60 protein-coding genes (2 of these 60 cut by a window edge) are annotated in these 55,030 nt (G+C 65.8%); 31 read left to right on the top strand and 29 right to left on the bottom strand.

Features of this window, described 5'->3' with window-relative positions; translation table 11 throughout:
• Positions 1-596, bottom strand: partial view of a transcription termination factor NusA gene (gene nusA, locus C8J40_RS00835; protein WP_165911333.1) — the beginning only. 1,165 nt of this gene lie to the left of the window's left edge; 596 of the gene's 1,761 nt are visible here — the first part of the coding sequence; the start codon lies at positions 594-596; its stop codon lies beyond the left edge, outside the window.
• Positions 596-1,192 carry a ribosome maturation protein RimP gene (gene rimP / locus C8J40_RS00830; protein ID WP_056051561.1) on the bottom strand — a complete coding sequence of 199 codons (597 nt, stop codon included), beginning with the start codon at positions 1,190-1,192 and terminating at the stop codon, positions 596-598. The genes nusA and rimP overlap by 1 nt, the downstream gene beginning before the upstream one ends.
• Positions 1,193-1,360: 168 nt before the next feature.
• Between rimP and C8J40_RS00825 the strand changes: the two genes are divergently transcribed.
• Complete coding sequence (locus tag C8J40_RS00825; RefSeq protein WP_132895391.1) at positions 1,361-2,485, top strand: PQQ-dependent sugar dehydrogenase; 1,125 nt, start codon at positions 1,361-1,363, stop codon at positions 2,483-2,485.
• A 164-nt stretch (positions 2,486-2,649) separates the two neighbouring features.
• Here the strand turns inward: C8J40_RS00825 and C8J40_RS00820 are convergent, their stop codons facing one another.
• Together C8J40_RS00820 and C8J40_RS00815 are read right to left on the bottom strand one after the other, a co-directional pair.
• Positions 2,650-3,045 carry a PaaI family thioesterase gene (locus C8J40_RS00820; RefSeq protein ID WP_132895390.1) on the bottom strand — a complete coding sequence of 132 codons (396 nt, stop codon included), beginning with the start codon at positions 3,043-3,045 and terminating at the stop codon, positions 2,650-2,652.
• Complete coding sequence (locus tag C8J40_RS00815; protein WP_132895389.1) at positions 3,042-3,497, bottom strand: PaaI family thioesterase; 456 nt, start codon at positions 3,495-3,497, stop codon at positions 3,042-3,044. Before C8J40_RS00815 ends, C8J40_RS00820 begins: the two co-directional genes overlap by 4 nt.
• A gap of 94 nt (positions 3,498-3,591) precedes the next feature.
• Between C8J40_RS00815 and C8J40_RS00810 the strand changes: the two genes are divergently transcribed.
• Positions 3,592-4,374 carry a crotonase/enoyl-CoA hydratase family protein gene (locus tag C8J40_RS00810; RefSeq protein WP_132895388.1) on the top strand — a complete coding sequence of 261 codons (783 nt, stop codon included), beginning with the start codon at positions 3,592-3,594 and terminating at the stop codon, positions 4,372-4,374.
• 237 nt (positions 4,375-4,611) lie between these two features.
• Here the strand turns inward: C8J40_RS00810 and C8J40_RS00805 are convergent, their stop codons facing one another.
• The 11 genes from C8J40_RS00805 to C8J40_RS00755 form a co-directional block, all read right to left on the bottom strand.
• The gene (locus C8J40_RS00805; RefSeq protein WP_132895387.1) at positions 4,612-4,971 is read right to left on the bottom strand and encodes a hypothetical protein; all 360 of its coding nucleotides are present in this window, start codon (positions 4,969-4,971) and stop codon (positions 4,612-4,614) included.
• Entirely contained in the window at positions 4,971-5,387 is a 417-nt protein-coding gene (locus C8J40_RS00800) for a hypothetical protein (RefSeq protein ID WP_243643225.1), read from the bottom strand. The genes C8J40_RS00805 and C8J40_RS00800 overlap by 1 nt, the downstream gene beginning before the upstream one ends.
• A gap of 40 nt (positions 5,388-5,427) precedes the next feature.
• Positions 5,428-6,153, bottom strand: a complete 726-nt coding sequence (gene gloB / locus C8J40_RS00795) for a hydroxyacylglutathione hydrolase (RefSeq protein WP_132895386.1) — start codon at positions 6,151-6,153, stop codon at positions 5,428-5,430.
• A gap of 7 nt (positions 6,154-6,160) precedes the next feature.
• A complete protein-coding gene (locus tag C8J40_RS00790) occupies positions 6,161-6,577 on the bottom strand; it encodes a VOC family protein (protein ID WP_132895385.1) in 417 nt (138 codons plus the stop codon).
• Between the two features lie 195 nt (positions 6,578-6,772).
• A complete protein-coding gene (locus tag C8J40_RS00785) occupies positions 6,773-7,594 on the bottom strand; it encodes a hypothetical protein (RefSeq protein WP_132895384.1) in 822 nt (273 codons plus the stop codon).
• The gene (locus tag C8J40_RS00780) at positions 7,591-8,355 is read right to left on the bottom strand and encodes an alpha/beta hydrolase (RefSeq protein WP_132895383.1); all 765 of its coding nucleotides are present in this window, start codon (positions 8,353-8,355) and stop codon (positions 7,591-7,593) included. Before C8J40_RS00780 ends, C8J40_RS00785 begins: the two co-directional genes overlap by 4 nt.
• 21 nt (positions 8,356-8,376) lie before the next feature.
• Positions 8,377-9,318, bottom strand: a complete 942-nt coding sequence (locus C8J40_RS00775) for an alpha/beta hydrolase (RefSeq protein WP_132895382.1) — start codon at positions 9,316-9,318, stop codon at positions 8,377-8,379.
• Positions 9,315-9,524: a helix-turn-helix transcriptional regulator gene (locus C8J40_RS00770; protein ID WP_132735806.1), complete on the bottom strand. Its 210-nt coding sequence runs from the start codon at positions 9,522-9,524 to the stop codon at positions 9,315-9,317. Before C8J40_RS00770 ends, C8J40_RS00775 begins: the two co-directional genes overlap by 4 nt.
• Positions 9,521-9,925: a hypothetical protein gene (locus C8J40_RS00765; protein WP_132895381.1), complete on the bottom strand. Its 405-nt coding sequence runs from the start codon at positions 9,923-9,925 to the stop codon at positions 9,521-9,523. The genes C8J40_RS00770 and C8J40_RS00765 overlap by 4 nt, the downstream gene beginning before the upstream one ends.
• A gap of 230 nt (positions 9,926-10,155) precedes the next feature.
• Positions 10,156-10,410, bottom strand: coding sequence for a DUF6356 family protein (locus C8J40_RS00760; protein WP_132895380.1), 255 nt, complete (start codon positions 10,408-10,410; stop codon positions 10,156-10,158).
• Between the two features lie 24 nt (positions 10,411-10,434).
• Positions 10,435-11,832: a Mur ligase family protein gene (locus C8J40_RS00755; RefSeq protein ID WP_132895379.1), complete on the bottom strand. Its 1,398-nt coding sequence runs from the start codon at positions 11,830-11,832 to the stop codon at positions 10,435-10,437.
• A 52-nt stretch (positions 11,833-11,884) separates the two neighbouring features.
• On the opposite strand from C8J40_RS00755, the gene C8J40_RS00750 reads away from it, so the two are divergent.
• Positions 11,885-12,700, top strand: a complete 816-nt coding sequence (locus C8J40_RS00750; RefSeq protein WP_132735794.1) for an LD-carboxypeptidase — start codon at positions 11,885-11,887, stop codon at positions 12,698-12,700.
• A 262-nt stretch (positions 12,701-12,962) separates the two neighbouring features.
• Here the strand turns inward: C8J40_RS00750 and C8J40_RS00745 are convergent, their stop codons facing one another.
• Positions 12,963-13,514, bottom strand: coding sequence for a hypothetical protein (locus C8J40_RS00745; protein WP_132895378.1), 552 nt, complete (start codon positions 13,512-13,514; stop codon positions 12,963-12,965).
• 134 nt (positions 13,515-13,648) lie between these two features.
• Here C8J40_RS00745 and thrS point away from each other — a divergent pair, with 134 nt between their 5' ends.
• The 12 genes from thrS (at position 13,649) to C8J40_RS00685 (ending at position 26,511) form a co-directional block, all read left to right on the top strand.
• The gene (thrS, locus tag C8J40_RS00740; protein WP_132895377.1) at positions 13,649-15,637 is read left to right on the top strand and encodes a threonine--tRNA ligase; all 1,989 of its coding nucleotides are present in this window, start codon (positions 13,649-13,651) and stop codon (positions 15,635-15,637) included.
• A 98-nt stretch (positions 15,638-15,735) separates the two neighbouring features.
• Positions 15,736-16,266, top strand: coding sequence for a translation initiation factor IF-3 (gene infC / locus C8J40_RS00735; RefSeq protein WP_031396176.1), 531 nt, complete (start codon positions 15,736-15,738; stop codon positions 16,264-16,266).
• 137 nt (positions 16,267-16,403) lie between these two features.
• On the top strand, positions 16,404-18,329 hold the full coding sequence (uvrC, locus tag C8J40_RS00730) for an excinuclease ABC subunit UvrC (protein WP_132735786.1): 1,926 nt from the start codon (positions 16,404-16,406) through the stop codon (positions 18,327-18,329).
• An 84-nt stretch (positions 18,330-18,413) separates the two neighbouring features.
• Entirely contained in the window at positions 18,414-19,391 is a 978-nt protein-coding gene (locus C8J40_RS00725) for a polysaccharide deacetylase (RefSeq protein ID WP_132895376.1), read from the top strand.
• Positions 19,391-20,305: a GNAT family N-acetyltransferase gene (locus tag C8J40_RS00720; RefSeq protein ID WP_243693153.1), complete on the top strand. Its 915-nt coding sequence runs from the start codon at positions 19,391-19,393 to the stop codon at positions 20,303-20,305. The genes C8J40_RS00725 and C8J40_RS00720 overlap by 1 nt, the downstream gene beginning before the upstream one ends.
• A 77-nt stretch (positions 20,306-20,382) precedes the next feature.
• The gene (gene recO, locus C8J40_RS00715) at positions 20,383-21,114 is read left to right on the top strand and encodes a DNA repair protein RecO (RefSeq protein WP_132895375.1); all 732 of its coding nucleotides are present in this window, start codon (positions 20,383-20,385) and stop codon (positions 21,112-21,114) included.
• A 40-nt stretch (positions 21,115-21,154) separates the two neighbouring features.
• Positions 21,155-22,201, top strand: a complete 1,047-nt coding sequence (gene leuB / locus C8J40_RS00710; RefSeq protein ID WP_132895374.1) for a 3-isopropylmalate dehydrogenase — start codon at positions 21,155-21,157, stop codon at positions 22,199-22,201.
• Positions 22,202-22,208: 7 nt separating this feature from the next.
• Positions 22,209-23,306 (top strand): glycosyltransferase family 2 protein, encoded by a 1,098-nt coding sequence (locus C8J40_RS00705; protein WP_132895812.1) that lies wholly within the window; start codon positions 22,209-22,211, stop codon positions 23,304-23,306.
• Positions 23,307-23,380: 74 nt separating this feature from the next.
• Complete coding sequence (locus C8J40_RS00700; protein ID WP_132895373.1) at positions 23,381-24,586, top strand: aminotransferase class I/II-fold pyridoxal phosphate-dependent enzyme; 1,206 nt, start codon at positions 23,381-23,383, stop codon at positions 24,584-24,586.
• Positions 24,583-24,981, top strand: a complete 399-nt coding sequence (gene apaG, locus C8J40_RS00695) for a Co2+/Mg2+ efflux protein ApaG (RefSeq protein WP_132895372.1) — start codon at positions 24,583-24,585, stop codon at positions 24,979-24,981. Before C8J40_RS00700 ends, apaG begins: the two co-directional genes overlap by 4 nt.
• Before the next feature lie 178 nt (positions 24,982-25,159).
• Positions 25,160-25,942 carry a LysR family transcriptional regulator gene (locus tag C8J40_RS00690; protein WP_132895371.1) on the top strand — a complete coding sequence of 261 codons (783 nt, stop codon included), beginning with the start codon at positions 25,160-25,162 and terminating at the stop codon, positions 25,940-25,942.
• A gap of 65 nt (positions 25,943-26,007) precedes the next feature.
• On the top strand, positions 26,008-26,511 hold the full coding sequence (locus C8J40_RS00685; protein ID WP_243693152.1) for a GNAT family N-acetyltransferase: 504 nt from the start codon (positions 26,008-26,010) through the stop codon (positions 26,509-26,511).
• A 165-nt stretch (positions 26,512-26,676) separates the two neighbouring features.
• On the opposite strand, the gene C8J40_RS00680 is transcribed toward C8J40_RS00685, so the two are convergent.
• Together C8J40_RS00680 and C8J40_RS00675 are read right to left on the bottom strand one after the other, a co-directional pair.
• The gene (locus C8J40_RS00680) at positions 26,677-27,948 is read right to left on the bottom strand and encodes a serine hydrolase (RefSeq protein ID WP_132895369.1); all 1,272 of its coding nucleotides are present in this window, start codon (positions 27,946-27,948) and stop codon (positions 26,677-26,679) included.
• Entirely contained in the window at positions 27,948-28,802 is an 855-nt protein-coding gene (locus C8J40_RS00675) for an ABC transporter permease (protein WP_132895368.1), read from the bottom strand. Before C8J40_RS00675 ends, C8J40_RS00680 begins: the two co-directional genes overlap by 1 nt.
• Before the next feature lie 65 nt (positions 28,803-28,867).
• On the opposite strand from C8J40_RS00675, the gene C8J40_RS00670 reads away from it, so the two are divergent.
• A complete protein-coding gene (locus tag C8J40_RS00670; protein ID WP_132895367.1) occupies positions 28,868-29,626 on the top strand; it encodes a GcrA family cell cycle regulator in 759 nt (252 codons plus the stop codon).
• Between the two features lie 554 nt (positions 29,627-30,180).
• Here the strand turns inward: C8J40_RS00670 and C8J40_RS00665 are convergent.
• Positions 30,181-31,026 carry an outer membrane beta-barrel protein gene (locus tag C8J40_RS00665; RefSeq protein WP_132895366.1) on the bottom strand — a complete coding sequence of 282 codons (846 nt, stop codon included), beginning with the start codon at positions 31,024-31,026 and terminating at the stop codon, positions 30,181-30,183.
• A 158-nt stretch (positions 31,027-31,184) separates the two neighbouring features.
• On the opposite strand from C8J40_RS00665, the gene parE reads away from it, so the two are divergent.
• Together parE and C8J40_RS00655 are read left to right on the top strand one after the other, a co-directional pair.
• Positions 31,185-33,194, top strand: a complete 2,010-nt coding sequence (gene parE / locus C8J40_RS00660) for a DNA topoisomerase IV subunit B (RefSeq protein ID WP_132895365.1) — start codon at positions 31,185-31,187, stop codon at positions 33,192-33,194.
• A gap of 115 nt (positions 33,195-33,309) precedes the next feature.
• Complete coding sequence (locus C8J40_RS00655) at positions 33,310-34,464, top strand: hypothetical protein (protein ID WP_132895364.1); 1,155 nt, start codon at positions 33,310-33,312, stop codon at positions 34,462-34,464.
• A 98-nt stretch (positions 34,465-34,562) separates the two neighbouring features.
• On the opposite strand, the gene C8J40_RS00650 is transcribed toward C8J40_RS00655, so the two are convergent.
• The gene (locus tag C8J40_RS00650) at positions 34,563-35,351 is read right to left on the bottom strand and encodes a hypothetical protein (protein WP_165911332.1); all 789 of its coding nucleotides are present in this window, start codon (positions 35,349-35,351) and stop codon (positions 34,563-34,565) included.
• 262 nt (positions 35,352-35,613) lie between these two features.
• On the opposite strand from C8J40_RS00650, the gene C8J40_RS00645 reads away from it, so the two are divergent.
• From C8J40_RS00645 to queE, 5 genes are all read left to right on the top strand, one after another.
• Positions 35,614-36,804 (top strand): aspartate aminotransferase family protein, encoded by a 1,191-nt coding sequence (locus C8J40_RS00645; protein WP_132895362.1) that lies wholly within the window; start codon positions 35,614-35,616, stop codon positions 36,802-36,804.
• Between the two features lie 139 nt (positions 36,805-36,943).
• Positions 36,944-37,864 carry an ornithine carbamoyltransferase gene (argF, locus tag C8J40_RS00640; RefSeq protein ID WP_132895361.1) on the top strand — a complete coding sequence of 307 codons (921 nt, stop codon included), beginning with the start codon at positions 36,944-36,946 and terminating at the stop codon, positions 37,862-37,864.
• Between the two features lie 193 nt (positions 37,865-38,057).
• The gene (locus tag C8J40_RS00635) at positions 38,058-38,960 is read left to right on the top strand and encodes an Hsp33 family molecular chaperone HslO (RefSeq protein ID WP_132735744.1); all 903 of its coding nucleotides are present in this window, start codon (positions 38,058-38,060) and stop codon (positions 38,958-38,960) included.
• Between the two features lie 197 nt (positions 38,961-39,157).
• Complete coding sequence (gene queC, locus C8J40_RS00630) at positions 39,158-39,874, top strand: 7-cyano-7-deazaguanine synthase QueC (RefSeq protein WP_132895360.1); 717 nt, start codon at positions 39,158-39,160, stop codon at positions 39,872-39,874.
• A gap of 3 nt (positions 39,875-39,877) precedes the next feature.
• Entirely contained in the window at positions 39,878-40,510 is a 633-nt protein-coding gene (queE, locus tag C8J40_RS00625) for a 7-carboxy-7-deazaguanine synthase (RefSeq protein WP_132895359.1), read from the top strand.
• Positions 40,511-40,686: 176 nt separating this feature from the next.
• Here queE and C8J40_RS00620 read toward each other — a convergent pair whose 3' ends face one another.
• The 3 genes from C8J40_RS00620 to lipB all read right to left on the bottom strand — a co-directional run bounded on the left by C8J40_RS00620 (position 40,687) and on the right by lipB (position 42,780).
• Entirely contained in the window at positions 40,687-41,394 is a 708-nt protein-coding gene (locus C8J40_RS00620; protein WP_132735736.1) for a hypothetical protein, read from the bottom strand.
• 305 nt (positions 41,395-41,699) lie between these two features.
• Complete coding sequence (locus tag C8J40_RS00615) at positions 41,700-41,966, bottom strand: hypothetical protein (RefSeq protein ID WP_055881015.1); 267 nt, start codon at positions 41,964-41,966, stop codon at positions 41,700-41,702.
• 88 nt (positions 41,967-42,054) lie between these two features.
• Positions 42,055-42,780 carry a lipoyl(octanoyl) transferase LipB gene (gene lipB / locus C8J40_RS00610; RefSeq protein ID WP_132895358.1) on the bottom strand — a complete coding sequence of 242 codons (726 nt, stop codon included), beginning with the start codon at positions 42,778-42,780 and terminating at the stop codon, positions 42,055-42,057.
• A 61-nt stretch (positions 42,781-42,841) separates the two neighbouring features.
• Between lipB and C8J40_RS00605 the strand changes: the two genes are divergently transcribed.
• Together C8J40_RS00605 and C8J40_RS00600 are read left to right on the top strand one after the other, a co-directional pair.
• Positions 42,842-43,663, top strand: coding sequence for a glycerophosphoryl diester phosphodiesterase membrane domain-containing protein (locus tag C8J40_RS00605; RefSeq protein WP_132895357.1), 822 nt, complete (start codon positions 42,842-42,844; stop codon positions 43,661-43,663).
• Entirely contained in the window at positions 43,660-44,400 is a 741-nt protein-coding gene (locus C8J40_RS00600) for a hypothetical protein (protein ID WP_132895356.1), read from the top strand. The genes C8J40_RS00605 and C8J40_RS00600 overlap by 4 nt, the downstream gene beginning before the upstream one ends.
• Positions 44,401-44,521: 121 nt before the next feature.
• Here the strand turns inward: C8J40_RS00600 and C8J40_RS00595 are convergent, their stop codons facing one another.
• The 3 genes from C8J40_RS00595 to C8J40_RS00585 all read right to left on the bottom strand — a co-directional run bounded on the left by C8J40_RS00595 (position 44,522) and on the right by C8J40_RS00585 (position 46,583).
• On the bottom strand, positions 44,522-45,115 hold the full coding sequence (locus tag C8J40_RS00595) for a GNAT family N-acetyltransferase (RefSeq protein WP_132895355.1): 594 nt from the start codon (positions 45,113-45,115) through the stop codon (positions 44,522-44,524).
• Position 45,116: 1 nt separating this feature from the next.
• Complete coding sequence (hemF, locus tag C8J40_RS00590) at positions 45,117-45,959, bottom strand: oxygen-dependent coproporphyrinogen oxidase (RefSeq protein ID WP_132895354.1); 843 nt, start codon at positions 45,957-45,959, stop codon at positions 45,117-45,119.
• Between the two features lie 174 nt (positions 45,960-46,133).
• The gene (locus tag C8J40_RS00585) at positions 46,134-46,583 is read right to left on the bottom strand and encodes a tRNA (cytidine(34)-2'-O)-methyltransferase (RefSeq protein WP_132735720.1); all 450 of its coding nucleotides are present in this window, start codon (positions 46,581-46,583) and stop codon (positions 46,134-46,136) included.
• Positions 46,584-46,786: 203 nt separating this feature from the next.
• On the opposite strand from C8J40_RS00585, the gene petA reads away from it, so the two are divergent.
• From petA to C8J40_RS00560, 5 genes are all read left to right on the top strand, one after another.
• On the top strand, positions 46,787-47,353 hold the full coding sequence (gene petA / locus C8J40_RS00580; protein WP_056489394.1) for a ubiquinol-cytochrome c reductase iron-sulfur subunit: 567 nt from the start codon (positions 46,787-46,789) through the stop codon (positions 47,351-47,353).
• 9 nt (positions 47,354-47,362) lie between these two features.
• Positions 47,363-48,649: a cytochrome b/b6 gene (locus C8J40_RS00575; protein ID WP_132895353.1), complete on the top strand. Its 1,287-nt coding sequence runs from the start codon at positions 47,363-47,365 to the stop codon at positions 48,647-48,649.
• Between the two features lie 21 nt (positions 48,650-48,670).
• The gene (locus C8J40_RS00570; RefSeq protein WP_132735715.1) at positions 48,671-49,513 is read left to right on the top strand and encodes a cytochrome c1; all 843 of its coding nucleotides are present in this window, start codon (positions 48,671-48,673) and stop codon (positions 49,511-49,513) included.
• A 147-nt stretch (positions 49,514-49,660) separates the two neighbouring features.
• Complete coding sequence (locus C8J40_RS00565) at positions 49,661-50,209, top strand: adenine phosphoribosyltransferase (protein ID WP_132895352.1); 549 nt, start codon at positions 49,661-49,663, stop codon at positions 50,207-50,209.
• A 378-nt stretch (positions 50,210-50,587) separates the two neighbouring features.
• On the top strand, positions 50,588-51,325 hold the full coding sequence (locus C8J40_RS00560; protein ID WP_132895351.1) for a hypothetical protein: 738 nt from the start codon (positions 50,588-50,590) through the stop codon (positions 51,323-51,325).
• 288 nt (positions 51,326-51,613) lie between these two features.
• Here C8J40_RS00560 and C8J40_RS00555 read toward each other — a convergent pair whose 3' ends face one another.
• Together C8J40_RS00555 and C8J40_RS00550 are read right to left on the bottom strand one after the other, a co-directional pair.
• On the bottom strand, positions 51,614-52,075 hold the full coding sequence (locus C8J40_RS00555) for a MaoC family dehydratase (RefSeq protein WP_132895350.1): 462 nt from the start codon (positions 52,073-52,075) through the stop codon (positions 51,614-51,616).
• 11 nt (positions 52,076-52,086) lie between these two features.
• Positions 52,087-53,397, bottom strand: a complete 1,311-nt coding sequence (locus C8J40_RS00550; RefSeq protein WP_132895349.1) for an ectonucleotide pyrophosphatase/phosphodiesterase — start codon at positions 53,395-53,397, stop codon at positions 52,087-52,089.
• A gap of 123 nt (positions 53,398-53,520) precedes the next feature.
• Between C8J40_RS00550 and C8J40_RS20650 the strand changes: the two genes are divergently transcribed.
• Positions 53,521-53,928 (top strand): excalibur calcium-binding domain-containing protein, encoded by a 408-nt coding sequence (locus tag C8J40_RS20650; RefSeq protein ID WP_243693151.1) that lies wholly within the window; start codon positions 53,521-53,523, stop codon positions 53,926-53,928.
• 21 nt (positions 53,929-53,949) lie between these two features.
• Here C8J40_RS20650 and ychF read toward each other — a convergent pair whose 3' ends face one another.
• On the bottom strand, positions 53,950-55,030 hold the 3' portion of the coding sequence (gene ychF / locus C8J40_RS00540; protein WP_056047251.1) for a redox-regulated ATPase YchF. It continues 17 nt past the right edge of the window; 1,081 of the gene's 1,098 nt are visible here — the last part of the coding sequence; its start codon lies beyond the right edge, outside the window; the stop codon is at positions 53,950-53,952.

Below are 55,030 nucleotides of genomic sequence, written 5' to 3'. Positions count from 1 at the left end.
GGTCCACGGTTCTCGCGGCGGACGTTGAGGATCAGCGAGCGGATGCGGTCGTTGACGCGCACCACTTCGCGCGGGATCTGCGCGTCGCGGCGGATCACGCCCTCGGCGCGGCCCAGGTCGACGACGACATGGCCGAACTCGACGCGCTTGACGACGCCGGTGATGATCTCGCCCGCGCGGTCCTTATACTCTTCGAACTGGCGCTCGCGCTCGGCGTCGCGGACCTTCTGGAAGATGACCTGCTTGGCGGCCTGTGCGGCGATGCGACCGAACTCGATCGGGGGCAGCGGATCGACGATGAAGTCGCCGAGAGCGGCGTCCTTCTGGAGCTTCTGCGCGCCCTTGACGTCGACCTGCTTGAAATAATCGTCGACCGCCTCGACCACTTCGACGACGCGCCATAAGCGCAGATCGCCGGTGTTCGGATCCAGCTTCGCGCGGATGTCGTTCTCGGCGCCGTAGCGCGAGCGGGCGGCACGCTGGATCGCGTCCTCCATCGCCTCGATCACGATCGCCTTGTCGATCATCTTCTCCGACGCGACCGAATTCGCGATCGCGATCAGTTCCGCGCGGTTTGCGGTGACTGCCGTGGCCATCAATGCTGTCCTTCTTCGGTGTCGGCCTCGTGAGCATCAGGCTCATCGGTGGGCGTATCTTGATAGAAAACCTCGTCCGCGCCTTCGATCGAAAGCGGCGCGGTCGCGGCGATGAGACGGTCGGTCATGACGAGCTTGGCGTCGGCGACCTGCGAAAAGTCGATCGTCATGAGCTTGTGCTTGTTGACGTCGACGGTGATCTTCGTCCCCTCGACGCCCATCAGATTGCCCGAGATCTGCTTGCGATCCTCGAACGGCTCGACGAGGCGGATGCGCGCCTCCTGGCCTTCCCAGTCCGCGAAATCCTGGAGCCGGGTCAGCGGACGATCGATACCGGGGCTCGACACTTCGAGACGATACGCGTCCTCGCCGACCGGGTCCTTGCCTTCGGCCTCGAGCGCATCAAACTTGTCCGAGATGCGGCGCGACAGTTCGGCGCAATCCTCGATCACCAGCTGGCGGGTGTCGGGGCGCTCGGCCATCACCTGCAACGTCGGATCGGACTTGCCGCCCTGCATGCGCACGCGCACGAGGCTGAGGCCGAGCGCGGTCGCCTCGGGTTCGATCAGGTCGGTCAGCAGGGCGATATTCGCCATCGAAATTCCAGAACACAGGTGATTGGCGCCGCGGAGCAAGCCCCGCAGCCTCTTCATCTGGCGATGTAGAGAAGTGATGTCCCTATACGCAGGGTCGCGCCCGTCCGCAAGCGGGAGCAACCTTCGTTTAGTGCGCTGCGTTAGCGCAGGGATTTCCGGGAGAAGATCATGATTCGCAAAACGCTGTTTGCCACTGGGTTGCTGACAACCACGCTGCTCGCCTCGACCGCTTGTTCCGCGCAGCCGGCCGCGGCGGGCAAGCCCTTCAAGGAAACCGTGGTCGCCGATTTCGATTCGCCCTGGGCGATGACGTTCCTGCCCGACAAGCGTATGCTCGTGACCGAGAAGAAGGGCCAGATGCTGCTCGTCTCCGCCGACGGCAAGTCGCGCCAAACGGTCGCCACGCTCACGGTCGATTCGGCCGGGCAGGGCGGGCTGATGGACGTCGTCCTCGCCCCCGACTTTGCGACCAGTCAGCGCGTGTATTTCAGCTATTCGACTGCAGGCGAGGGCGGCAAGGGCGTCGTCCTAGCCCGCGGTCGCCTGCGTCCGGATGGCGGCGGTGGCACGCGTCTCGGCGAGATCGAGGCGCTGTTCAGCGCGCGGCCGTTCGTCGAGGGCAACGGCCATTACTCCGGCCGCATCGCCTTCTCGCCCGATGACAAATACCTGTTCTTCACCAACGGCGAGCGGCAGAAGTTCACCCCCGCGCAAGACCCGAAGATGACGCTCGGCAAGGTCCTGCGCCTCACGCTCGACGGCAAGCCCGCCCCCGGCAACCCGCTCGCGTCCAAGGGTTTCGCGCCCGAGATCTGGAGCTACGGCCACCGCAACCTGCTCGGTATCGCGTTCGACAAGCAGGGCAATCTCTGGGAGCAGGAGATGGGGCCGAAGGGCGGCGACGAGGTCAACCTCATCAAGCCCGGCCTCAACTATGGCTGGCCCAACGCGTCGAACGGCAGCAACTATGACGGCTCCGACATTCCAGATCACAAGCCGGGCGATGGTTATGAAGCTCCGAAAGTGTTCTGGAACCCGGTGATCTCCCCCGGCGGCTTGATGATCTATTCGGGAGCCATGTTCCCGCAGTGGAAGGGCGACGCGTTCATCGGCGGCCTCTCCTCGAAGTCGCTCGTCCGCGTCCACCTAACCGGCACCAACGCCGCCAAGGGCGACCAATGGGACATGGGAGCAAGAATCCGCGAAGTCGAACAAGGCCCCGACGGCGCGATCTGGCTCCTGGAAGACGGCGGCGACTCCCAAGGCCGCCTGCTAAAACTGACCGCGAAGTAACCCACAACGCCATCCCCCTCCCGCAAGCGGGAGGGGCTAGGGGTGGGCACGCGCTCACCTCGATTGCTGACGGTGCAGTGTGGCGGGATCATCGCACCGGCAGCTAACGCCGAAACCGCGTGCCCACCCCTCGGTCCCCTCCCGCTTGCGGGAGGGGAGGAAGATCAGTCCCGCACGATCAGGTAGTTCATCCGTGCCGCCGCAATCGGCTTCTCCCGCTCGTCCTGCCACGCGGTCGCCTCGACGTTAGCCACCCGGTTCCCCAACCGCGTCACAACCCCAGCCGCCCGCGTAGGCTTATCCCGACCACCCCGCATGAAATCGACCGTAACGTTGACCGGCTTGATCCGCGCGTCGGCACCACCTTCAGCCTCCAACGCATGCTGCAAAGCCGCGATCGCCGCCATCTCCAGCAACCCCGAGATCGCACCCCCATGCAGAAACCCCGGCCGCCCGAGCACGTCGTCGGCAAACGGCATCAGCAATACCGGTGGCGCGCCTTCCTCGGCTTCGACCGAAACGCGAAGAATCTCCGCATAGGGCGGCAAACCGATCGTCATGCCTCGGTCCTCCTGTTGAGACCCATGCCGGCGACATCGCCCACCACCATGAACGTCCCCGCGACATGCGCCAGAGGATCGCCCGGATCGCCGTCATGCGCCTGCCCCCGCACGAACGCGATCGAGCGCGTGATCCGGTAGCATTCGCCGCGCCCGATCACCGTCTTCCCCGGCGTCGCCGGCCGCAGGTAATCGACCCGCAGGTCGAGCGTCGCATGCGGCACGAACGCATTGCGCTTGATCCAGATCGCCAGACTCGTCGCCATGTCCATCATCGTGATGATCGGCCCCGACGCGATCACGCCGCTCGCGCGGTCGCCGATCAGTCGTTCGTCATAGGGCAGCGCGAGCTCCGCCCAGTTGTCGCCATGCGCATGATAACGCATCCCCAGCGCGGCGCCGTGCCCGCCGAACCCGCGCGTCGCAAACCATTGTGGATCAAAACCAGCCATGCGCGAGCCTCTACACGCCGTGTGAGCGTGCGCAACATTGCGGGCTGGGACAGGGGCGGTTAGCGTCGCTGTAAAGATCGAGAGGATCGCCAGAATGAACGACCGGGTCACGATTACCGTCGCCGAGGGCATCGCCGACGTCCGCCTCAACCGCGCCGACAAGATGAACGCGATCGACCCGGCGATGTTCGAAGGCATCGCCGCCGCCATCGACCGCCTCAAGGGCATGGCCGAAGTCCGCTGCGTCGTCCTCTCGGGCGAGGGCAAGGCATTCTGCGCCGGACTCGACATGGCCTCGATGGCGAGCGGTGGCTCGGGGCTGGCGTTGGGCGACCGCACCGAGGAGGGCGCAAATCTCCCCCAGCAGGTCGCCTGGGGTTGGCGCACCTTGCCCATGCCCGTCATCGCTGCAGTCCACGGCGTCGCGTTCGGCGGCGGCTTCCAGATCATGTCCGGCGCGGACATCCGCATCGCGCATCCGGGCGCGCGCTTCGCGATCCGCGAGACCTATTGGGGCCTAGTCCCCGACATGGCCGGCATCGCCCTCTGGCGAACGCTGGCGCGCGACGACGTGCTGCGCGAACTCACCTACACCGCACGCGAGTTCGACGGTGCGGAAGCGTTGCGGCATGGCTTTGTAACGCGTCTGTCCGAAGACCCGCTCGGCGAAGCGATGATGCTGGCGCGCGAGATCGCAGCGAGGAACCCCCACGCGATCCAGGGCTCGAAGCGCCTCTACAACCTCGCCGCCGACGCCGACGCGACCGCGATCCTCCACGCCGAAACCGAAGAACAGCTAAAGGTCATCCGCACGCCCAACCAGATTGAACAGGTCCGCGCCAACATGGAAAAGCGGGCAGCGGTGTTCGCCGACTGAACCCTTCCGCTCGGATGTAAGGGGAGCAGGATGAAGAGGAGAGTGCGCGCTACTCACCCTATCTTCCAACCACCCCGGCGAAGGCCGGGGCCCAGTTGGGGGACGATGATGGTGTAAGACGGTGCTTCGTTACAACGACCTTTCCAACTGGGCCCCGGCCTTCGCCGGGGTGGTGCAGTTAGGTGCGGTTAGGTGCGGTGCGGGGGTATCGGGGCGATGAACTTTGCTATCCCGCCCCTACTTCGCCGCCTTGTCATACGGCGTGAAATCCCGAAACCGGCAATAGCCCGACGGAATCGACATGCCCGCCGACACCGTCCGAAACCGATCGTTCCGACACAACTGCCCGCCATAAACGTCCACAATCAGCGTATCGAACGGCCGCAGCGAAGGGCATTCCCCAACCGGCCCGGTCTTCCAGACCCGCTTCCCCGATTGACGGTACAGGATCGTCTGCGAATCGACGATCTCCGGCCCGTTAAGCTGCTGAAGATCGATGCACCGCACCGGCGCACCCGCGATCCGCCCCTCCAGCGGGTCCGATCGGCCGGCAAGAAGAAGAGGCAGCGCCAAGGCCGCGAGAAGCAGCGCGCGCATCATGGCTTCCGATACGGCACGAAGTCGCCGAAGCTGCAGCTCCCGGTCGGAAAGCGCGACGTCTGGTCGAACGTCTGCGCGATATCGCCGCGGCATAGCTGCCCGCTCGGCGTCCGCGTCACCAGAATATCACCCCGCGCAATCCCCTCGCACCCGCCGACGGTATCGCTGCGATACACCAGCCCGCGGTTGACCCGGTACAGGATCGTCGCGCCGTAGCCCGAACTCTGCTTTTGCGGAAACTGGTTGATGCACGTCTCGGGTTTGCCCGGCACCAGCCCGGCGAGTTCCTTCGCCAGCTTCTCCTGCACACCCGCCTCGCGCACCTGCGCGCGCTCGACATCCGCCTGGGTCTGCGTACACGCGCCAAGCAGTAAAGCCGGCAGCATCAACAGTGGCAGGGTCCGCATCCGCATCGCAACGCTCCTCAAAATCCCCGCCGCCCTCATACGCCTTTTACCCGCGAAAATCATCCTTCGCCGCACGATACGCGGCAAGCTGCTCGACAGATGTCGCCCGCAAGAACGGATTGGTCGCGCGCTCGAGCCCGATCGTCGTCGGTACCGTGGGCTCACCCTCGGCGCGCGCCGCATCCACCTCGACCATACGCGCGACGATGTCGGCATTGTCCGGCTCGGCAACCAGCGCATACCGCCCGTTGCTCTGCGTATATTCATGCCCGCAGAACACTTCGGTCTCGTCCGGCAACACCGCGTATCGCTGCATGTTCGCGAACATATCCGCCGGCGTCCCCTCGAACAGCCGCCCACAGCCCATCGCGAACAGCGTGTCCCCGGTGAAGATCGCCGCGTCGTCGGCAAAGTGGAACGCGATATGCCCCTGCGTGTGCCCCGGCACCGTCATCACGGTCGCCTCGTGCGCACCCAGCCGGACGACATCGCCTTCGCCAACCTGCTCGTCGAGCGTCGGAATCTTGTCCGCCTCCGCCGCCGGGCCGACGATCGTCGCGCCGTACGCCTTCATCTCGGCATTGCCGCCGGTATGATCGGGATGCCAGTGCGTCGTCCACACCCGGTCGATCCGCCAGTCGCGCATCTTGGCCGCGGCGATCACCGGCCCCGCCTCGCCCGGATCGACCACCACCGTCTCGCCCGAGACGGTGTCGTGGATCAGCCAGGCATAATTGTCGGAAAGCACCGGCACGCGGACGATATCTAGCATCAGTGGTTCACCACTTGCCGGTGTTCGGCATCGACGCCCAAGGCTCGGCGGGATCGAGCGCGCCGTCCGCCTGCAACAGCTCGATCGAGATGTTGTCGGGGGTCCGAACGAACGCCATGTGGCCATCGCGCGGCGGACGATTGATCGTCACGCCGGCATCGTGGAGCCGCTGACACGTGTCGTAGATATTGTCGACGCGGTAGGCGAGATGCCCGAAATTGCGGCCTTCGCCATACTCTTCCGGATCCCAATTGTGCGTTAGCTCGACCTCGGCACTCTCGTCGCCGGGAACCGAGAGGAAGATCAGTGTGAACCGACCCTTCTCGTTCTCCATGCGCCGGACCTCCTTCAGCCCGAGCAGTTCGAAGAACGCGATGGTCTTCGCCGGGTCGCTCACGCGGATCATCGTGTGGAGGTATTTCATGCTTGCTCCGAGGGTTGTTCGGAAAAGCAGATAGGGATCGGGGCCATGGGGGGAAAGGGCCGCAAGTGATGGAGGGCATAAAGCCACCACCCCGGCGAAGGCCGGGGCCTAGGTGGGGGACGTTGCTAATTGAGGACGGCGCTTCGTTACAACCACCTTTCCAACTGGGCCCCGGCCTCCGCCGGGGTGGTGGCGCTAGCGGCCGATCGGAGCGCCGCTGTTCGGAGCGCTGGGCCGAGGAGCGCTGCCTGGCGCGTCGAACTGCCGCAACGCCGTGACCGCGCTCCGGCCCACCGGCGTATCCGGCGCCAGCCGCGCCGCCTGTCCCCAGGCCTCCCGCGCCGCGGTCTCGTCGCCGGCCATCGCCGCGATATTCCCCGCCTCGAGCTGCACCGAGGCATCGTCCGCCGAGCGCTTCAGCGCCTCGCCGATATCCTTCTTCGCCCGCACCGGGTTCCCCTCGCGCCGCGCCAGCGTCGCCGACAACAGCCACGCCAGCGGATCGTCCGCCGCATTGGTCAGCGCCAGATCGATATCGGTCCGCGCGGATTCCAAATCCCCCGTCGCCACCAGTGCGCGCGCATGATCGAGCTGCGCCTCACCCAGCGGCAATCCGGTCAACGTCCCCGCCGTCAGCGCCGAATCCAGCGCCGCCCGCGCCTTGGCTGGCTGCGCGGCGGCGAGCCATGCATTCCCGGCCTGCGCCCAATAATTTCCCGACCGAGTGTCTTTGGCGATCTGCGCTTCGCGCGCCGCGTCCTCGAACTCGCCGGCCGCCGACGGCCAGTTCTCCTCGGCCGCAAACGCGATCCCCGCACATTCCCGCGCGAAATACCGGCCCCCCGAAATTCGCCAGCGCCCCGCTTCCGCGTGCGCCGCAGCCGGATCGGTGCCCGCCAGCGCGATGCACCGACGGAAGCGACCCTCCTGGACGTCTGCCGGACCGGCCTGCGGCACACTCGCCTTGGCGGAAGGCCCCTGGATCGGGGCTACGGCGAGAAGCAGGGTAAGGATCATAGCGCGGCGATCACATCCTCGACCGCCCGGATGATGAGGGTAATGTCGCTATCGCGCGACAGGCGGTGATCGCCGTCCTTGACCAGCCATGTCTGCACATCGGCTGAACGCAACAACTCGGCCAGCCGCGCGGTCCGCTGCCACGGCACGTCCGGATCGCGCTGGCCCTGGACCAGTCGGACCGGGCCATCGAACGCGATCTCGCCGAACATCAGCCGGTTCGCCTCGCCCGACGACCAGAAGGCGCGGGTGTAGACAGTCGGCTCCGGGCCATAGGGGTTCTTCCGCTCGATCCGCCCGTTACTCAGCAACGCCATCTTCTCGTCGGTGGTGAAGCCCCAGTCGGTGAAGTCGGGCGCGGGCGCAACGCCGACCAGTCCCTTGACCAGGTCCGGGCGCATCTTCGCCGCGAGCAGCATCAGCCAACCGCCCATCGACGATCCGACGAGGATCGCGGACTCCTCCACCAGCGCATCGATCATCGCCAGCACGTCGTCGCGCCAGTCGACCAGGGTCTGGTCCTCGAACGCGCCCTCGCTTTGCCCGCAGCCGCCATAGTCGAACCGCAGGAAGGCGCGGCCCTCGGACTTCGCCCAGGCCTCCAGCGTCACTGCCTTGGTCCCCGCCATGTCCGACGCATAGCCCGACAGGAACACGATCGTCGGTCCGGTGCCGGGGCTATGATGATAGGCGAGGCGAGGGCGCTCCTTGGCGGGAGGCGTCTCGGCGGGTGTGGCGGCGGCAGGAGCGATATCGGTCATGCCGCCATCCTTAGCCGCGCGTCACGGACGGAGAAAGTCGTCCAATGCAGCCTGGAACGCGACAGGCTGATCGAGCATCACGAAATGCGCCGCATCGCCGATATCGACGAAGGTGACGTGCGGCGCAGTGGCGTAGGCCTTCCGATAGAGCGCGTCGGCCGCGGGCTTGGTCGGGCCCACCGTGTTCCACGGATAGACCAGCGTGATCGGCGCCGCGATCGACGCCATGGCGGGACGCAGGTCGGTGGTCAGGTCCTCGTACATCGCCTGCGCCGAGACGCGCGCATCCGCCTTGGCCGCCCAGTCGGCAACGGTCGTGCGCGAGGCGGGCTTCAGCGCCATGCGCGCGGCAAGCGCTTCGTTCGCCGCCACGTTTGCCGGCTTGCCATACGCGGCGGCCATGCCCGCGCGCATCGCCTTGGCCTGCGGTTCGAGTGCCGCCACGGTGGCACCAGGCGCAAAGATTTCGCCGATATAGGGGAGCGAATCGACGATCATCAGCTTGCCGACCACATCCGGGTGCGTCTTGGCCAGCATCAGCGCGACCAGACCGCCCATCGAATGCCCGACGATGGCGGGCTTGCCGAGCTTCGACTGGGTGATCAGCGTGTGAAGATCGGCGACGATCCCGTCGAGGATACCGGGCGACAGGTTCGCGCGCGGATCGTCCCCGCCGAAGCCGTTGACCTGCACGACATACACTTGATGCGTCTTGGCGAGCGTCGGCACCACGCCGTCCCACACCGCGCGCGGCGAGGAGAGGCCGGGAATGAGGATCACCGGCGTGCCCTTGGCGACCTTCTGCACTGGGCCGACAGTCCGGACGGAGATGCGGGGCATCGTCGTTTCGACCGACGCCTGCGCCGTGCCGGAGGCAGCCTGCGCATGGCTCGCGCCTGGATGCAAAACGATCATCAGCGTGACGGCGGTGGCGGCAAGCCGAGCTTTGAGATGCGAGATCATGTCACGGGCTCCTTCGACGGGCTGGTGAAGATATCCTCGATGGCGAGGTCGAACAGTTCGGCGATCTTGAATGCGAGCGGCAGCGACGGGTCATAGCGCCCCGTCTCGATCGCATTGACGCTCTGCCGCGAGACTTCGAGGCGCTCGGCCAAGTCGCCCTGGCTCCAGTCGCGCTCGGCACGCAAAACTTTCAAGCGGTTCTTCATGCCTCGCGGCGCATCGTGACGATATTATAGCCCCAGCCGATCCACAGCCCGGCGAACCACAGCACTGCCGCGTAATAAGCGGGGATGTGCGGCACCAGCCCGAAGCCTTCGAGAAATCCCCATGCGGTCATGACGCTCAGCATGAACCCGCTCGCGACCAGCGACTGGCGGATCATCAGCATACGCAGATATTCGTCGGTCTCCTCGACGATATAGCGGCCGAGCACGAGGAAGATGCCGATCAACGGCAGGGCCGGCAGCAGCGCCGCGACATAGGCGATCGGTCCGTGCACCGTGCCATGCACGAACAGATAGATCGTCGCGAACAACAACGCTGCGTAGACGAGACTGAGCAGCATGACACGGCGGTTGTAACGGCGAATGGCGGGATTCGTGAGCATGGAAAGCGTCCTTTCGAATCGGTAAAGGAAGCTTGTCACTGGTAGCTGTAGGAGTCAATGACGCTTTACAGGTCATCTCGATCCTCCCCCGCCAGGGGGAGGTGGCACCGAAGGTGACGGAGGGGGAGGACACGGAACCGAGGTTGGCGCTGGCCTCCCCATCCGTCTGGCAAGCGCCAGCCACCTCCCCCTTGCGGGGGTGGATCATTGGGGCGACCTCGCGCCGCGTGTCAGATGATGAATTCGACCGTCTTCATCTGCGTCTGATCCGCCGCGACCGCGCCGCGCTTCTCGATCATCTGGCGGTGGAGTTCGGCGACCGTCTCGCTCCCGCGCGTCTTGCACAGCGCCGGCATGACCGCATGGACCAGCGCGCCGAGGCCGCCCTTGATCATCGTCACGCCGAAGCGTCCGGCGACCCCGAAATGCTCGGCATAGCTCTCGCCGACGGTGGCGGGGTGGTCGAGGAACAGGCGGCGGAACATCGGCAGTCTCCTGCTTGCTCTATATCAGGTGGCGGCGAGTGCGTCGACCATGCCCGCCGCCAGCACGCTCAGCGTGTCGTCCCGCGCGCCCATCACGACGATCCGGTCGCCCGGCCGTGCCTCGGCCACCAGCGCGGCGGCCGCCTCCGCGCGGTCGGCGATGTGCCGCGCGTCGCGACCGCCCTCGACGATCTGCTCGACGATGTCTGCACTCGTAACCTCCCGCGCGACCGTGCCGCCGTAATAGGCAGGGTCGGGGAGCACGAGCACGTCCTCCTCCGTCATCCGCTCGACGAACGTGGCGACGAGTTCGCGGCCCATCACCTTCAGCGGGCCATAGCCATGCGGCTGGAAGAACAGCAGAAGCCGGCCGGGAAACGCGTGGAGCGTGTCGAGCGTGGCAGCGATCTTGTCGGGGTTGTGGCCGAAATCGTCGATCACCGCGACGCCGCCGGCCTCGCCCACGAAGTCGAACCGGCGGCGCAGGCCCGTGAACCCCGCGATCGCCTTCACCGCATCCGCCAGCGACACATCCGCCGCCATCGCCGCCCCGATTGCGGCGAGCGCGTTCGACACGTTATGCCGCCCTGGCACTGCCAGCTTCACCGGCGTCCGCACGCCGCGCGACACGAGATCGAAGCGGATCGCGAACGGCTCGGGCTTGAGGTTTTCGGCACGTAGATCGGCCGAAGCGTCGATCGCGAACGTCGTGACCTGGCCGCGCGGCAGGCGTGCAGCGAGCGCGGCGGCGTCGGGATCGTTCGCATTCACCACCGCCGTCTCGGCCTTCGCGATGAAGTCCCCGAACAGCACGCGTAGTTCCTCCAGTGACTTGTGGTCGAGGCTGACGTTGTTGAGCACCGCGATCTTCGGCGCATAGGCTGCGATTGATCCGTCGCTCTCGTCGACCTCGCTGACGAACGCCTCGCCCTCTCCGACCAACGCGCTGGCGAACGGCGCGTCGGGGGTCGCGAAGTTCTTCATCACCGCGCCGTTCATCACCGTCGGATCGCGGCCGACCACGTGCAGGATCCAGCCGATCATGCCCGTGACGGTCGACTTGCCGCTCGTCCCCGCGACTCCGATCGGCAACCGGCTGTCGTTGAACAGCGACGCCAGCATCGCCGCGCGGGTCGAGCGGGTGCAGCCAAGCGCGTCCGCCGCGATCATGTCCGGCACGCTCGCCTCGATCGCGGCGGAGGCGATGACGAGTTGGTCCGCCGAGACGATCCCGCTGCCATCCTGCGGGAACAGCGCGACGCCTTTGGCGGCAAGGTCGTCGAACTTGGCGGGCACGCGGCCCTGGTCGAGGCTGCGGTCCGATCCCGCGACGGTCGCGCCGCGCCCCGCGAGGATCATCGCGAGCGGCATCATGCCGGATCCGCCGATGCCGACGAAGAAACAGGGTTTGCTGATATCCATCGTGCCGCGATATGGGCGGTTTGGTAACGGGGCAAGGTCGGGAACACGAACAATGCGCATCGGTGTCCTCGCCGCGTCGAGCCGGACCAATCCCGCGGCAATTGCGAAGATGACCGCTTACGCGGCGACCGCGTTCCCGGAGGTCGAACTCGTCTTCCACCCGCAATGCCTGGAAACCGACGGCCATTTCGCCGGCTCCGACTTTCGCCGCGCGGCGGCGTTTCTCGAATACGCCAACGATCCGGCGTTCGACGCGCTCTGGTTCCTGCGCGGCGGCTACGGCGCCAACCGCATCCTCGCGATGGTCATGCCCGAACTCGGCCGCGCGGCGCGCCACAAGACGTATCTCGGCTATTCCGATGTCGGCTTCCTCCTCGGCGCACTCTATGCCCGCAGGATTGGCCGACCGGTCCACGGTCCGATGGTCAGCGACATCAACCGCCACGACGGCGAGGCGACGGTAGCGCGGTCGCTCGGCTGGATGGTGCGCGGCGATCGCGAGGGACTTGAGCCTGGGCTGGATGGGCGTCCTTCAGCGGCGTTCAACCTCAGCATCCTGACCTCGCTGATCGGCACACCGTGGCTGCCCGATCTCACCGATCACGTCCTGATTGTCGAGGAGGTGTCGGAGCCGATGTACGCGATCGACCGCATGCTCTTCAAAGTCGCCAACGCCACGCAGTTGAAGGGTATCGCGGGGTTGCGGCTCGGCGCGGTGACCGCGGTGCAGGAGAACGATCCGCCATGGGGCGAAACGCTGGATTACATGATGGTCCGCTGGTCGCGTGACATGGGCGTGCCGTATCTCGGGCGGGCGGAGATCGGCCACACGCAGGCGAACCGCGTGGTGCCGTTCGGGGTGGTTTGAGAGGGTCTGGCTAGCGGGGGCTGCGAGGGCAGCGAGGAAGTCCCGTCCGTGCTTAATTCACCGATCCAAGTCTCGACCGTAGACCCCGGCTTCGACCGTCAACCCCCCGACCGTCACCCCCCGCTGGACCGCCCCCCCCTCGACCGTCACCCCAGCGAAAGCTGGGGTATCCCCGTTGGCGGACGTCGCGGCTCGATCCGGGAGATCCCAGCTTTCGCTGGGATGACGGAGGGGCTGAGCAAGGGTCCCGAGCGCTGGCGTTTTATTGTGCCGCAGTCGGATCGATCACCGTCATCCCGCCGAACCGCATCTTCGGCTGGCCCGGCAGCGTATAGCTCCCCGCCGCCTGCTCCACTGCCCAGGCGCGCAGATTCGCCACCACCTCCACGCGCTGCAAGCGATCCCGCTCGCGCATGAACACGACCAGATCCTCGCGCCGGTTGCAGTCGCGCGCGTCGGTGGTCGCGCACGGCGAATACAGGATCGCCAGCGCCACGATCTTGCCGGCAGTGTCGAGCACCGCCGCGCCCTTCTCCGGGCAGCTATGCGCCCGACACGCGGTGAAGCGGTACAGGCTCCCGATCCGCGTCGGTTCGTCGGGTGGCCCGTGCAGCACCTCGATCTGCTGATCCGCGACGTCGCCGTTTGCATACAGATACGACGCCTTGCGCTTGCCGATGAACCGCCGGATCGAAGCCGTGAACGCCGGCGTCACGATCAGCTGGTTCGTATCCCGACACGCCGCCAACCGCGTCGGCGCGCATGCTGCAGCAGGACCCGCAGCAGCGGACAGCATCATCACCAGACCCAGCATCGCACTCTCCCAAAGCGCCCAGCCACTCCCCAATCCGGCGCATGTCCGTCTGGAGTAGCCCTGTGCGCGTATCGTCTTATATACACGCCGTGCGCGGATCGGTCCGCGCGCGTCATCCCGAGAGAAAGTCTCCCATGTCCGCAATGTTCCGAATCACGCTCCCCGACGGTTCCGTCCGCGAGGTTGCGCCCGGGACTACCCCCGCGGATGTCGCCGCCGCGATCGGCCCTGGCCTCGCCAAGGCCGCGCTCGCCGCGCGCATTGATGGCCAGGTACGGGATCTCAACCGCCCGTTCGAGGGCGACACCGCGCTCGCGCTGGTGACCGCGCGCGACGAGGCCGATGCGCTCGAACTCGTCCGTCACGATCTCGCGCACGTCATGGCGGAGGCGGTCCAGCACCTGTTCCCCGGTACGCAGATCACCTTCGGCCCGGCGACCGACGACGGCTTCTACTACGATTTCGCCCCCAAGGACCGCCCCTTCACCGACGAGGACCTTCCCGCGATCGAAGCCGAGATGCGCGCGATCATCGCCCGCAACGAGCCGTTCGTGCGCGAGGTCTGGTCGCGCCAGCAGCTGATCGACCGCTGGACGCAGCAGGGCGAGAGCTTCAAGGCCGAATGGGCCGCCGAACTGCCCGAGGGCGAGGAACTGACGATCTACCGTCAGGGCGAGTGGCTCGACATGTGCCGCGGGCCGCACATGGCCTCGACCGGCAAGCTCGACCCCGCCGCGTTCAAGCTGACGCGCGTGAGTGGCGCCTATTGGCGTGGCGACCAGAAGAACGCGATGCTCAGCCGCATCTACGGCACCGGCTGGCTCAACAAGAAGCAGCTCGACGCGCATCTGCTGCGAATCGAGGAAGCGGCAAAGCGCGACCATCGCCGCATCGCGCAGGAAATGGACCTGTTCCATCTGCAGTCCGAAGCGCAGGGCTCGGTGTTCTGGCATCCCAAGGGCTGGGTGATGTGGCGCCAGCTCGAGGCGTATATGCGCCGCAAGCTCGACGCCGCGGGCTATGCCGAGATCAAGACGCCGCAGCTGATGGATGCCAAGCTGTGGGAGGCGTCGGGCCATTGGGGCAAGTTCCGCGAGAACATGTTCGTGGTTCCCGACGAGGTGCCCGGGATCGATCCGAACGCCCCCGTGCTGACCGGCAAGGGCGACCTGATGGCGCTCAAGCCGATGAATTGCCCGGCGCACGTCCAAGTCTTCCGCCAGGGGATCAATTCGTACCGCGACCTCCCGCTGCGGCTCGCCGAGTTCGGCTGCTGCCACCGCAACGAGCCGCACGGCGCGCTGCACGGCATCATGCGCGTTCGCCAGTTCACGCAGGACGACGCGCACATCTTCTGCACACCCGAGCAGATCGTCGCCGAGACGCGCGCGTTCTGTGAACTGCTCGACGCGGTGTACCGCGACCTGGGCTTTGCTGATTACATGGTGAAGCTCGCGTTGCGCCCCGACAATCGCGCCGGCGATGACGCGCTGTGGGACCGTGCCGAGGGCGATCTCCGCGAGGCGCTGAAGCTCGCCGGCTTGATGGAAGACCGCTTCCAGTTCGAGGAGCTGCCGGGTGAGGGCGCGTTCTACGGTCCGAAGCTCGAATTCCACCTGACCGACGCGATCGGCCGGACGTGGCAGTGCGGGACGTTGCAGCTCGATTACGTGCTGCCCGAGCGACTCGACGCGTCGTACGTGGGCGCGGACGGCGAGCGGCATCGTCCGGTGATGCTCCACCGCGCGATCCTCGGCACGTTCGAGCGCTTCCTCGGCATCCTGATCGAGCATCACGCCGGCCGCTTCCCGCTCTGGCTCGCACCGGTGCAGGCGGTCGTCGCGACGATCGTGTCGGATGCCGACGACTATGCGGTCGAGGTCGCGGCCAAGCTGAAGGCGGCGGGCATCCGCGTCGAAACCGATCTCCGCAACGAGAAGATCAATTACAAGGTGCGCGAGCACAGCCTGGCGAAGGTGCCGAACCTGCTGGTCGTCGGCAAGCGCGAGGCCGAGGAGGGCAAGGTCGCGCTGCGCACGCTCGGCAGCCAGGCTCAGACCATACTGACGCTCGACGAGGCGATCGCGCGTCTTGCGGACGAGGCCCGCGCACCCGATATGTGATCCAACGGGGCCGGCTTTCCGAGCGCGGGTTTCTGCGCTATACGCCGGCCCAAATATTGTCAGAAACTTCAGGAGCAAACCCCATACGTCCTCCCACGATGCGCCGGCCGATGCAGACGCCCGCAATGAACGGCCCGCGATTCAACGAATTCATCCAGAGCCAGAAGGTCCGCGTGATCGATCACGAGGGCGAGAATCTGGGCGTGATGTACACGCGCGAAGCGATCGAGCAGGCAGCCGAGCATGGCCTCGACCTGGTCGAAGTGTCGCCTAACGCCGATCCGCCCGTCGCCAAGTTCCTTGATGTCGGCAAGTTCAAGTACGAGGCGCAGAAGAAGGCGAACCTCGCACGCAAGTCGCAGAAGACGCAGGAGATCAAGGAGATCAAGATGCGTCCGAACATCGACGACCATGACTACGACACGAAGATGAAGAAGGTGAATGACTTCATCGGCGAAGGCGACAAGGTCAAGATCACGCTGCGTTTCCGCGGTCGCGAACTTAGCCATGGCCAGCTCGGCATGAACCTGTTGAAGCGCGTCCAGGACGACGTCGCGGAGATCGCCAAGATCGAGGCGTACCCGCGCATGGAAGGCCGTCAGATGCTGATGGTGCTCGCACCGAAGTAAGCTGCAGCGCCACCGATCAGGGTGCGCAGGCTATGAGGCCGGTTCGACGGGGGTCGGACCGGCCTTTTTCGTGTCTGCATCGCTCCCGGCCATCCGGGCGGTAGCGGAACCGCCACCCAGCCCCTAGATTCCGGTCAATGTCCGCTCCCAATTCCCCCGACCGTTTCAACGAAGACAAATCCACCTTCGCCGTCCGCGGCGGCGGGGAGGCGCCCGATCTCGCGGCGGGCGTGGCGGCGATCCGCAACGTGCTCGACACGCTGCCGATCCGCCCCGGCGTCTACCGCATGCAGGATGCGCGCGGCGACGTGCTGTACGTCGGCAAGGCGCGCGCGCTCCGCAATCGCGTCGCCAACTACGTCCAGGTCGAGCGGCTGACGAAGCGCCTCCAGCGGATGGTGTCGCAGACGCGGTCGATGACGATCGTCACGACCAACAACGAGGCCGAAGCGCTGCTGCTCGAATCGCAGCTTATCAAGCGGTATCGCCCCGCGTACAACGTGTTGCTGCGCGACGATAAGAGCTTCCCGTTCATCCTCCTGCGCGACGACCATGCCTTCCCGCGCGTCCAGAAACACCGCGGCGCGCGTCGGGCGAAGGGCAATTACTACGGGCCGTTCGCGAGCGCCGGGTCGGTCAACAACACGCTCAACGCGCTCCAGAAGCTGTTCCTCCTGCGCAGTTGCACCGACAGCTTCTTCAAGACCCGCGACCGGCCGTGCCTGCTGTATCAGATCAAGCGGTGCTCGGCGCCGTGCGTCGGCCGGATCGACGAGGCCGCGTACCGGGAACTGACCGAGGATGCGAAGGCGTTCCTCGGCGGCAAGTCGACCGGCGTGCAGGCCAAGCTCGGCGCGCAGATGCAGGCCGCCGCGGAGAACATGGACTTCGAACTCGCGGCTTTGCTCCGTGATCGTCTCCGCGCGCTGACCTTCATCCAGGGTACGCAGGCGATCAACGCGGAAGGCGTCGGCGACGCGGACATCTTTGCGATGGCGTGCAAGGACGGCCTGATCGGCATCCAGGCGTTCTTCATTCGCGGCGGCCAGAACTGGGGCCATCGCAGCTTCTTCCCGCAGCACACCAACGACGTCCCCGAGGACGAGGTGCTGACCAGCTTCCTCGGCCAGTTCTACGAGGACGTGCCGCCGCCCAAGCAGATCCTGCTCGACCGCGAATTGCCGGAGGGCGCGCTGCTGGTCGAGGCGTTGGGCGAACGCGCTGGCTACAAGGTCGCGATCCAGGTCCCGCAGCGCGGCGATCGCCGCCGCCTGATGGACCAGGCCACGCGCAACGCGGTCGAGGCGATCGAGCGCCGCCAGGCCGAATCGACGACACAGGCGAAACTCCTGCGCGAAGTCGCCGACCTGTTCGATCTCCCCGAGCCGCCGCAGCGGATCGAGATCTACGACAACAGCCATATCCAGGGCACCGCGGCGACCGGCGCAATGGTCGTTGCCGGGCCTGAGGGCTTTCGGAAAGGCCAGTATCGAAAGTTCAACATCAAGAACAAGGATACCGCGCCGGGCGACGATTTCGCGATGATGCGCGAGGTCTTCACCCGCCGCTTCTCGCGCGCGCAGGCCGAGGACCCCGATCGCGATTCGGGCGATTGGCCGGATCTGGTGCTGATCGACGGCGGCAAGGGCCAGCTCAACACGGTGAAGGCTGCGCTCGAGGAGATCGGCGTCGAGGACGTGTGCCTCGTCGGCATCGCCAAGGGTCCCGAACATGGCCGCGATGGCCGCGAGGTGTTCCACATGCTCGACGGCCGCGAGTTCCAGCTGCCCGTCAATGCTCCGGTCCTGTTCTATCTTCAGCGCCTCCGCGACGAGGTCCACCGGTTCGCGATCGGCGTCCACCGCGACAAGCGCAGCAAGGCGATCGGCGCCAGCCCGCTCGACGAGGTCCCCGGCATCGGTCCGGCGCGGAAGAAGGCGCTGCTGATGCACTTCGGCACCGGCCGCGCGGTCCGCAATGCCAGCTTGCAGGATCTGCAACAGGCGCCCGGCGTGTCCGCCGGCGTCGCGCAACAGGTGTATGATTTCTACCATTCGCGCTGATCGGTGGCAGTCGGCGACGCTCGCGGCCTGCGATCGTAAGGAAACGAAACCTGATCTTCATTATCCTCGGATAGAGAGGGCGCAGTGACCACGCCCGTCTTCCTGACTATTGATACGGAGTTCGCGTGGCGGCATCACGTCGCCGGGCTCGACTGCGACGCGATTTACGCGCGGTCGCTTGAGCCGGCCGGCGTCGGGCTTGCCTATCAACTGGGCGAACTCGCGCGGCACGATCTGAAAGCGTGTTTCTTTGTCGATCCGATGCCCGGCATCACCTTCGGTCTCGGCCCTATCCGTCGCATGATCGAGACGATCCTCGCCGCGGGGCAGGAGGTCCAGCTTCATCTCCATCCCAACTGGACGACCGCGAAAGCCGGTGACCGCGGTGTCGCGCACGACCGGTTCTCGCTGTTCGACTATAGCCTGGCCGAGCAGACCGATCTGCTCATGCGCGCCACCGAACTGCTGGTCGAGGCAGGAGCGCCGCATCCGATCGCCTTCCGTGCGGGCAGCTATGCGGCCAACGACGACACATTGACCGCGCTCGCGGCACTCGGGTTCAGCTACGACAGCAGCCATAACGGCTCGCAGGCTCCGGGAACGAGCCGCATCTCGCTGCCTGCGCAGCAGATCTCCCCGGTCCGCCGTGCGCAGGACAAGGGCGTGATCGAAGTACCCGTCACCGTGATCGAGGACCGGCGCGACAAGATCCGCACCTTCCAGCTCTGCGCACTGTCGGCTGGTGAGACCTATGACGCGCTGGAGCATGCCGCGGTGTCGGGGCATGCGGTGGTCACCATCGTCAGCCACGGCTTCGAACTGGCGAACCGGAGCGGCACGCGGCCCAACGCGGTCCATGTGCGGCGCTTCACGGCGTTGTGCGGGATGCTGTCGGAGATGCGCGAAGTGTTGCCGACGCATCATTTCGCGGATCGGCCGCCGCTCGCGCTCGACCGCGCGGATACGCCGCTCGCGCCCGATCAGTTGCGGACCCGCTGGCGGCAGGCCGAACAGCTCTGGTCGAACTGGGTCGAGGAACGGCCGCGATCGCGCGGGCTGTAGTGGCAGATGGTGCGGTTCGCCGCCTGCCACTGAAGTTCCAGATCGGCGCCCGGACCCTCGCGACCATTCCCCGGCACCTGGTGCGCGTGTCGTTTTCGCTCGACGCGGTGCTCGCGGCCACGCCAACGATCTTGCCGCCGCTGCCCGACGATGCCGATGGATATCTGGTGACGTCGTTGCCCGAACTGATGCTCGCCGGTCTCGATCGCCACGGCCTGCTCGCGTTCGTTCGGCAGCACTATGTGCGGTATCATATCGATCTTGCGGCGGGGGAGGCGGCGTGGCTCGCGGGATTGTCCGGCAGCGCAAGGTCGGGGATCAAGCGCAAGGCAAAGAAGCTCGCCGCAGCGAATGGCGGCGTGCTCGATATCCGGCGCTATCACGATGTAGCGGCGTTCGCCGACTTCCTCCCGCTCGCCCGCGCGGTGTCGGCGACGACGTATCAGGAGAAGCTGCTGGGATCGGGACTGCCCGACGATACGGCTTCGGTGCGCCATCTCGAATCGCTCGCGGCGCAGGACAGGGTGCGTGCCTGGCTGGCGTTCATTGCAGGCGTGCCGGTCGCGTATCTGTGCTGCACCGCCGACGGCGACTCGCTGTGTTACACCTATGTCGGGCATGATCCGGCGCATAACGACCTGTCGCCGGGCGCGGTTTTGCAGGTCGAGGCGTTGCGCGCGCTGTTCGCGGAGAAGCGGTTCGCACGGTTCGACTTCACCGAGGGGGAAGGGCAGCACAAGCGGCAATTCTCGACCGGGGGGACGGCGTGCGTCGATGTGCTGCTGTTGCGGCCAACGCTGGCGAACCGCGTAACGGTGATGGCGCTGCAGACGTTCGACCGTGTGATCGCGACGGCCAAACGCGCTGCAACGCATCCGGCCTTGGCCACGCTCGCAAAGAAGATCCGCCGCTGATCGTCTTCCCATCCTGAGGGAGAGAGGGGTGGAGACCTTTTTACCCTCTCCCATGCGGAGCGGGGTATAGGACCTGCATGCACCTCCGCGCAGCCGCCATCGTCGTTGCCGTCCGCCAGCACGGCGAGCATGGCGCGATCGTGCGGGCGTTGACCCGCAACGACGGTGTCCAGCCCGGTTATGTCCGCGGCGGACGGTCGCGCGCGATGCGGCCGGTGTTGCTCCAGGCGAATGTCATCCAGGGCGAATGGCGGGCGCGCACCGGCGAGCAACTCGCCTCGCTGACCGCCGAGCTGATCCATAGCCGTGCGCAGCTGCACGGCGAGCCGCTGGCGGCGGGCGCACTCGAATGGGCCACCGCGCTGACCGCCGCCGCGCTGCCCGAAGCGCAGCCTTATCCGCACATCCACGATGCGCTCGAAGGCGTGCTCGGCGCGATCGAGGCGGCGCCATCGGCGCGCGGCTGGGCGGCTGCGCTGGTCCGGTACGAATTATTGGTGCTCGCCGAACTCGGCTTCGGCCTTGATCTCGATCGCTGTGTCGCGAGCGGCACCGAGGAGGATCTCGGCTTCGTCAGCCCTAAAAGCGGCGCGGCGGTCTCGCGTGGGGCGGCGTTCGGCTATGAGGCCAAGCTGCTCAGATTGCCGCCCTTCCTTCTCACCGGTGGCGAGGCTGCGTGGTCTGACATCTTCGACGGCCTGCGACTGACCGGCCATTTCCTCGCCCGCGATATCCTCGTCGACCGTCGCGCCGACCCGTTGGCGGCGCGCGACCGGCTGGTCGATCGACTGAAAAGGGCGGTTGCGTGAGCGTGCACCGCCCGGCAAGGGCCGCGCAGGAGGAACGTACATGCCCTTGATCGCGATACTGGCCGGCGACGGCATCGGACCCGAAGTCACCGCGGAAGCGCGTCGGGTGCTCGATACGCTCGGTCTCGATCTCACCTACGAAGAAGGCCTCGTCGGCGGTGCCGCGTACAAGGCCGCGGGTCATCCGCTGCCGCCCGAGACGCTCGACCTCGCCCGCCGCGCGGATGCGATCCTGTTCGGTGCGGTCGGCGATCCTGACTGCGATGCGTTCGAACGCCAGTTCCGCCCCGAGCAAGCCATTCTCGGCTTGCGCAAGGACCTCGGCCTGTTCGCTAACCTGCGTCCTGCGAAACTGTTCGCCGGCCTGGAGGACGCCTCCGCACTCCGCCCCGAGATCGCCCGGTCGATCGACATGGTCATCGTCCGCGAACTGACCGGCGACGTGTATTTCGGCGCGAAGGGCATCCGCACCACCGCCGATGGCCTGCGCGAAGGCCATGACGAGATGCGCTACGACGAGACCGAGATCGCACGCATCGCCCGCGTCGGCTTCGAGACCGCACGCACCCGAAAGGGCAAGCTGTTGTCGGTCGACAAGGCCAATGTGCTCGAAACCTCGCAGCTCTGGCGCGACGTCGTGATCGAGATCTCGGCTGACTATCCCGATATCGAACTCAGCCACATGTACGTCGACAACGCGGCGATGCAGATGGTGCGCAACCCCGGCCAGTTCGACGTGATCGTCACCGGCAATCTGTTCGGCGACATCCTGTCCGACGAGGCGTCGATGTGCGCAGGCTCGATCGGCATGCTGCCGTCCGCCGCGCTGAACGACTCTAACAAGGGCATGTACGAGCCGATCCACGGCAGCGCGCCCGACATCGCCGGGCAGGGCAAGGCCAATCCCTGTGCCGCGATTCTGTCCGCGGCGATGATGTTGCGCCACTCGCTCGACCTGCCCGACGCCGCCGACCGGATCGAGGCTGCCGTCGCCGCCGCGATCCTGAAGGGCGCGCGCACGCCAGATCTCGGCGGCACGCTCTCGACCTCTGCGATGGGCGACGCCGTTCTCGCCGAACTCGGCTGACCCGGTGATCGCCGACCTTCTCGAACTTGCGATCGTCATCCCGACGTTCAACGAGAAGGCCAACGTCCCGACGTTGATCGCCAAGCTCGACCAGGCGCTGGCCGGGCGCAACTGGGAGGCGATCTTCGTCGACGACGACAGTCCCGACGGTACCGCCGATGCCGCGCGCGAGATCGCCCGGCTCGACAAGCGGGTGCGCGTGATTCAGCGGATCGGCCGGCGCGGGCTGTCGTCGGCCTGCATCGAGGGGATGTGCGCCACTGCGGCCCCGATCGTCGCGGTGATCGACGGCGATCTCCAGCACGACGAGACGTTGCTGCCGAAGATGCTCGATCTGCTCAAGGACGGCGAGACCGACGTGGCGATCGGCTCGCGCTTCGTCAGCGGCGGCTGCACCGGGGAGTGGGACAGCGACCGGGTCGCCAAATCGGCGCTCGCCACCAAGCTGTCGCGCCGCGTGCTGAAGTGCGACCTCAACGATCCGATGAGCGGCTTCTTCATGATCCGCACCGACATCGTCCGCCGCCTCGCGCCCTCGCTGTCGGCGATCGGCTTCAAGATCCTGCTCGATCTGCTCACCGCGTCGCCGACGCCGCTGCGCTTCGTCGAGGTGCCCTATACCTTCCGCTGTCGCACCGAGGGCGAGAGCAAGCTCGATCACGTCGTCGCGATGGAATATCTGATCGCGATCTACGACCGGATGTTCGGGCGGGTCGTGCCGGTGCGGTTCGCGATGTTCTCCGCGATCGGCGTGCTCGGCGTCGGTATCCACATGGCGGTGCTGACCGCGCTGTTCGTCGGGTTCGGCACGCACTTCCTGGTCGGCGAGATCGTCGCGACGCTCGCCGCGCTCACGTTCAACTTCTTCCTCAACAACGCGCTGACCTATCGCGATCGGCGCTTGAAGGGGTGGCGGCAACTGGTCGACGGCTGGGTATCGTTCGCGGTGATCTGCTCGGTCGGCGCGGTCGCCAACGTCGGTATCGCCGCGTTCCTGTACGAGATGCGCGACGGGGCGTGGGCGGCGTCGGCGCTGATCGGTGTGCTGGTCGGCGCGGTGTGGAACTACGCGCTGTCCTCGAAATTCACCTGGGGGCGGTACTAAGTGAGGCACCCGGCCAGCTCTCTTCGCACCCGCAAGGCTTGTCATCCCGGCTCCCCCCCGGCAAAGCGGCGCGCATGAAGCGCAAGACCGGCCAGGATCGTTCGATCACCCAGAATTGGCGTCCCGCGACGCGCGCCATCCGCGGCGGCACCGCCCGCAGCGAATATGGCGAGACGTCGGAGGCGTTGTTCCTCACCTCGGGCTATTGCTACGACAAAGCGGGCGACGCGGCGGCACGCTTTGCCGGCGAGCAGGAAGGGATGACCTATTCCCGCCTGCAGAACCCGACCGTGCAGATGCTCGAGGAGCGGATCGCGCTGCTCGAAGGCGCCGAGGCGTGCCGGACGATGGCGACGGGCATGGCGGCGATGACTGCCGCGCTGCTCTGCCAGCTTCAGACCGGCGATCACCTCGTTGGTGGCCGTGCGGCGTTCGGCTCGTGCCGCTGGCTTACCGACACGCTGCTGCCGAAGTTCGGGATCGCCACGACGATCGTCGATGCGCGCGATCCGCAGGCGTTTCTCGACGCGGTCCGCCCCGAAACGAAGGTGTTCTTCTTCGAGACGCCCGCCAACCCGACGATGGATATCGCCGACCTGAAGGCGATCTGCGACATCGCGCGCGAGCGTGGCATCACGACGGTGGTCGACAATGCGTTCGCGACGCCGGCCTTGCAGCGGCCGATGGAGTTCGGCGCGGACGTCACCGCCTACAGCGCGACCAAGATGATGGACGGGCAGGGCCGCGTGCTCGCCGGCGCCGTCTGTGGCACCGAGGACTTCATCACCAACACGTTGCTGCCGTTCACGCGCAACACCGGCCCGACGCTGTCGCCGTTCAACGCGTGGGTGGTGCTCAAGGGCCTCGAAACGCTCGATCTCCGCATCCACCGCCAGTCCGAAAACGCGATGAAGGTCGGCGAATTCCTCGAAGGCCGCGTGCCTCGCGTGCTGCATCCCTTCCTGCCGAGCCATCCGCAGCACGAACTGGCCAAGCGGCAGATGGACGCATGCGGGCCGATCTTCGCGTTCGAGGTGGAGGGTCGTGAACAGGCACACGCGCTGCTCGACGCGCTGGAGTTGGTCGATATCTCGAACAACATCGGCGACTCACGCTCGCTGATGACCCATCCCGCCTCGACCACGCACGCGAGCGTCTCGCCCGACAAGCAGATCGAGATGGGCGTGACGGAGGGGTTGTTGCGGATCAACGTCGGGCTGGAGGATGCGCAGGACGTGATCGATGACCTTGATCAGGCCTTGAGGCAGGCCGGCCTGTGAAAGCGCTGTTCCCCAACGCGGCGACGACCGATGGGGTGACGGTGCGCGTGTCGGTCAGCTACCTACCCGAGCAGTCGGAGCCCGAGCGCGGCCGCTGGTTCTGGGCGTATCATATTCGCCTCGAGAACGAGGGCGATGAGACCGTCCAATTGCTGACCCGCCATTGGGTGATCACCGACGGCCGCGGCGCGCGCCACTCAGTCGAGGGTGAAGGCGTGGTCGGCGAACAGCCGGTGATCGAACCGGGCGCGAGCTTCGACTATGTCTCGGGCTGCCCGCTCGCGACCCCATCGGGGGCGATGCAGGGCAATTACCGCATGGTCCGCGAGGATGGCGCCATCTTCGACGTCGAGATTCCCCGATTCTCGCTCTTCGCCCCCGCGGTGCTCAACTGATGCGCCGTGCAATCATTAGAAGCACGCGCCTCGAAGATCTCCGTTGCCTGACCTCATTCCGTCACCCCAGCGAAAGCTGGGGTATCCCCGTTGGCGGTCGTCATGCCCGCCCCATGAATATCTTAGCTTTCGCTGGGATGACGGTTGGGGTGAAGCTGCTGGCAAAGGGGCGAACCCAATGAAGCGCACGCATCTCCCGCTCAACGGCCTGCGCGTACTCGACGCGGCGGCGCGGCATCTGTCGTTTACGCGTGCTGCGGACGAGCTGGCGGTGACGCCGGCGGCGGTGGGTCAGCAGATTCGCGCGCTGGAAGATACGCTTGGCGTCGTCCTGTTCCGCCGTACCACACGCGGGCTCGAACTGACGCCCGAGGCGGAAGCCGGTCTAGGCGCGCTCCGCGGTGGGTTCCTCCAGTTCGAGGAAGCCGTGCGCGCGATGCAGGCGGGTCAGTCGTCGAAATCGCTGACGATCGCCGCGCCGCGCGACCTGACCGAGAAGTGGCTGATGCCTCGGCTCGCGCAGATCGCCGAGGCGGATCCCGAACTTCGCTTCGTGCTGATCACCGCGGACGAGAATGTCGACTTCACCGAAGCCAATCTCGATCTCGCGATCCGCTGGGGCGATGGCCCGGGCGAGCACGAGGGCGAGGCGCTCGAGTCGGAGGGCATGGTGACGATCGCCAAGCCCGGCACGGATAGCGAAGCCACGATCGCATGGTCCGGTGAGGACGGCGTAGCGCTGGTCCGCGTTACCGACGCCGGGCTCGCGATCGACGCGGCGGCGGCGGGGCTCGGTCGCGCGACCGTCCCCGAACTGCTGGCGCGGCGCGATCTTGCGCAGGCCCGCGTGCGGCTGATTGGCGAGTCGCAGCCGTCGAAGGGGGGGTATTGGCTGGTAGCCCCGCTCCCGCAGTGGCGCCAGAAGAAGGTCCGCGCGCTCGTGGATGCCCTCACCGCGTGAGACAGCCTGGACGGAGACCACGTCGCGCTGGAGTATCTCCGGTCCTCAAGACACGGCGGCTGCGCTTGCGGCCGCTTGTTGAGGGCGACGCGACCGCGTTGCACCCGATGCTCGCTGATGCAGAACTGATGGCGTATTCCGCAGATGGCCCTCTCGGCAGCGTCGACGACGTCCGCAGCTATCTCGCCGAGGAAGCCGCCCCCGGCAACCAACGCACCTGGGCGATCACCCGCACCGGCGACGATCGCGCGATCGGCTGGGTCTCGGGGAGCGAGGCCGATGGGGCAGGGGTGACGGAGATCGGCTTCATCCTCGCGCGAGAGGCCTGGGGGCGGGGAATCGCGCGCGAGGCGGTGTCGGCCGTGATCGACCGGTTGTTCGCGGAGGGGCGGAGTCGCGTGTTCGCCGACGCGGATACCGAGAATACCGCGTCGATCTTGTTGTTGGAGCGGCTGGGCTTTCGCCGTGAACGGCTGTTGCGCGACGAATGGGAGACGCATTTGGGTCTGCGTGACAGCCTGATCTACGGGCTCTGCGCGGATAGTTGGCAGGCGGCTGGGAGGGCTTAGCGCCGATACGCCCCGTACTGATATCCACCACCCCGGCGAAGGCCGGGGCCCAATTGGCAAGGTGGATATAACGGAGCGATATTCCCCGTTAACAGCGTTTCCCAATTGGGCCCCGGCCTCCGCCGGGGTGGTGGCACGAGTTAGTGGCTCTTCAGATAAACTAACCTACCGCGCAGCCAACAACGCCAACGCCCGTCCCATCAGTCCCGCGAACCGAACCTCGTTCACCGCATCGTCAGCCCGATGCCAGTTCCCGGTCGCCGCATACCAGCGCCCGTCCTTCGCCTGCACCAGATAGTTCAGCGTCAGGACCCCAGGCTCGCCGCCACCCTTGAACCCGACATACCCAAACCGCTTGGCGATCGCCGGATCGACCCCCGCATTCACCGCGAGCACCGCTCGGGTCGTGGCATCTGCCCCGCGCAACCGATCCAGAACTCCCGCCATCGCCGCTGGGCTCGCAAACCACTCGACGCTGTCGATCGCCACCGGCTTCCCCCCGAACACGGCCGGATCCAGCTTGGCGGTGGAAATCTTCACCGCATTGTCGACCAGCAGCGCCCGCCGCTCGTCCACCGACCCTGCCGCCCACGCCTTGGTCAGTGCCGGATCGCCTTTGAGCGCAAACATCTCCCGCGTCGTCATCACCGGCACGCTGCCGCCGGCCGACGCCGCCATGGCGTCAACCTTCGCGCGCCCGAGCGTCGTCAGCAGCGTATCCGTCGCGGTGTTGTCGCTGATCGAGATCATCAGCGTCGCCAGTGTCTGCACCGTCACCGGCGACCCGGTGGGCCAGGTCTGCAACACGCCCGACGGCAACGATGGCGCCCCGACCTTCACGACGTCCTCCCAACGCCGCTCGCCAGCCGCCACCTGCCGCGCCAACTCCGCCAGTACCCACAGCTTGAACGCCGACCCAAGCGGCGCGGCGATATCCGCCCGGTATTCGAGGATCGGCGCAGGCTTGCCCGCGCCAAGCGCATACAGCCCGAACCCGCTGGCCCCAGGTAGTGCGCGAAATTCCGCTTCGACCTTCGCGAGGTTGTCGTCGCGCGCGCCCGTGCCGGTGATCAGCAACCCAGTGGCGGCATGCGGGGCTGCCGGATCGAGCGCCAAGCGGACGCTCGCCGTTCCGCGCGCATAGCCGACGATCAGATCGGCGCTCCACGCCGACGTCGCCATCAACGACTCGATCCTTTCCGGCGCGCCGAGTGTCACCTTCAGCTTCTCGACGATCGTCGCGAACTGCGCCTTCGGCACCTTCTCGCGGAAGCTCGCGGCGAAATACGCGTCATACGCGCCACGCCCGTCGAGGATCGCAACCAGCGCATCCGCCTTCGCCCGCAGCGCCGGGTCCGCAACCGCACCCTGCGCAACAGCCGCTGCAGGCAACAACGCCACCGCCAACGCCATCAGCCAGAGCGCGAGCCTGTGCATCAGTTCTTCAGCTTCCAACCGCTCTTCAGCAACCGGTAGCAGAGCGTCGCCAGCACCACGTCGATCACCAGGATCACGATCCCGCCGATCATCACCGGCGAGTCGGCAATCCCGAGGAACCCGTAACGAAAGCCCGAAATGATGTAGAAGAACGGGTTCGCATGGCTGAACGCGCGGAACGCCGGCGCGAGCTTGTCGACCGAGTAGAACGTCCCCGACAGCAGCGATAACGGCGCGATCACGAAGTTGGTGACGGCCGCCGCATGATCGAACTTGTCTGCCCAGATCGAAGTCAGCACGCCGAGCAGCGCGAGGAACACCGCGCCGAGCAGCCCGAACCACACGATCGCCAGCGGCGCGTGCGGCGTTACGTGCACGCCCGGATACAGCGCCATCGCCGCCCACACGACGATCCCGACGATCACTGCGCGTGTCACGGCACCGCCGACCAGCGCGGCCAGCAGTTCACCGGTGGACAGCGGTGGCTGCAAGTAATCGACGATCGTGCCCTGCATCTTGCCGACCAGCAGCGAGAAGCTCGCATTGGCGAACGCCGGCCCCATCATGCCCTGTGCAATGATCAGCCCCGGCGCGATGAAATCGGCGAACGCGACGATCTGGCCGTCGACCGGCACCGGGCTTTTAGCGCCGGTCGCGATGGTGAAGACGATCAGAAACAGGAGGGTGGTGATCGCCGGCGCCCATACCGTCTGAAGCTGCACCTTGAAGAACCGGCGCACCTCCTTGATATAGAGGGTTCGCAATCCCTCCCAGTTCACGCTCTTTATGACGGGAACGCCGGGGGCGGAATGCACCGCCGAATGGATTTCACCGATTGGGGGCTGGCTGCTCATAGGCGTTGCGGGTAATCGCTGCCGCTGCCGCCCGCAACCCGGCTGAGCAAGACTAAGGAACGAACATGTCCTGGACCGACGAGCGCATCGCGACGCTCAAGACGATGTGGGAGGCCGGGCAGACCGCCAGCCAGATCGCCGAAGCACTGGGTGGCGTCAGCCGCAACGCCGTCATCGGCAAGGCCCACCGCCTCGAGCTGCAGGCGCGCCCGTCGCCGGTGAAGCCGAACGATCCCGAAGCGAAGGCGGCTGCTGCTGCCGAAGCATCGGCGACGGCAGCAGCGACAGCCCCCGAGCCGGTCGGGGCACCGGAGCCGGTCGAGGTCGAGACCCCCAAGCCCGCACCGGTCGTGCCGCCCGTCGTCGCAGCCGCCAAGCCCGCGGCTCCGGTCGAGCCTGAGCCGGTCGCCGAAGAGCCTGAGGACGACGAGGACGAGGATGAGGACGAGGCTGCTCCGGCAGTCGTCGCACCTGTCCGCACGCCGCAGCCGATCCTGCGCTCGGTCGGCCCCGGCGGCTTCCTCCGTCAGGCTCCCGGTGAGCAGCAGCCACCGAGCACGCCGGCGCCGCCGCGTCGTCTGGTGCCGGCGAAGCCGTCGCCCGAAATGGCGAACAAGACGAGCCTGCTCGAACTGAACGACCGCATCTGCAAATGGCCGCTTGGTCATCCCGGCGAGCCCGACTTCCACTTCTGCGGCAAGGCGGTGAACCCGGGCTTCCCGTATTGCGTCGATCACTGCGGCCATGCGTACCAGGCGCAGCTGCCGCGTCGCGATCGCCGTCCGACTCCGCCGCTGCCATTCGGCGGTCCGCGGCCGAGGTAAGGCGCAGGGCGGCCTGCGCCAACTTGGCGCAGGACTCGCCCAAGCCCGGCCGGTGTGGCTCGCCGCGTCCGACGACATGGGCTTTGCCCATGGCTAGCGTGATATAGAAAGGCAGCTTCCTCAGTGAGGAGGCGGCCTTTTTCAAACAGGCTCCACCCCGGCGGAGGCCGGGGCCCAGTTGGAAAGGTCGTGGTGACTGAGCGCCCGGCGCGTTTAACAGCGTTTCCCAACTGGGCCCCGGCCTTCGCCGGGGTGGTGGGCGTGGTTAAGAGCGAGCATCCTCACCTTGTTCTCCCGCGAAGGCGGGAGCCCAGTCTGGGTCCCCGCCTTCGCGGGGATACACGTTTGGGTCGTGCGACAGGGCACCGTCACGCGGATAAGCCGGCCTAAGGCAGGCCAGATTGAGAATAGAAGAAGGCCGCTTCCTCGCCTGAGGAAGCGGCCTTTTCCGTCTCAGCTAGCCATGGGCAAAGCCCATGTCGTCGGACGCGGCGAGCCGCGCCGGCCGGGCTTGGGCGTGTCCTGCACCAGCTTGGTGCAGGCCGCCCTTCGCCTCAAAACCTAAACGCAGCCGTGGCGCGCAGGCTGTGCCAACGGAAGTCCTGCGAGTCGCGACGGAAATCGGTGCCGGCTGCGTTGCCACGCGTGAACGGACCGCCGGTCGGGCCGCCCGAGGCGCGGACGCGGTAGTCGTTGTCCTGATACTGGTGATACTGATATTCCAGACCGACCGAGAAGTTGCGACCCAGCTTCTGCTCGATGCCGCCGCCACCGACGATGCCCCATTCCTTGCTGCCACCGTTGGTGGTGAAGGTGTTGGCGGTGTTGCCGGTCGTGAAGCTGTTGTCGATGTTGGCATAGCCGACGCCGAACGTGCCGTAGAACAGCGTCGTGTTCGCCGCATAGCCCAGGCGGCCGCGTGCCGATGCTTCCCATTTCAGGTCGCGCGTCATCGTGTAGAAGGCGGGCGTGGTGCTGAAGGCGGTGACGCTGTCGCTGATCTCGTTCTTGCCGAACTCGCCGACCACGCCGACGACGATGTTGCCGCGCTGGTAGTCCGCGCCGACCCGCGCCGAATAGCCGATGCCATCCTTGTCGCTACGGCAACCACGACCACCAGCGGCGGGCGCGGTGTTGCTCGTCGCACGACCGTTGCAGAAGCCCGGCGAGAACGCGTTGGCGGCGGTCGCAGTCGAGATGGTGTCGCCGAAGACGCCATCCAGATTGCGATCGAATGCGATCGTCTCGCCATTGTCGTTGGGCTGCACGTCATAGCCGAACGAGCCGCCGACATAGACTCCGCTGAACGGCGCATCGTCGGTCATATCCTGTGCAGCGGCAGGCGCTGCGACCCCCAAAGTGGCAGCGCCTGCAAGCGCCACCATCATCGTCTTAGTCATATTCACTCCCGGAAACTTCATGACAGGTTTTTCATAAACGGCTGATCGGGGAAAATTATGCAGCAAGCATAACAATCTGCGGCAATGTGGCTTTCCAGTAACAGGGAGAACAAACAGAGCCTGTGGCTTTGTCCAACGCGTGCGGCTACGCTCTCGCCATGGCTGAAGATCTGTTCGCGTCCCCGGGCGCACCCGGCGTCGGCAAACCCGCCGCCAATACCTATGACGCCTCCTCGATCGAGGTCCTCGAAGGGCTCGAACCCGTCCGCCGCCGCCCCGGCATGTATGTCGGCGGCACCGACGAGCGCGCGCTGCATCACCTCGCCGCCGAAGTGCTCGACAACGCGATGGACGAAGCGGTCGCCGGTCACGCCACGCGGATCGAGGTCTCGCTGGAGGCAAACAACCGCCTCACGATCGTCGACAATGGTCGCGGCATCCCGGTCGATCCGCATCCGAAGTTTCCCGACAAGTCCGCGCTGGAGGTGATCCTCTCGACGCTCCACTCGGGCGGCAAGTTCGCGGGCAAGGCGTATGCGACGTCGGGCGGACTGCACGGCGTCGGCATCAGTGTGGTGAACGCGCTCTCGTCGGACACCGTCGTCGAGGTCGCGCGCGACCGGCAACTCTACCGCCAGCGCTTCGCCAAGGGGCAGACGCTCGGACCGATCGAGCATCTCGGGGCCACGCCCAACCGTCGCGGCACCAGCGTCGCGTTCACGCCCGATACCGAGATCTTTGGCAGCGAACTGAACTTCAAGCCGCAGCGCCTCTACAAGCTCGTCCGCTCGAAGGCGTATCTCTTCGCGGGTGTCGAGATCCGCTGGCACTGCGCACCCGAGCTGATTGCGGACGACACGCCCCCGCAAGCCGTGTTCCAGTTCCCCGGCGGCCTAGCGGACCATTTGCGCGACCAGATCGCCGGCCGCGAATGCGCGACCTCCGACTTCTTCTCCGGCTCGCAGGATTTCCCGAGCGCGAACGGCGAAACCCAGGGCCGCGTCGAATGGGCGGTTGCGTGGCCGTTGTGGAGCGACGGCTCGTACAGCTGGTATTGCAACACCATCCCAACCCCCGATGGCGGCACGCACGAACAGGGCCTCCGCCAGGCGCTCGTCCGCGGGCTTCGTGCGTTCGGCGATCTCGTCGGCAACAAGAAGACCAAGGATATCAGCGCGGACGACGTCATGGTCGGCAGCGAGTTGATGCTGTCGGTCTTCATCCGCGAACCGCAATTCCAGAGCCAGACCAAGGATCGCCTGACCAGCCCTGAGGCCGCCGGCCTCGTCGAGAAGGCGGTACGCGATCATTTCGACCATTTCCTCAGCCACAACATGGAGCGCGGCAAGGCGCTGCTGAACTATGTGCTCGAGCGGATGGACGAACGCCTGCGTCGCAAGCAGGAACGCGACGTCAAACGCAAGACCGCAACCTCCGCGCGCAAACTCCGCCTGCCTGGCAAGCTCACCGACTGCTCCGCCAACTCGCCCGAGGGCACCGAACTGTTCATCGTCGAGGGCGATTCGGCAGGCGGTTCCGCCAAGCAGGCGCGTGACCGGAAAACGCAGGCGATCCTCCCGATCCGCGGCAAGATTCTCAACGTCGCGTCGGCCACGAGCGCCAAGATCTTTGCCAACCAGGAAATCGCCGACCTCACGCTCGCGCTGGGCTGCGGCACCCGGAAGGACTGCACGCCGGATACGCTGCGCTACGAACGCATCGTCATCATGACGGACGCCGACGTCGACGGCGCGCACATCGCGACGCTGCTGATGACGTTCTTCTTCCAGGAGATGCCTGAACTCGTCCGCCGCGGGCACCTCTACCTCGCGCAACCGCCACTCTACCGCCTGACCGTCGGCACCAAGAGCATCTACGCAAGGGATGACGCGCACCGCGCCGAACTCGAACGCACCGTGTTCAAGGGCAAGAAAGTCGACGTCGGCCGCTTCAAGGGCCTCGGCGAGATGAACCCGAGCCAGCTCCGCGAAACCACGATGGACCCCGCCACCCGCGGCATGCTCCGCATCACGCTCCCGCAGGAATATGAAGAGCGCGCGCAGGTGAAGGACCTGGTCGACCGCCTGATGGGCAACAACCCCGCGCACCGCTTCGCCTTCATCCAGGAAAACGCCGGCCGGATGGACGAGGAAGCAATCGACGCGTGAATGCGGCGAGCGAGTGCGGGAGCTGGTTGGTCGATTATGACCCATTTGGGTGATCGACATTGCCACCCTCGGCGATACATTTGCGTGGGATGTCGGTTGCATAGGGCGTGGTCGAATGATGTTGCTTGTCGTTGCTCTCATTCAAGCCGTGGCCGCGCCCCCTCCCGCACCGCCGCCAGGCGACGACAAGACGATCGTGGTGGTCGGCCAGCGTCTGTCGGGCACCGAACGCGCCTTGGCCCAATGTATTGCGCGTGGATGTCCTCCCAAGGAGGAAATCGCGGCATCTCTTGCGCATGCGGAGAACCAGTTCCTGGTGGGTGACTATGCAGCGTCTCGACAGACGCTGCTAAAGGCGCGCAGCCGCAACGAGAAATATGCCAAAGACATACCCGTCGACGTCGCGAACCTGATCCGCGCGAGCGGACGGCTGGCCAGCTTGAACGGACTGTCGGACTCGTCGCGGACGAACTCGATCGATTCGCTGGACGTTCTGAAAGGCGGCCTCGATCACAGCGACCCGCGGGTCCTGATGGAGCGCCTTCTCGTCGGTGACACCTTTGCCAAGGAGCATCGCTATACCGCGGCGGAGGAGGTTTATGCCACGGTCGCGAAGCAAGCAGGTGCTGCCGGTCTGAAGCAGGTCGAGGGGCTCGCGATGTTGCGGACGGCCGTGCTCTACACGGCGCTGGCCAGCGTCGATCATGCCTATGATTACCAGGCGGGCAAGGCGATCCGCCGGATACGGGACACGACGGATCCCGAGCTCGCGCCGTTTCGTGAGGCCACGGTCACACTCGAACGACGCGTGAAGGCTGGCGACAAGGTGCATGACGTCGAGAAGGCCGAACTCGCCAAGGTTACTGTGGGGGAGCGTACCAACGAGGCCGTACTCGTCTATGCGGCGCCTATTGATCTCCCCGACCGTTCGCAGAGCGGATCGAAGGTCGTCGCCATGACCGGCGATCGGGTGCCGCAATGGGCGGACGTCACGTTCATGGTCCGCCCCGACGGTACGGTGCAGGACATCGATGTCCTCCGGCAATCCGACAATGTGCGAGGGGCGTGGCTCGAATCCGTGAAGACGTCGCTGACGAAACGGCTGTATCGGCCGCTCGCCATGGCGGCGGACAAGCCGGGACTGCGCAGGATAGAGCGATATTCCCTGATCTACGACGTGACCTATGCTGCGGGGTCGCGTGTTCAGGTGCGGTCGAGCGAACCGCGAGTCGAGATGACCGATCTGACAGTCGAGACGCCGACCGGCTGATCGGCCAGCCACCTCCGCTGGCGTCACGGCGCAGCAGCTACGCCTGCGGAGGAAACTCTCCCGTCCGCAGGCGCACCGCGATCACTGGCTGTGGGCGATCACTGTCTGTAGGCGATCAGCGTTGAGGTCTTGCCGTATTTGATGTCGTTGACGTCCATCGTCATTTTCTTGCCGTCGGGCGAGATCGTCATGACGTATTTGCCGATCACCTTGCCGTCGAGATAGTCGGTCTCATGCAGCGTGTTGAGATCGGATTGCCGTAGCGACACCGTCGTCCAGCCGGCATCGCCGACGACTGCGACCGATGGGCCGCCCGTCGTCGCCACGTACGATGTCCCGGTCGGCGTCGAATAGGTCACGACCTTGCCTGTCTTCGCGAAGGTGAAGACAAGGCCGCTGTCGGACACCTGGGTCTGGTTCGTCTGCAGCCATGACCCCGATGCCGCGTGCGACCCGGACGGGCCCGCTGCGACGCGCTCGCTGATGGTCGTGCCGGTGATCGGGATTCCGTTCGGCGCGCTGGTGTCGTTGAACACCGTGGAGATCGAACTATTGTCGGCGGACAGCGTCGCGGTTGCGTCGCTCATCGGCTTGCCGCCTTTGCTCGTCGCATATTTGACGGTCGCCGGATCAACGACGGTGACCGACATCGCGTCATAATAGGCGTGGCCGGTAACCGGATGAAGCGCACCATCGGCGGCGATCTTGACCACCGGAATGCAGGTCGAACAGGTGTAAAACCCGTTCTCGATCAATGCGACCGAAGGTTTTGTCGAAAGTTCGCTCTCCTTGATGTCGCCTTTCCAAGTTCCGGTGAAGACGTCCTTGGCATAGGCCGGTGATGTCGTGGCAAGCATAAGTGCGATGCATGGTAGTAACCTGGACATGGTTCTCTCCCCTATAGTGCGGCGGGGCGATTCGAATCGAACCAAAGCGCACAGGATCCTGGCACCACGTCTTGCCGATCATGCGCCTATTCGCGTGCCTATTCCAGTGAATGCCGCAAGCGCAGCGGCGAATCATCGGGATCGGCCATGTCGGCGTTCGCCGCGCGATGCCACGCGGTGTTGCCCCCGGCGTCGCGCGCTCGTATCAGGCGGTTCGGGCGGCCGTGTGGGTCGCCCTCGCTGTTTGAAGGAGCTTGCCGTCGTGACCATCACCCCGCTCATGCCCGTCTACCCGCGGTGTGGCGTGCGTCCGGTCCGAGGCGAGGGCGCGTACCTCTTCGGCGAGGACGGCCAGCAATATCTCGATTTCGCCAGCGGCATCGCGGTCAACGCGCTCGGCCATGGCCATCCGCATCTGACCAAGGCGATCGCCGAACAGGCTGCGACGCTGATGCACGTGTCGAACCTGTACGGATCGCCGCAGGGCGAGCATCTCGCACAGCGGCTCGTCGACAACACGTTTGCCGACACCGTGTTCTTCACCAATTCGGGTGCGGAAGCGGTCGAGTGCGCGATCAAGACCGCGCGGCGCTATCATTTCGCCAACGGCAATCCGCAGCGTCACACGCTGATCACGTTCGACACGGCGTTCCATGGGCGGACGCTCGGCACGATTTCGGCGACCAACCAGGCGAAGATGCGCGACGGGTTCGAGCCGCTCCTGCCGGGATTCGCCTATGCGAAGTTCAACGATCTCGAAGGCGCGCTGGCGCTGATCGACGACAACACCGCGGGCTTTCTGGTCGAGCCGATCCAGGGTGAGGGCGGCATTCGTCAGGCATCGCCTGAATTCCTGACCGGCCTGCGCAAGGCCTGCGACGAACACGGCCTGCTGCTGGTGCTCGACGAGGTCCAGTGCGGCTATGGCCGCACCGGCAAGCTCTTCGCGCACGAGCTGTACGGGATCACGCCCGACATCATGTCGGTCGCCAAGGGCATCGGCGGCGGCTTCCCGCTTGGCGCATGCCTCGCGACCGAGGAGGCGGCCAAGGGGATGGTCGCGGGGACGCATGGCTCGACCTATGGCGGCAACCCGCTGGCCATGGCGGCGGGCGAGGCGGTGCTCGACGTGATCCTCGACGAGGGCTTCCTCGACAACGTCACGGCGATGGGCGACCGGTTGCGGCAGGGGCTCGAGCAGATGATCCCGAACCACGATAACCTGTTCGACAGCGTTCGCGGTACCGGGTTGATGCTCGGGCTGAAGCTCAAGAGCGACAGCCGCGCGTTCGTCGCGTTCGCGCGCGATCACCACAATTTGCTGCTGGTATCGGCGGGCGAGAACGTCATCCGCATCCTGCCGCCGCTGGTGATCGACGAGAGCCACATCGCCGAGTGCATCGACAAGCTGTCGACCGCAGCGCGCGTCTACGTTCCGGCTGCCGACGACTGACTTAAAACCTCCCCGGTACGGGGAGGGGGACCATGCGAAGCATGGTGGAGGGGGATCGCCCCGAAGTGTTGCGTTCGTGGAGGCCCCTCCACCATTCGCTAATGCGAACGGTCCCCCTCCCCGTGCCGGGGAGGATATTATGACCCGCCATTTCCTGAATCTCACCGACGCCGGCGCCGACGGCATCGCCGCTATGCTGTCCGATGCACTTGACCGCAAGGCAGCGCGCGCCGGCTTCCCCAAGGGCCGCACCGATGCCGACGCACCGCTCGCCGGCCACACGCTCGCGATGGTGTTCGAGAAGAATTCGACGCGCACGCGCTTCTCGTTCGACATGGCGATCCGCCAGCTCGGCGGCACCTCGATCGTGTCCGACGCGGGCTCGATGCAGCTCGGCCGCGGCGAGTCGATCGCCGACACCGCGCGCATCCTGTCGGGCTATGTCGACGCGATCATGATCCGCACCGACGATCACACCAAGATCGAGGAGATGGCGCACTATGCCTCCGTCCCGGTCATCAACGGCCTGACCGACGCGTCGCATCCGTGCCAGATCATGGCCGACCTGCTGACGATCATCGAGAGCGGCAAGACGCTCCCCGGCCTCAAGGTCGCGTGGTTGGGGGATGGCAACAACGTCCTCGCCTCGATCGTCGAGGCCGCCGGGCTGATGCAGTTCGACGTCGTCGCGGCGTGCCCGCAGGGGTATATGCCGACCGAAGCCGACGTGGCGCTGGGCAAGGGCCGGGCGCGTATCGTGTCGACGCCGCGCGAGGCGGTCGAGGGGGCGGACATCGTCGTCACCGACACCTGGATCTCGATGGGGCAGGCGCATGCCGAGACCAAGCTGGCGGCGCTGACGCCGTACCAGGTCGATGCCGCACTGATGGCGCTGGCCAAGCCCGACGCGAAGTTCCTCCACTGCCTCCCCGCGCACCGCGGCGAGGAGGTGACGCCCGAGGTGATCGACGGGCCACAGTCGCTGATCTGGCAGGAGGCTGAGAACCGTCTTCATGCGCAGAAGTCGGTCCTGCGCTGGTGCTTTGGACAGATCGGTTGACGAACCGGCGGTAACACGCCGTTCACACCACCCCGCGCCCCATCCGCCATCCCAGCGAAAGCTGGGATCTTCCCGTTCGAGCCTCGGCGCCCGCCAATAGGGATACCCCAGCTTCCGCTGGGGTGACGGAGATGGGTGGGCGACGGATGGGGATCGGGTTGACCCGCCGCCTTCGCTCCCCATCTTCCCTCCGATGAACGACCCCAACATGACCGATCTCGACCGCGCGCTGGCCTTCGCGATCCCTGCGCGCAGTGCCCGCGGCCGGATCGTCCGGCTCGGCACCGCGCTCGACGAAGTGCTCGCCGCCCACGCCTATCCGCCTGCGATCGAAAAGCTGCTCGCCGAGGCGCTGACGCTCGCCGCGCTGATCGGCTCGACGCTCAAGGACGCCAGCGGCCAGCTGACGATGCAGACCCGCACCGACAACGGCGTCGTCCAGCTGCTCGTCTGCGACTACCGCGGCGGCGAAGTGCGCGGTTACATCGAATACGACGCCGACAAGCTTGCCGAAGCCCCCGCCGAGCCATCGTTGTTCGCGCTGTTCGGTGCTGGCTACCTCGCGATCACGTTCGACATGGCGACCAGCAACGAACGGTACCAGGGCATCGTCCCGCTCGATGGCGATACGCTGTCACAGGCCGCGCAAAGTTATTTCACGCAGTCCGAACAGATCCCGACGATGATTCGGACCGGTATGGCGAAGGGCCCGGACGGGCGCTGCGTCGCAGGTGGGCTGTTCCTCCAGCATCTTCCCGAGGGCGAGGATGGTCGCGAGCGGCTCCACACCAAGCTCGACCACCCGGAATGGGAGCATGTCGCTACGCTCGGCAACACGATCGGCGCGGACGAACTCACGAATGCGTTCCTGCCGCTGGAGACGCTGGTCTGGCGCTTGTTCAATGAAGAAGACGACGTCCGCATTCTCGCGGATATTCCGATCTCGCGCGGATGCCGCTGCGACCCTGATTATATTCAGGGGGTGATCTCCAAATTTCCCATCGAGGAGCGGCGGTCGATGGCCGACGAGAGCGGTTTCATCATCGTCGATTGCGCGTTCTGCGCGAAGAAATTTCCTGTTCCAGTCGGCGCCTGACTTGTCAGATTTTTTCACAGCAACGATAACTTAAGAAATTAACTCCCTATTCACTTATGTTGGGTATAGAAGGGACTGTGCTTTTTATTCGGCACGTTTTTTCTCCCTTGTGGCGCGGTTCGCGCCAACCTTAGGGGGCCGCCTTATCGGGCGGCCCCTTTCTTTTTGCGCGCCGCTGGCCTAGCGCATTGCGCATCATGACATCTCCTGCTCCCTTTGCGGTCGCGCTCGTTTCGGGCGGGCTCGACTCGATGGTATCCGCCGCTTTGGCGCGCGAAGCCGGCCAGCGCGTGCTCGCGCTGTCGTTCGATTATAATCAGCGCCATCGGATCGAACTCGACGCCGCCCGCCGCGTCGCCGCCGCGATCGGTGTCGAACGCCACATCGTGTTGCCGATGGATCTCTCCGCGTTTGGCGGGTCGGCACTGACCGCCGATATCGACGTGCCGAAGGATGGCGCGGGCACCGAGGATGGCGGTGGCATTCCCGTCACCTACGTACCCGCACGCAACACCATCTTCCTCAGCCTTGCGCTGGGCTGGGCCGAGGCGGCGGGCGCGCGCGACATTTATATCGGCGTCAACGCGCTCGATTATTCGGGGTATCCCGATTGCCGCCCCGAGTTCATCGCCGCGTTCGAAGGCTTGGCGGAACTCGCCACCAAGGCTGGCGTCGAGGGCGAGCCGTTCCGTATCCAGGCGCCGCTTCAGATGATGACCAAGGCGGATATCGTCCGCGAAGGCACGCGTCTCGGCCTGGATCTCGGGCTGAGCTGGTCATGCTATGATCCGACGCCCGCCGGCGAGCATTGCGGCCTGTGTGACAGCTGCCGTCTGCGCTCCAAGGGGTTCGAGGACGCAGGCATTGCCGATCCCACCGTTTACGCCGTGCGGCCCGGATCCGGGCTGGCCTGAGCGATGAGCTACGCGGTCAAGGAGATGTTCCTCACGTTGCAGGGTGAGGGTGTGAACGCCGGCCGTCGTGCGGTGTTCGTGCGATTCGCCGGCTGCAACCTGTGGTCTGGTCGCGAACAGGACCGCGCGACCGCGGTCTGCAAGTTCTGCGATACCGAGTTCGTCGGCACCGACGGGCTGGGCGGCGGCAAGTTCGCCGATGCGCAGGCGCTCGCGGCGGCAGTCGCCGACTTCTGGGGGGACGGCACGAGCGATCGATTCGTCGTCCTGACCGGGGGGGAGCCGATGCTGCAGATCGACGACGCGATCGTCGATGCGCTCCACGGCGAGGGCTTCCGGATCGCGATGGAGAGCAACGGGACGATTCGGGCGCATCCGGGTATCGATTGGGTCTGCATCAGCCCCAAGGCCGGCAGCATCGTCGTTCAGCGGACCGGCGACGAACTGAAGCTGGTCTGGCCGCAGCCGGGCACCGATATCGACGATGTCGAGACCTGGGCGTTCGCAAACCTGCTGCTCCAGCCGCTCGACGATCCGCAAGCCGACGCGAACCGCGAGGCGTGCGTGGATCTGGTCATGCAGCGGCCGCAGTGGCGGTTGTCGCTGCAGACGCACAAGCTGCTGGGCCTGCGCTGATAATTTGAAGCGCGCTATGTAGGGGACTTCATTCTTGCCCTACCGTCATCCCAGCGGAAGCTGGGATGACCCCATGAGACTCTCGTCGCGCGCTTCGTGAGATACCCCAGCTTTCGCTGGGGTGACGGCAGAACGCGAGGATAAGATCATCCGGTAATTCGGGCAAGGCGGAGACGTTACCGCCCGGCGATGCCGACGCCAACCGGCGGCCAGTTTTGGGCGCCGCACTTCTTTTCGACCCACTCGCCCTTCTTGTTCCAGCAGATCGTATCGAGCCGCGGCATTGCCGCATTGCGATCGCGGCCGATGTAGCGCGGGAAGCGCTGTTCACCCCAGGGGATCAGGCTGTTGCGCAGTTCGCGCGACCGCGCCAGCGCGACGTCGGCAAAATGCCCGCGCGGTGCGAACACCGCGTCGCGTCCGATCGAGGCTGCGGTCTGGCAGAACCCGTATTGCGCGGCGACCGTGGCGAAGCTGGAATAGGTCCGCGTGCCGAACTGGTCGAGCGCGGCCTGCCCGGCGCGGAGGCCCGACGCCTTGTTCACGCGGATGAAGTATTTGGTCAGCGTATCGAACGCACCCTTCAACTCGTCGCCATGATCGGCGAGAATCGAATTATAGTTCGGCACGGTCAACAGCGTCGGCTCGAACTGGCACTGCAGGGCCGCCACGTTGAGCGCGGCGCGCATATGCCAAACCAGGGCGGCACGCGTTTCCGCAGGCGTCGCACCCGGCAGGGGCTGGCCGAGATCGGCTTCGTCGCCGGTCACCGCGGCGCCGGAAAAGTCACGCGACTGCAAAAAGAACTGCGCCGACGCCGACTGCGCCACAGCGAGACCGCTCGACGCCACGCAGAGCGCGAGCGCGGTACGCAACACTTTCATTCAAACCTCCCCAGGGGCATTCCAAGTCGACGAATCTAAAGCGTTTCCGCCAAACCCCCAAGCGATTTTAACCTTTTGCCGGGATCGATTTTGCGCGCCGAATACCCCGATCCGGTATGTAAACTGTCGCATCCGGAACGACCGCGGTTTGCCGCCATCCGATGTGCGCAAACGCGCTGACCGGCATCAAGGATCGACGTTCCCCATCCCGCAACGATAAAGGGCCGCCCGGTTGCCCGGGCGGCCCTTCACATCGCATAATGCCGTTGAAGGTCATCCGCCGTAACGGTCGACCTTCGCGACCATTACATTGCGTTGTTGGTCATCATGGTGTCGTTCGACATCATCGTGTCGTTCGCCATCATGGTGTCGTTGGCCATCATGCCACCGTTCGACGCGCCGTCGACTGCGGTCATGTTGTCGGTCATGGTGTCCATGCCTTCAGTGGCGTTCATGTCGGTGACCATCGTGTTGTCGGTGGTCGTCTCGGTCTTCGGACCGCAAGCCGAAACGGCGAGTGCTGCGCTGGCGATCAGCGAACCGGTCAGGACCTTGGAAATGAGTGCACGCATGTGGAAGCTCCCTAGATAGAGGATTTGGCTGGCTGCTCGCCCTTAATACCCAAATCGTAGTGGACATTAATCCGATAACGCTTTGTCCTCAAGCCTCGTTTTCTTGAGGACAAGAAACTGTTTCAAGGAAAGCATCGGCCGTCAACGCCAGGGCGGCGTCGAAGGTTGCAAGGTCGGCGGAAATGCCCAGCGATTGCAGGCTGGTAACGCCGTACTCGGACAGGCCGCAGGGCACGATGCCACCAAAGTGCGACAGGTCCGGATCGACGTTCACCGAGAAGCCGTGGAGCGTCACCCAGCGTTTTACCCGTACCCCGATCGCGCCGATCTTGGCTTCCCGGCCCCGATCGAGCGTCCAGATGCCGACCCGGCCATCGACCGCGAACGCCTCGACGCCGAGCTCGCCAAGCGCCGCGATCACCCAGGATTCGAGCGCGTGGACGTAACAGCGGACATCCCGTCCGCGCTTGGTCAGGTCGAGCACGACATAGCCGATCCGCTGGCCCGGCCCATGATAGGTGTATTTGCCGCCGCGTCCCGTCGGGATCACCGGGAAGCGCGCGTCGATCAGGTCGCCCGGATCCGCGCTGGTGCCCGCGGTGTAGACCGGCGGATGTTCGAGCATCCACAACAGCTCGCGCGCCTCGCCCGCGCCGACCGCGAGCGCGCGCGCCTCCATCTCCGCCAGCGCATCGGCATAAGGGGTGAGGCCGGCGCTGGTCCGCCATTCGATATCGGAGGGGAGGGGGTTGGTCACCGATCCCAATTGCGCACCGACGCTCGCACTTGCAACTCCGACGTGCGTTTCAACCATGTGGTCAAGCGCAGGGGCTTGGGCTAACCCGCGCGATACAGCAACCGGGGGAGCGTGACGCATGGTGAAGATGGGAACGGTCTGGGATCGCACGATCGAGGTGCTCAACGGGCGTACCGGCATGATCGCGCCGATCGCGGTGCTCGGCATTCTGCTGCCCAGCGTGATCCGTGACGGCTATGTCGCGTTCTCGACACCGGGGACGATGAGCTTCGCCTTGATCGGCAGCGTTCTGGCGATCGGTACGCTGGTCGCGATGCTGTGGGCGCAGCTCGCGATCGTCGCGATTGCCAGCGATCCCGGCACCGATGCTGCGGCTGCGCACCGCCAGGCCGGTGCGCGCGTACTGCCGGCGCTCGGCATCACCGCGCTGATCACGCTAATCGCCGCGCTCCTCGCCGTGCCGCCGGTAATCGTTCTGGTTCAGTCGGGCTTCGATTTCTCCGCCGCTGCCAATGGATCGAGCGTACAGATGACCCCGCCGACCGCCGGCGCCGCTGGGTTCACCGCGCTGTACGGCATCGCCTATCTCCTGCTGGCGATCTGGATCGGCGCGCGACTGGTGCTGCTCAACCCGGTGATCCTGAACGAGCGCCGCGGGATCGGTGCGATCCGTCGCTCGGTCCAGCTGACCAAGGGGCTGACGTGGCGGATCATCGGCGTGTTGATCCTGTTCGCGATCGTCATGCTCGTCTCGACCTGGGCCGCACAGTCCGTGACCGGGATCATCTTCCGGCTCGCGCTCGGCGCCGACGGGATCGCCACCGCGACCTTCCTGTCGGGGATCGCCGCGACGATCGTCACCACCGCTTTCACTGCGCTCGCTGCGGTCTTCACCGCGCAGCTCTATGTCGCCGTCAGAGAGAAATCCGTCACCCCATGAAGCTCGATTTCGCGACCGTCCTCACCGACGCCTGGAACCTGTTCAAGCGCGACCGCGACCTGTTGCTGCGGATCGCCGCGCCGTTTCTGTTCCTGCCTGCCTTCGCGCTGGCGCTGGTCGTGCCCGATCCGCCGATGCCCAACGCGGCGGCGGGCGATAACGAGGCGCAGGCGATGGTCTGGGCCGATGCGGTGCAGACATGGGCGGCGGCACATGGCGGCTGGTACCTGCTCGCTTACGTCATGAGCTTCTTCGGTACGTCGCTGTTCTACGCGCTGTATCTCGATCGCGATCAACTCGACCTGCGGCAGGCGCTGACGCGCTGCCTACGGATATTCCCGCGCTTCCTGCTGGCGATGGTGATCGTGTCGCTGCCGGCGGGGGCGGGGCTGTTGCTATACGCGATCCCCGGCCTCTACATCCTCGGCCGGACAATGCTGACCGGCCCGGCGCTGTTCGCCGAAGCCCCGCTCGGTGCGCTAGGCGCGATCCGCCGCAGTTTCACGCTCAGCCGCGGTTCGGGGTTGCCGCTAATGGGATTGGCGGCATTCAGCTACATCAGCGGCTGGCTCGCCGGAGCGCCGTTCATGATGCTGGATCGTGCCCTGCGCGAAGCGGGCGAACCCAACCCGGTCGCGCTGGCGATCGTCGACGCTGGCGCCGCGGTGGCCGCAATGGCGGCCGGTATCGCCATGGCCCTGATCGCTATATCGGCATACCGCCGCCTGGCGCGGTAAGGGCGAGCCTCAAAGCTAGTCCGCAAGAAGCATCACACCTGCTCCTACCGCCTTCTTGTTCTCCCGCGAAGGCGGGAGCCCAGTCTGGATCCCCGCCTTCGCGGGGAAACAAGTTTCAGGCCTACCCCCGCTTCGCCAAATACGGGATCTGCGGCGCCGTCTCCGGCGGCAGCAATCCAGAAGCCCGAGGATCGGGAAACGTCTCGATCGTCCGCTTCACGGCAACGAACCCCTGCGCCCGATAAAACCCCAGCGCACTAGGATGATCGAGCGTGCAGGTATGCAGCCAGACCCGCTCCACCCCCTTCGCCCAAGCCCGCGCGCAAGCCTCGGCCATCAGCCACCGCCCATGGCCTTGCCCAGCCAATTCGGGAATCAGCCCGAAATACGAAATCTCGCATGCACCCGTTGCGCGAAAATCGAGTTCGAGCATTCCGACCTCGATCCCCGCCGGATCGAGCACCGCATACACCGCGATCCCCGGATCATGCACGATCGCCGCCAGCGCATCGTCGGCCATCACCAGCCGCGAGAACCACAACCACGGGCTCCCCACCCGCCGAAACAGCGCGCGGTATTTCTCCAGCGCGGGCCGCTCCCACTTCACCAATCGCAACCGCGACCCCGGGCTCGGTCGCAGCGGCGGCCGCTTGCGCATCTCCAGCGTCGTGACGATCGTCGCGAGGACGTCGTCGGCAACCGGGATCAGCGCCATATCAAGACCAGGTCGCGCGGGGCGGCAGGCTCATCAGGATCGCGTCGATGTTGCCGCCGGTCTTGAGCCCGAACAAAGTCCCACGGTCGTACACGAGGTTGAACTCGGCATAGCGCCCACGCCATTCGAGCATCCGCGCCTCGTCCGTGGCATCGAACGGCGTATCCATCCGCCGCCGCACGATCCGCGGATACGCATCGAGAAACGCCTCGCCGACATCGCGCGTGAACGCGAAGTTGGTCTCGAAATCGCCATCGAGATGATCGAAGAAAATCCCACCGACACCACGTCCGACCTTCCGGTGCGGGATGTAGAAATAGGTCTCCGCCCATTCCTTGAACCGGGGGTAGTGCGCCGGATCATGCGCGTCGCACGCCGCCTTCATCGTCGCGTGGAAGTCCGCCGTGTCCTCCTCGATAGGCAAGGGCGGGTTGAGATCGCCGCCGCCGCCGAACCAGCGCTTGGTGGTGTTGAGGAAGCGACAGTTCATGTGCACCGCGGGGACGTGCGGGTTGGTCATGTGCGCGACCAGGCTGATCCCGGTCGCGAAGAACCGCGGGTCCTCGCCCGCACCATGGATCGACTTGGCGAACTCGCCTTCGAACGTGCCGCCGACGGTCGAGACGTTGACGCCGACCTTCTCGAACACGCGGCCCTTCATGACGCCCATCACGCCACCGCCGCCCGGCTCGCCCGAGGGATCGACGCGGTTCCACGGGGTGTATTCAAACGATGCGTCGGAGCCTGCCTCGCGCTCGATCGTCTCGAACTCCGCGCAGATGCGATCGCGCAGGGATTCGAACCAGGTTCGGGCGGCGGCTTGCTGGGGGTCGAGTTCGATCATGCGGGCGTCTCTACCAAATCCTCCCCGGAACGGGGAGGGGGACCGTTCGGCTACTTGGCCGAAGGGTGGAGGGGGACTTCCACGAGCGTTACAGTTGTCGGACGGAAGCGGGGCGTTTGCGGTGAGCCCCCTCCACCATGCTTCGCACGGTCCCCGTCCCCGTGCCGGGGAGGATTAGCTCGGCCAGCCGCCCGTCTGCCGCAAAGCCTCCGCCGCGACGATCCCCGTCGCCACGGAAATATTCATCGACCGCAACCCAGGCCGCATCGGAATCAGCACGCGCACATCGGCCCGCGCATGCACCTCCTCCGGCACGCCGGCCCCCTCGCTCCCCATCAACAACACGTCATCCTCGCGAAACTCGGCAACATCCAGCCGCACCGCGCCCTTGGTGGTCAGCAGCACGATCCGCCCGCGTACCTGCGCCAGGAACGTGTCCCAATCGACATGCCGCACCACGTCGACCACGCCGACATAGTCCATCCCCGAGCGCGCGACGGCCTTGTCGCTCCAGGTGAATCCCATCGGTTCGATCAGGTCGACGCCGATCCCCATGCACGCGGCAGTGCGGAGAATGGCGCCGACATTTCCGGCGATGTCGGGCTGATAGAGGGCAATACGCATACCGGATCCCCTAGCGCGCCGAGCGCCGCACGGTAACCCAAAGCAAAATGCAGTTGGCAAACCGTCGCCCCGCCGTCTATCAAAGCGCAGCCTCCGTGGGGACGGTCGGATGGATTGGGGATATGGTTTCGCGAAACCGGGAGCCTAGTCCGTCACGAAAAAAATAACGTGCAAGGGCGAGATGAATGGCGACAGTCGACGACATGGTTCCTCCCGGCGAATCGCCAGAGCCGTTTCACGAAGAGGCCCATGATCCTCGCCGCCGTGATTTCATCAATATCGCAGCCGTTTCCTTCGCCGGCGTCGGCGCTGTCGCGATCGTCCTGCCGCTGATCAATCAGATGAACCCGAGCGCCGACGTGCTCGCGCAGTCGACCACCGAGATCGACCTGTCGAAGATCCTCCCCGGCCAGGCGATCAAGACGTCGTTCCGCAAGCAGCCGCTCTTCGTGCGCAACCTGACGCCGAAGGAAATCTCGGAAGCCGACGCGGTCGATATCTCGACGCTGCGCGATCCGCAGACGCTCGAGCAGCGCACTAAGGCGGGGAAGAAGAACTGGCTGATCACGCTGGGCGTCTGCACGCATCTCGGCTGCGTCCCGCTCGGCGCGGGCGAGGGCGAGAACAAAGGGCCGTTCGGCGGCTATTTCTGCCCGTGCCACGGCTCGGCCTACGACACCGCCGCACGCATCCGCAAAGGCCCCGCTCCGTCGAACCTCCACGTTCCGGACTATGCCTTCAACTCCGACACCGTCGTCACGGTAGGCTGAGGAACGACCATGAGCTTTCCCTGGGCCAAGCAATACGAACCGAAGCTGCCGCTGACGCGGTGGCTGGATGAGCGGCTTCCCGTTCCCCGGCTCGTCTACAATTCACTCGGCGGCGGCTATCCCGTCCCGCGCAACCTCAATTATTTCTGGAACTTCGGCGTGCTCGCCGGCGCCGCATTGGCGATCCAGATCGTCACCGGCATCGTCCTGGCGATGCACTACGCAGCCAACGGCCTAGTCGCATTCGACTCGGTCGAGAGCATCATGCGCGACGTCAACGCGGGCTGGTTCCTGCGCTACGCCCACGCGAACGGCGCCTCGATGTTCTTCATCGTCGTCTATACGCACATCTTCCGCGGGCTCTATTACGGCTCGTACAAGGCGCCGCGCGAGATGGTGTGGCTGCTTGGTGTGGTCATCTTCCTGCTGATGATGGCCACCGCGTTCATGGGCTATGTCCTTCCGTGGGGCCAGATGAGCTTCTGGGGGGCGCAGGTCATCACCGGGTTCTTCTCGGCAATCCCGCTGGTCGGCGACACCATCCGCATCTGGCTGCTCGGCGGATTCGCGCCGGACAATGCCGCACTCAACCGCTTCTTCTCGCTGCATTATCTGCTGCCGTTCGTGATCGCGGGCGTCATCATCTTGCACATCTGGGCGCTGCACATCCCCGGCTCGAACAACCCGACCGGTGTCGACGTGAAGGGGGAGCAGGATACCGTCCCGTTCCACCCCTACTACACCGCGAAGGACGGCTTCGGGCTCGGCATCTTCATGCTGATCTTCGCCAGCCTGCTGTTCTTCTTCCCGAACTATCTTGGCCACCCGGACAACTACATCCCGGCGAACCCGCTTTCGACGCCCGCGCACATCGTGCCCGAATGGTATTTCTGGCCGTTCTACGCGATCCTGCGCGCCTTCACTGCGGACTTCATCCTGCCGGCCAAGCTCTGGGGCGTGCTGGCGATGTTCGGCTCGATCCTGCTGCTGTTCTTCCTGCCCTGGCTGGACAGCTCGCCGGTCCGTTCGATGAACTATCGTCCCAAGGCGCGGATCGCGTTCTGGGTGCTGGTCGCCGACATCTTCGTGCTCGGCTATTGCGGTGGCGCTCCGGCCAACGCGTTCTACGTGATCCTCAGCCAGATCTGCGCGGCGTATTATTTCGCGCACTTCCTGATCATCCTGCCGATCATCTCGCGCTCCGAGCGTCCGCGGCCGCTGCCCAACTCGATCACCGAGGCCGTACTTTCAAAGCACGGCGGCACCAGCCCGGCCAAAACCGCGCTCGCGCACTGATACGAACTAGAGGACACACACATGGTTCGTCTCATCGCCTCCATCGTCGGCGCGGCCTTCGTGCTGGTGCTCGGCATCGCGCTCTTCGGCAGCGTGGCGGGGGTCATCACCGACCCCGTCGCGCCGACCGCGGAGAGCGTCGCGCACAAGCACCCCAAGGAACTCGAGCTCGCCTCCAACGGCGTGTTCGGCAAGTTCGACCGTCGCCAGCTCCAGCGCGGGTTCCAGGTCTACAAGGAAGTCTGCTCGGCCTGCCACTCGCTGCGGCTGGTGTCGTTCCGCGACCTGACCAAGATCGGCTATACCGACCCCGAGGTTAAGGCGATCGCCAACCAGTGGGTCATCGAGCAGCCCTCGATCAACCCGGAGACGGGCGAGCCCGCGACCCGCAAGAACATCCCGTCGGATCGTTTCCCGTCGCCGTTCGCCAACGAGATCGCCGCGCGCGCCGCGAACAACAACGCGCTGCCGCCTGATCTTTCGCTGATCACCAAGGCGCGCGAGGACGGCACCGCGTATGTCCACTCGCTGCTGACCGGCTACACGACGCAGCCGGCCGCGCTGCTGAAGGAATTCCCGGACATCAAAACGCCGGCGGGTCTGCACTACAACCCGTATTTCGCGAACCTCAACATCGCGATGCCGCCGCCGCTGACGTCGGATGGCCAGGTGACCTACGCCGACGGCACCAAGCCGACGATGGAGCAGATGTCGACCGACGTCTCCGCGTTCCTGACCTGGACCGCAGAGCCCAACCTCGAGGCACGCCATGCCGCCGGGTTCGCGTCGATCATCTTCATCCTGATCTTCTGCGGCCTAGCCTGGGGCGCGTACCAAAACGTCTGGCGCGACGTTAAGCATTGATGACGGCCCGGCTCCCGCGGTAAGGGCGCACGGATAAAGGGAGCGGCGGACGGGCAGGGTGCCTTGTCCGCCGCTTTCGTTTTGGCCGTAGCGCAGTGTCGCGCACCGGTGCATCCGCCGCCATCGTCCGGAGAGAAGGGAGCTTCCATGCTCGATACCGAAGAGCGCAACGCCGACCTCAAGGCGCTGATCCGCACCATCCCGGATTTCCCCAAGCCCGGCATCCAGTTCCGCGACATCACGACGCTGCTGCTCGACCCCCACGGCTGGGCGACTGCGATCGAGCGCATGGTCGAAACGGTCTCCGGCCCGGTTGACCTCGTCGCCGGCATCGAAGCCCGCGGCTTTCTCTTCGCCGCAGCCTTAGCTGCCCCGCTCAAGGCCGGCGTTCTGCTGATTCGCAAGGACGGCAAACTTCCCGGCGCGTCCATCGCCGAGGACTACGCACTCGAATACGGCACCGATCGCATCGCGATCCACGCCGACGCCTTCGCGCCCCGCGCGCGCGTCCTGCTGGTCGACGACCTGATCGCCACCGGCGGCACCGCCCGCGCCGCGGTCCGCCTGCTCCACAAGGCCGGCGCGGTGGTTACGCAGGCACAGTTCCTGGTCGACTTGCCGGACCTCGGCGGAGCAGACGCGCTCCGCACCGACGGCATCGAAGCAACCGCCCTGATTCACTTCCCCGGCCACTGACGCGCGCTTGCCTGCGCACGCTACCTGATGCAGGTCACCTGATAGTGGTCACTCGTTCCCTAATACGGCACCACCCCGGCGTAGGCCGGGGCCCAATTGGGAAACATTGCTGACGAATGACCGCGCGCCGTTACCTCTTTCATCGCAATTGGACCCCGGCCTTCGCCGGGGGGGTAGTGAGGTAGCGGTTTGCTTCATGACTTGATCGCCGCGTGCGTGAGGGAACGGTAAGGGGACAACGTCCTGGTCCGCACAGGCTCACCCCCACCAGCCAACAAACCCCGTCAGACCCCATTCATGGAACCTGCGACATAGCGAGTCCGTTGTACGACGAATAGCGGCGCGTTGTGTCCGCTCTCCACGTACGGGAGACTCTCCATGTTTATGAAGCGCTTCGGCATCATCGGCCTAGCCTTGGGCCTCGGACTAGGCGTCGCGGGCTGCACCGATGGCTACGGCTATGGTGGCGCCGGCGTCGGCTATGCCAGCGATCCCTATTACGGCGGCGGCTACGGCGACGGTTATTATGGCGCAGGCTATGGCGGTTACGGCGGCGGCTATGACGGGTTCGCCGGCTATGGCGGCCTGAACTCCTATTACGGTTGGGCCGGCGATTATTATTATCCCGGCTCGGGGGTCTACGTCTACGATCGCTACCGCCGCCCGCACCGCTGGAACGGCAACCAGCAGCGCTATTGGCAGGGCCGCCAGCAGTATCGCGGCAACCGCAACGACGGCGGTCGCGGCAATTGGGGCGGTTTCGCCAACCGCGGCAATGGCGGCCGAGATGGCGGCTGGCGCGGCAACCGTCCGGGCTATCAGGGCAACCCCGGCACGCCCGGCCAAGGCCAGTTCGGCAACGGACGTCCCGGCCGCGGCGACGATCGCGGCCGTGGTCCCGATCGCGGCCATTTCGGTCAACCCGGCCAGCCTCCGCAGCCCGGCCAGGTCACGAACCCACAGCAGCCACAAGCCCAGGGCGGCTTCCGCGGCAATCGCGGCGACGGTGCGTTCCGAGGCAATCGCAGCGGCGGCGGCCAGCGCTTCGGGGGCGGACGGCAAGGCGGGGGCCGTCAGGGTGGCGGCAACCGCGGCGGCGGTCGTCCGGCGCAATAAACAGAGCAGGTCTGTTTACGCGAAGGCGCGAAGGCGCGAAGGCGCAGAGGCGCGAAGAGAAGGATTAGTTTTTTCACGCGGAGACGCGGAGACGCGGAGAGTAGTTAAAGAGCGGTGCGGTCCACTCACGGCGACAGCGAAGCTCATGACGAAGCTCTGCCATACTAAATCTCTCCGCGCCTCCGCGTCTCCGCGCGAACAAATCTTCTCTTCGCGCCTTCGCGCCTTCGCGTGAATATAAAGGCCTCAAGCAAAGGCGGGACGTCGTGATGGGCAAAAACCCGACAATTAACCGGCCGGCGCTTCCGTCGGGCGTGTCGCCACCAACCCATTAGACACGAACGTCATCACCATCACGTCGTCCTGATTGAACACCCGCATCCGACTCTTGAAGATCCCCATCTCCGGCCGGCTCGCCGACACCCGCTTCTCCAGGATCTCGGTCTCGCACCGCAAGATGTCTCCCGGATACACCGGCTTCACCCACTTCAGTCCGTCGATCCCTGGCGACCCCAACCCAGCCTGCCGGTTCTCCTTCAAATTCGCGACCACCATCGACATCACCATCGCACACGTATGCCAACCGCTCGCCGACAACCGCCCGAAATGCGTCTGCGCCGCCGCCTCGTCGGACAGATGGAACGGCTGCGGATCGTATTTCGCGGCGAAGTCCATCACCTCCTCGCGGGTGACGGCATAGGCGCCGAACGACGCGGTCCGACCAACCTCGATATCCTCGAAATACTGCATAGCCTCTCCTTTTATCGTTGCAGCACCTTCTGGAAGGGTGCGTCGGTGCCGTCCAGCCCCGCCTCGGCCGGCAACCCGATCAGGTCGCGCAGCAAGGGCTCGATCGCGACATTGTCGAAGCTCGCAATCGTCTTGCCGCGAGCGAACGCCGGCCCGTTGGCGATGAACAGCGCACGCATCTCCGGCGCCATGTTGTCATACCCGTGCATCCCGCCGACCGAAGCCTTGGTCGGCGCGCTCGGATCGACCCGCCAGCCGACATCGGCGAGGCACAGATAGCTCGGCACCCGCGGGTTGCGTCCATAATGGAACCGCGCCGGAATCTCCCCCTTCCGCCAGCATTGCAGATGATCGTGGCGGGTCAGCAACCGCGCCTCCAGGGCCGCCTCATGCCCCGGCACCGCGAACAGGGTCGCGTACGGCCCCATCTCGACGGTGCGATAGTCCGCCTTGTCCGCGATCGTGTCGAGCGCCACAACCCGCGTGCTGCTCGTCGCCGCCATGCCGTGGTCCGCGACGATCACCAGGTTCGCCCGCTGCCCCAGCGCGGCCAGCCCATCGACCAGCGCGCCGATGCTCGCATCGACATCCGCCACGGCCTGGGTAACGCCAGCGCTGTCGGGCCCGCCTGCATGCCCGGCGCTGTCGACCGTATCGAAATACAGAGTCACCAACTTGGGACGTATGGCGGCAGGCCGCCGCATCCAGTCGAGCACCGCGTTGACGCGCTGTGTCCCCGAAACCTGCTGATTGAACTGCTGCCAGTCCTCCGGTCGCGTACCGCCCTCGATCGCACCATGGCTGTCGGCCTTCACCGTACCCCCGACCGCGACGTTCGCGCCCGGCCAGAACATCGTCGCGGTGCGGATCCCCGCCTTCTCCGCATCGACCCAGATTGGCGAGCTCTCGCTCCACCAGAACGGATCGTCGGTCGCCATCGTGAAGCTCTCGCCCGGCCGCGCCGGATCCTCCATCTTGTTGCCGACGATCCCGCTGCGATCGGGCCGCAGCCCCGTCACGAGCGTCCAGTGATTGGGAAAGGTGACGCTCGGAAACGACGGCCGCATGCTCGCGAACACCCCGCCCGCGCGCAGCCGGTTAAGGTTCGGCGTCACGCCACGATCGAGATAATCCGGTCGAAACCCGTCGATCGACACCAGGATGGTAACCGGCGCCCGCGCCTCGCCCGGCATCGTAGCCACCGCCGTCGATGCAGGCGCGGGCGCAGTGATCGGCGCGAGAGCAGGTGGCGTATACGGATAAGCACACCCTGCAAGCAGGGCGGCGAGCGTCAGCGCGATGAACTTCGGCGCAGTCTTCATGAGTGTCGTCCCGAACGAGTCCCGAATGCGCGGCTCTCTACGCGCGCAAATGGGCAGACGAAAGCGCGCTGACGAGGACGATGCGCTAAGCTTTCGTCAACCCTCTCGAATTAGCGTCGGGCGATGGGACGCGCGTTCATCATCGCAACCGCTGGCGCATCGGCACTCATGTTCGCCGGCGTGTGGACCGCGACGGCGCCGTCACCGGTCGTGGCCGCACCCGAACTTGCTCTCCAAGCGCCGTTGCCGATCGAAACGCCCGAGACGGCTACCGAGGTCGACCGCGTCGTCGCGTACCGACCGATCGTGGCGGTCAAGCCGAAGGATAGCGCGCCGTACAACGTCGATCGCGCACCCTATCGACGCTCGCCACCGGTCCGCGACACGGGATCGGAGAATTCGGTCTATTATAGCGGGTGCCGAGAAGCGCGGGCCGCCGGCGCCGCGCCGCTCTATCGCGGCCAGCCCGGCTACCGCGCCGGCATGGACGGTGACAATGACGGGATCGCCTGCGAACCTTATCGAGGCTGACCCGTCACCGTTGCGTGTCGATCAGCTATGCAGGAAGTGCATCACGTCGCCGTCATGGACGACGTACGCCTTGCCTTCCGCGCGCAGCTTGCCCGCCTCGCGCGCCTTCGATTCGCCACCCAGCGCGATGAAGTCGTCGAACGCGATCGTCTCGGCGCGGATGAAGCCCTTTTCGAAATCGCCGTGGATCTCGCCCGCCGCCTGCGGTGCGGTCGCGCCCTCGTGGACGGTCCAGGCACGTGCTTCTTTCGGGCCGACCGTGAAGAACGTCAGCAGGTGCAGCAGCTTGTACCCGGCGGTGATGACGCGCGCGAGGCCGGTCTCTTCCAGCCCCAACTCGCCGAGAAACTCGCCGCGATCCTCCGCCGGCATCGTTGCGATCTCCGCCTCGATCGCCGCCGACACCACGACCGCCTCGGCGCCTTCGGCCTTCGCCTTCTCGAACACCCGCGCCGACAGCGCATTGCCGTTCGCCGCATCGCCCTCGTCGACGTTGCACACGTACAGCACGGGCTTGGCCGTCAGCAACTGCGCCTGCGCGAACACGCGCGCCTCGTCCTCGTCCTTCGGCACGGTCAGCCGCGCGGGCTTGCCTTCGCGGAGCAGTTCGAGCGCCTGGCCGAGCACGGCGGCGCCGATCTTGGCTTCCTTGTCGCCCTGCATGCCCTTCTTGGCGAGGTTCGGCACGCGCTTCTCAAGGCTCTCGAGGTCGCTCAGCATCAGCTCGGTGTCGACCGTCTCGGCGTCTGCGATCGGATCGACCTTGTTGTCGACATGCGTCACGTCGCCGTCCTCGAAACAGCGCAGCACGTGGACGATCGCGTCGACCTCGCGGATGTTGCCGAGGAACTGGTTGCCGAGCCCTTCGCCCTTCGACGCGCCGCGCACGAGGCCGGCGATGTCGACGAAGCCCAGCTGTGTCTCGATGATCTTCTGCGATCCGGCGATCTTCGCGAGCGCGTCGAGCCGCTTGTCGGGCACGCCGACGTTACCGACGTTCGGCTCGATCGTGCAGAACGGATAGTTCGCCGCCTGCGCCGCGGCCGTCTCGGTCAGCGCGTTGAAGAGAGTGGACTTGCCGACGTTCGGCAGCCCCACGATG

The organism is Sphingomonas sp. PP-CC-3A-396 (genome assembly GCF_004343105.1).
In the GTDB taxonomy this organism is placed as follows: Bacteria; Pseudomonadota; Alphaproteobacteria; order Sphingomonadales; family Sphingomonadaceae; genus Sphingomonas.
Note: the sequence above shows the minus strand (reverse complement) of the source record. Positions and strands in the feature narration are given on the sequence as shown.

Bases quoted from the DNA above. Each gene is read 5' to 3' on its own strand.
- argF (WP_132895361.1), top strand. From the start codon at position 36,944: ATGACCCGCCATTTCCTGAATCTCACCGACGCCGGCGCCGACGGCATC.
- recO (WP_132895375.1), top strand. From the start codon at position 20,383: ATGCACCTCCGCGCAGCCGCCATCGTCGTTGCCGTCCGCCAGCACGGC.
- C8J40_RS00765 (WP_132895381.1), bottom strand. From the start codon at position 9,925: ATGCTCACGAATCCCGCCATTCGCCGTTACAACCGCCGTGTCATGCTG.
- C8J40_RS00805 (WP_132895387.1), bottom strand. From the start codon at position 4,971: ATGCGCGCGCTGCTTCTCGCGGCCTTGGCGCTGCCTCTTCTTCTTGCC.
- C8J40_RS00650 (WP_165911332.1), bottom strand. From the start codon at position 35,351: ATGTCCAGGTTACTACCATGCATCGCACTTATGCTTGCCACGACATCA.
- C8J40_RS00790 (WP_132895385.1), bottom strand. From the start codon at position 6,577: ATGAAATACCTCCACACGATGATCCGCGTGAGCGACCCGGCGAAGACC.
- C8J40_RS00620 (WP_132735736.1), bottom strand. From the start codon at position 41,394: ATGAAAGTGTTGCGTACCGCGCTCGCGCTCTGCGTGGCGTCGAGCGGT.
- C8J40_RS00785 (WP_132895384.1), bottom strand. From the start codon at position 7,594: ATGATCCTTACCCTGCTTCTCGCCGTAGCCCCGATCCAGGGGCCTTCC.
- C8J40_RS00575 (WP_132895353.1), top strand. From the start codon at position 47,363: ATGAGCTTTCCCTGGGCCAAGCAATACGAACCGAAGCTGCCGCTGACG.
- C8J40_RS00825 (WP_132895391.1), top strand. From the start codon at position 1,361: ATGATTCGCAAAACGCTGTTTGCCACTGGGTTGCTGACAACCACGCTG.
- C8J40_RS00775 (WP_132895382.1), bottom strand. From the start codon at position 9,318: ATGATCTCGCATCTCAAAGCTCGGCTTGCCGCCACCGCCGTCACGCTG.
- C8J40_RS00595 (WP_132895355.1), bottom strand. From the start codon at position 45,115: ATGGCGCTGATCCCGGTTGCCGACGACGTCCTCGCGACGATCGTCACG.
- C8J40_RS00675 (WP_132895368.1), bottom strand. From the start codon at position 28,802: ATGAGCAGCCAGCCCCCAATCGGTGAAATCCATTCGGCGGTGCATTCC.
- leuB (WP_132895374.1), top strand. From the start codon at position 21,155: ATGCCCTTGATCGCGATACTGGCCGGCGACGGCATCGGACCCGAAGTC.
- C8J40_RS00760 (WP_132895380.1), bottom strand. From the start codon at position 10,410: ATGTTCCGCCGCCTGTTCCTCGACCACCCCGCCACCGTCGGCGAGAGC.
- queC (WP_132895360.1), top strand. From the start codon at position 39,158: ATGACATCTCCTGCTCCCTTTGCGGTCGCGCTCGTTTCGGGCGGGCTC.
- C8J40_RS00810 (WP_132895388.1), top strand. From the start codon at position 3,592: ATGAACGACCGGGTCACGATTACCGTCGCCGAGGGCATCGCCGACGTC.
- thrS (WP_132895377.1), top strand. From the start codon at position 13,649: ATGTCCGCAATGTTCCGAATCACGCTCCCCGACGGTTCCGTCCGCGAG.
- C8J40_RS00820 (WP_132895390.1), bottom strand. From the start codon at position 3,045: ATGACGATCGGTTTGCCGCCCTATGCGGAGATTCTTCGCGTTTCGGTC.
- C8J40_RS00750 (WP_132735794.1), top strand. From the start codon at position 11,885: ATGCGCATCGGTGTCCTCGCCGCGTCGAGCCGGACCAATCCCGCGGCA.
- parE (WP_132895365.1), top strand. From the start codon at position 31,185: ATGGCTGAAGATCTGTTCGCGTCCCCGGGCGCACCCGGCGTCGGCAAA.
- C8J40_RS00555 (WP_132895350.1), bottom strand. From the start codon at position 52,075: ATGCAGTATTTCGAGGATATCGAGGTTGGTCGGACCGCGTCGTTCGGC.
- C8J40_RS00600 (WP_132895356.1), top strand. From the start codon at position 43,660: ATGAAGCTCGATTTCGCGACCGTCCTCACCGACGCCTGGAACCTGTTC.
- C8J40_RS00665 (WP_132895366.1), bottom strand. From the start codon at position 31,026: ATGACTAAGACGATGATGGTGGCGCTTGCAGGCGCTGCCACTTTGGGG.
- C8J40_RS00570 (WP_132735715.1), top strand. From the start codon at position 48,671: ATGGTTCGTCTCATCGCCTCCATCGTCGGCGCGGCCTTCGTGCTGGTG.
- C8J40_RS00690 (WP_132895371.1), top strand. From the start codon at position 25,160: ATGAAGCGCACGCATCTCCCGCTCAACGGCCTGCGCGTACTCGACGCG.
- C8J40_RS00605 (WP_132895357.1), top strand. From the start codon at position 42,842: ATGGTGAAGATGGGAACGGTCTGGGATCGCACGATCGAGGTGCTCAAC.
- C8J40_RS00815 (WP_132895389.1), bottom strand. From the start codon at position 3,497: ATGGCTGGTTTTGATCCACAATGGTTTGCGACGCGCGGGTTCGGCGGG.
- C8J40_RS00550 (WP_132895349.1), bottom strand. From the start codon at position 53,397: ATGAAGACTGCGCCGAAGTTCATCGCGCTGACGCTCGCCGCCCTGCTT.
- C8J40_RS00655 (WP_132895364.1), top strand. From the start codon at position 33,310: ATGATGTTGCTTGTCGTTGCTCTCATTCAAGCCGTGGCCGCGCCCCCT.
- C8J40_RS00560 (WP_132895351.1), top strand. From the start codon at position 50,588: ATGTTTATGAAGCGCTTCGGCATCATCGGCCTAGCCTTGGGCCTCGGA.
- C8J40_RS00635 (WP_132735744.1), top strand. From the start codon at position 38,058: ATGAACGACCCCAACATGACCGATCTCGACCGCGCGCTGGCCTTCGCG.
- gloB (WP_132895386.1), bottom strand. From the start codon at position 6,153: ATGCTAGATATCGTCCGCGTGCCGGTGCTTTCCGACAATTATGCCTGG.
- petA (WP_056489394.1), top strand. From the start codon at position 46,787: ATGGTTCCTCCCGGCGAATCGCCAGAGCCGTTTCACGAAGAGGCCCAT.
- C8J40_RS00700 (WP_132895373.1), top strand. From the start codon at position 23,381: ATGAAGCGCAAGACCGGCCAGGATCGTTCGATCACCCAGAATTGGCGT.
- C8J40_RS20650 (WP_243693151.1), top strand. From the start codon at position 53,521: ATGGGACGCGCGTTCATCATCGCAACCGCTGGCGCATCGGCACTCATG.
- uvrC (WP_132735786.1), top strand. From the start codon at position 16,404: ATGTCCGCTCCCAATTCCCCCGACCGTTTCAACGAAGACAAATCCACC.
- hemF (WP_132895354.1), bottom strand. From the start codon at position 45,959: ATGATCGAACTCGACCCCCAGCAAGCCGCCGCCCGAACCTGGTTCGAA.
- C8J40_RS00755 (WP_132895379.1), bottom strand. From the start codon at position 11,832: ATGGATATCAGCAAACCCTGTTTCTTCGTCGGCATCGGCGGATCCGGC.
- C8J40_RS00585 (WP_132735720.1), bottom strand. From the start codon at position 46,583: ATGCGTATTGCCCTCTATCAGCCCGACATCGCCGGAAATGTCGGCGCC.
- C8J40_RS00745 (WP_132895378.1), bottom strand. From the start codon at position 13,514: ATGCTGGGTCTGGTGATGATGCTGTCCGCTGCTGCGGGTCCTGCTGCA.
- C8J40_RS00615 (WP_055881015.1), bottom strand. From the start codon at position 41,966: ATGCGTGCACTCATTTCCAAGGTCCTGACCGGTTCGCTGATCGCCAGC.
- C8J40_RS00680 (WP_132895369.1), bottom strand. From the start codon at position 27,948: ATGCACAGGCTCGCGCTCTGGCTGATGGCGTTGGCGGTGGCGTTGTTG.
- C8J40_RS00670 (WP_132895367.1), top strand. From the start codon at position 28,868: ATGTCCTGGACCGACGAGCGCATCGCGACGCTCAAGACGATGTGGGAG.
- C8J40_RS00565 (WP_132895352.1), top strand. From the start codon at position 49,661: ATGCTCGATACCGAAGAGCGCAACGCCGACCTCAAGGCGCTGATCCGC.
- infC (WP_031396176.1), top strand. From the start codon at position 15,736: ATGCGCCGGCCGATGCAGACGCCCGCAATGAACGGCCCGCGATTCAAC.
- lipB (WP_132895358.1), bottom strand. From the start codon at position 42,780: ATGGTTGAAACGCACGTCGGAGTTGCAAGTGCGAGCGTCGGTGCGCAA.
- queE (WP_132895359.1), top strand. From the start codon at position 39,878: ATGAGCTACGCGGTCAAGGAGATGTTCCTCACGTTGCAGGGTGAGGGT.
- C8J40_RS00780 (WP_132895383.1), bottom strand. From the start codon at position 8,355: ATGACCGATATCGCTCCTGCCGCCGCCACACCCGCCGAGACGCCTCCC.
- rimP (WP_056051561.1), bottom strand. From the start codon at position 1,192: ATGGCGAATATCGCCCTGCTGACCGACCTGATCGAACCCGAGGCGACC.
- C8J40_RS00800 (WP_243643225.1), bottom strand. From the start codon at position 5,387: ATGCGGATGCGGACCCTGCCACTGTTGATGCTGCCGGCTTTACTGCTT.
- C8J40_RS00770 (WP_132735806.1), bottom strand. From the start codon at position 9,524: ATGAAGAACCGCTTGAAAGTTTTGCGTGCCGAGCGCGACTGGAGCCAG.